Source organism: Flavobacterium pokkalii, from assembly GCF_014596575.1.
In the GTDB taxonomy this organism is placed as follows: domain Bacteria; phylum Bacteroidota; class Bacteroidia; order Flavobacteriales; family Flavobacteriaceae; genus Flavobacterium; species Flavobacterium pokkalii.
The window spans coordinates 173,014-230,684 of sequence record NZ_NASZ01000004.1; the positions used below are offsets into that span (position 1 = coordinate 173,014).

At 34.9% G+C, this 57,671-nt stretch carries 52 protein-coding genes and 1 pseudogene (2 of these 53 only partly in view); 30 read left to right on the forward strand and 23 right to left on the reverse strand.

Going from position 1 to position 57,671, the window contains the following annotated elements; translation table 11 throughout:
* The 4 genes from B6A10_RS04955 to uvrB all read left to right on the forward strand — a co-directional run.
* Window position 1, forward strand: partial view of an SDR family NAD(P)-dependent oxidoreductase gene (locus B6A10_RS04955; RefSeq protein ID WP_188219942.1) — a 1-nt sliver only. 761 nt of this gene lie to the left of the window's left edge; a 1-nt sliver of its 762-nt coding sequence is all that appears in the window; the start codon falls outside the window, past its left edge; its stop codon straddles the left edge of the window (only 1 of its three bases is visible, at window position 1).
* 145 nt (window positions 2-146) lie between these two features.
* The gene (rlmF, locus tag B6A10_RS04960) at window positions 147-1,106 is read left to right on the forward strand and encodes a 23S rRNA (adenine(1618)-N(6))-methyltransferase RlmF (protein WP_188219943.1); all 960 of its coding nucleotides are present in this window, start codon (window positions 147-149) and stop codon (window positions 1,104-1,106) included.
* 170 nt (window positions 1,107-1,276) lie between these two features.
* A complete protein-coding gene (locus B6A10_RS04965) occupies window positions 1,277-2,566 on the forward strand; it encodes a nucleoside hydrolase-like domain-containing protein (RefSeq protein ID WP_188219944.1) in 1,290 nt (429 codons plus the stop codon).
* 95 nt (window positions 2,567-2,661) lie between these two features.
* On the forward strand, window positions 2,662-4,653 hold the full coding sequence (gene uvrB / locus B6A10_RS04970) for an excinuclease ABC subunit UvrB (RefSeq protein ID WP_188219945.1): 1,992 nt from the start codon (window positions 2,662-2,664) through the stop codon (window positions 4,651-4,653).
* On the opposite strand, the gene B6A10_RS04975 is transcribed toward uvrB, so the two are convergent.
* Complete coding sequence (locus tag B6A10_RS04975) at window positions 4,650-5,054, reverse strand: excinuclease ABC subunit B (protein WP_188219946.1); 405 nt, start codon at window positions 5,052-5,054, stop codon at window positions 4,650-4,652. The genes uvrB and B6A10_RS04975 overlap by 4 nt on opposite strands.
* 322 nt (window positions 5,055-5,376) lie before the next feature.
* Between B6A10_RS04975 and B6A10_RS04980 the strand changes: the two genes are divergently transcribed.
* The 3 genes from B6A10_RS04980 to B6A10_RS04990 are packed head-to-tail and all read left to right on the forward strand — an operon-like array spanning window position 5,377 to window position 7,882.
* Window positions 5,377-6,387 carry a dipeptide epimerase gene (locus B6A10_RS04980; RefSeq protein ID WP_188219947.1) on the forward strand — a complete coding sequence of 337 codons (1,011 nt, stop codon included), beginning with the start codon at window positions 5,377-5,379 and terminating at the stop codon, window positions 6,385-6,387.
* A gap of 6 nt (window positions 6,388-6,393) precedes the next feature.
* A complete protein-coding gene (locus B6A10_RS04985) occupies window positions 6,394-7,434 on the forward strand; it encodes an aminotransferase class I/II-fold pyridoxal phosphate-dependent enzyme (RefSeq protein ID WP_188219948.1) in 1,041 nt (346 codons plus the stop codon).
* Window positions 7,435-7,471: 37 nt separating this feature from the next.
* Complete coding sequence (locus B6A10_RS04990) at window positions 7,472-7,882, forward strand: DUF1456 family protein (RefSeq protein ID WP_188219949.1); 411 nt, start codon at window positions 7,472-7,474, stop codon at window positions 7,880-7,882.
* 60 nt (window positions 7,883-7,942) lie between these two features.
* Here the strand turns inward: B6A10_RS04990 and B6A10_RS04995 are convergent, their stop codons facing one another.
* The 3 genes from B6A10_RS04995 to sucC all read right to left on the reverse strand — a co-directional run bounded on the left by B6A10_RS04995 (window position 7,943) and on the right by sucC (window position 10,454).
* The gene (locus tag B6A10_RS04995; protein ID WP_055093492.1) at window positions 7,943-8,281 is read right to left on the reverse strand and encodes a hypothetical protein; all 339 of its coding nucleotides are present in this window, start codon (window positions 8,279-8,281) and stop codon (window positions 7,943-7,945) included.
* A gap of 329 nt (window positions 8,282-8,610) precedes the next feature.
* Window positions 8,611-8,949, reverse strand: a complete 339-nt coding sequence (locus B6A10_RS05000; RefSeq protein WP_188219950.1) for a hypothetical protein — start codon at window positions 8,947-8,949, stop codon at window positions 8,611-8,613.
* A 311-nt stretch (window positions 8,950-9,260) separates the two neighbouring features.
* Window positions 9,261-10,454 (reverse strand): ADP-forming succinate--CoA ligase subunit beta, encoded by a 1,194-nt coding sequence (gene sucC / locus B6A10_RS05005; protein ID WP_026713096.1) that lies wholly within the window; start codon window positions 10,452-10,454, stop codon window positions 9,261-9,263.
* A 422-nt stretch (window positions 10,455-10,876) separates the two neighbouring features.
* On the opposite strand from sucC, the gene gltB reads away from it, so the two are divergent.
* The 3 genes from gltB (at window position 10,877) to lysA (ending at window position 18,286) form a co-directional block, all read left to right on the forward strand.
* Window positions 10,877-15,391 carry a glutamate synthase large subunit gene (gltB, locus tag B6A10_RS05010; protein WP_188219951.1) on the forward strand — a complete coding sequence of 1,505 codons (4,515 nt, stop codon included), beginning with the start codon at window positions 10,877-10,879 and terminating at the stop codon, window positions 15,389-15,391.
* 4 nt (window positions 15,392-15,395) lie between these two features.
* Window positions 15,396-16,850 (forward strand): glutamate synthase subunit beta, encoded by a 1,455-nt coding sequence (locus B6A10_RS05015; RefSeq protein WP_055093500.1) that lies wholly within the window; start codon window positions 15,396-15,398, stop codon window positions 16,848-16,850.
* 215 nt (window positions 16,851-17,065) lie between these two features.
* Complete coding sequence (lysA, locus tag B6A10_RS05020; RefSeq protein ID WP_188219952.1) at window positions 17,066-18,286, forward strand: diaminopimelate decarboxylase; 1,221 nt, start codon at window positions 17,066-17,068, stop codon at window positions 18,284-18,286.
* Between the two features lie 59 nt (window positions 18,287-18,345).
* On the opposite strand, the gene pafA is transcribed toward lysA, so the two are convergent.
* On the reverse strand, window positions 18,346-19,959 hold the full coding sequence (gene pafA, locus B6A10_RS05025) for an alkaline phosphatase PafA (RefSeq protein WP_188219953.1): 1,614 nt from the start codon (window positions 19,957-19,959) through the stop codon (window positions 18,346-18,348).
* Window positions 19,960-20,149: 190 nt separating this feature from the next.
* On the opposite strand from pafA, the gene B6A10_RS05030 reads away from it, so the two are divergent.
* From B6A10_RS05030 to B6A10_RS05045, 4 genes and pseudogenes are all read left to right on the forward strand, one after another.
* Window positions 20,150-21,547, forward strand: a complete 1,398-nt coding sequence (locus B6A10_RS05030; protein WP_188219954.1) for an alpha/beta hydrolase family protein — start codon at window positions 20,150-20,152, stop codon at window positions 21,545-21,547.
* 331 nt (window positions 21,548-21,878) lie between these two features.
* Complete coding sequence (locus B6A10_RS05035; protein WP_188219955.1) at window positions 21,879-24,152, forward strand: TonB-dependent siderophore receptor; 2,274 nt, start codon at window positions 21,879-21,881, stop codon at window positions 24,150-24,152.
* A gap of 118 nt (window positions 24,153-24,270) precedes the next feature.
* Window positions 24,271-25,157: pseudogene (locus tag B6A10_RS05040) on the forward strand (dienelactone hydrolase family protein).
* Between the two features lie 232 nt (window positions 25,158-25,389).
* Window positions 25,390-26,622 (forward strand): RsmB/NOP family class I SAM-dependent RNA methyltransferase, encoded by a 1,233-nt coding sequence (locus tag B6A10_RS05045; RefSeq protein ID WP_055093512.1) that lies wholly within the window; start codon window positions 25,390-25,392, stop codon window positions 26,620-26,622.
* A 115-nt stretch (window positions 26,623-26,737) separates the two neighbouring features.
* Here the strand turns inward: B6A10_RS05045 and rho are convergent, their stop codons facing one another.
* Complete coding sequence (gene rho / locus B6A10_RS05050; protein WP_188219956.1) at window positions 26,738-28,534, reverse strand: transcription termination factor Rho; 1,797 nt, start codon at window positions 28,532-28,534, stop codon at window positions 26,738-26,740.
* Window positions 28,535-28,717: 183 nt separating this feature from the next.
* Between rho and B6A10_RS05055 the strand changes: the two genes are divergently transcribed.
* The 3 genes from B6A10_RS05055 (at window position 28,718) to B6A10_RS05065 (ending at window position 31,618) form a co-directional block, all read left to right on the forward strand.
* The gene (locus tag B6A10_RS05055) at window positions 28,718-29,131 is read left to right on the forward strand and encodes a DUF4293 domain-containing protein (protein WP_188219957.1); all 414 of its coding nucleotides are present in this window, start codon (window positions 28,718-28,720) and stop codon (window positions 29,129-29,131) included.
* 99 nt (window positions 29,132-29,230) lie between these two features.
* The gene (locus B6A10_RS05060) at window positions 29,231-29,893 is read left to right on the forward strand and encodes a response regulator (RefSeq protein ID WP_055093518.1); all 663 of its coding nucleotides are present in this window, start codon (window positions 29,231-29,233) and stop codon (window positions 29,891-29,893) included.
* A 27-nt stretch (window positions 29,894-29,920) separates the two neighbouring features.
* A complete protein-coding gene (locus B6A10_RS05065; protein ID WP_188219958.1) occupies window positions 29,921-31,618 on the forward strand; it encodes a tetratricopeptide repeat-containing sensor histidine kinase in 1,698 nt (565 codons plus the stop codon).
* Here the strand turns inward: B6A10_RS05065 and B6A10_RS05070 are convergent, their stop codons facing one another.
* Entirely contained in the window at window positions 31,619-32,116 is a 498-nt protein-coding gene (locus B6A10_RS05070; protein WP_188219959.1) for a metallophosphoesterase family protein, read from the reverse strand. It abuts the gene before it with no gap.
* A gap of 211 nt (window positions 32,117-32,327) precedes the next feature.
* Between B6A10_RS05070 and truA the strand changes: the two genes are divergently transcribed.
* The 4 genes from truA (at window position 32,328) to B6A10_RS05090 (ending at window position 36,689) form a co-directional block, all read left to right on the forward strand.
* Window positions 32,328-33,068, forward strand: coding sequence for a tRNA pseudouridine(38-40) synthase TruA (truA, locus tag B6A10_RS05075; protein ID WP_188219960.1), 741 nt, complete (start codon window positions 32,328-32,330; stop codon window positions 33,066-33,068).
* An 86-nt stretch (window positions 33,069-33,154) separates the two neighbouring features.
* Window positions 33,155-34,909 carry an ABC transporter ATP-binding protein gene (locus B6A10_RS05080; protein ID WP_188219961.1) on the forward strand — a complete coding sequence of 585 codons (1,755 nt, stop codon included), beginning with the start codon at window positions 33,155-33,157 and terminating at the stop codon, window positions 34,907-34,909.
* A 3-nt stretch (window positions 34,910-34,912) separates the two neighbouring features.
* Complete coding sequence (locus tag B6A10_RS05085) at window positions 34,913-35,698, forward strand: ABC transporter ATP-binding protein (RefSeq protein WP_188219962.1); 786 nt, start codon at window positions 34,913-34,915, stop codon at window positions 35,696-35,698.
* 136 nt (window positions 35,699-35,834) lie between these two features.
* The gene (locus B6A10_RS05090; protein WP_055093531.1) at window positions 35,835-36,689 is read left to right on the forward strand and encodes a DUF5602 domain-containing protein; all 855 of its coding nucleotides are present in this window, start codon (window positions 35,835-35,837) and stop codon (window positions 36,687-36,689) included.
* A gap of 59 nt (window positions 36,690-36,748) precedes the next feature.
* Here the strand turns inward: B6A10_RS05090 and B6A10_RS05095 are convergent, their stop codons facing one another.
* The 5 genes from B6A10_RS05095 to B6A10_RS05115 all read right to left on the reverse strand — a co-directional run bounded on the left by B6A10_RS05095 (window position 36,749) and on the right by B6A10_RS05115 (window position 40,327).
* Complete coding sequence (locus tag B6A10_RS05095) at window positions 36,749-37,213, reverse strand: tRNA (cytidine(34)-2'-O)-methyltransferase (protein ID WP_188219963.1); 465 nt, start codon at window positions 37,211-37,213, stop codon at window positions 36,749-36,751.
* A 21-nt stretch (window positions 37,214-37,234) separates the two neighbouring features.
* A complete protein-coding gene (locus tag B6A10_RS05100; RefSeq protein ID WP_055093535.1) occupies window positions 37,235-37,807 on the reverse strand; it encodes a pseudouridine synthase in 573 nt (190 codons plus the stop codon).
* A gap of 96 nt (window positions 37,808-37,903) precedes the next feature.
* Window positions 37,904-39,265, reverse strand: coding sequence for an outer membrane beta-barrel protein (locus B6A10_RS05105; RefSeq protein WP_188219964.1), 1,362 nt, complete (start codon window positions 39,263-39,265; stop codon window positions 37,904-37,906).
* A gap of 39 nt (window positions 39,266-39,304) precedes the next feature.
* Window positions 39,305-39,859 carry an RNA polymerase sigma factor gene (locus B6A10_RS05110; protein ID WP_188219965.1) on the reverse strand — a complete coding sequence of 185 codons (555 nt, stop codon included), beginning with the start codon at window positions 39,857-39,859 and terminating at the stop codon, window positions 39,305-39,307.
* Between the two features lie 57 nt (window positions 39,860-39,916).
* On the reverse strand, window positions 39,917-40,327 hold the full coding sequence (locus tag B6A10_RS05115) for a hypothetical protein (RefSeq protein WP_188219966.1): 411 nt from the start codon (window positions 40,325-40,327) through the stop codon (window positions 39,917-39,919).
* Between the two features lie 149 nt (window positions 40,328-40,476).
* Between B6A10_RS05115 and rmuC the strand changes: the two genes are divergently transcribed.
* Window positions 40,477-41,844 (forward strand): DNA recombination protein RmuC, encoded by a 1,368-nt coding sequence (rmuC, locus tag B6A10_RS05120; protein ID WP_188219967.1) that lies wholly within the window; start codon window positions 40,477-40,479, stop codon window positions 41,842-41,844.
* Window positions 41,845-42,025: 181 nt separating this feature from the next.
* Window positions 42,026-42,568: a YceI family protein gene (locus tag B6A10_RS05125; RefSeq protein WP_188219968.1), complete on the forward strand. Its 543-nt coding sequence runs from the start codon at window positions 42,026-42,028 to the stop codon at window positions 42,566-42,568.
* A 5-nt stretch (window positions 42,569-42,573) separates the two neighbouring features.
* Here the strand turns inward: B6A10_RS05125 and B6A10_RS05130 are convergent, their stop codons facing one another.
* The gene (locus tag B6A10_RS05130; RefSeq protein WP_055093548.1) at window positions 42,574-43,458 is read right to left on the reverse strand and encodes a DUF5777 family beta-barrel protein; all 885 of its coding nucleotides are present in this window, start codon (window positions 43,456-43,458) and stop codon (window positions 42,574-42,576) included.
* A 7-nt stretch (window positions 43,459-43,465) separates the two neighbouring features.
* Window positions 43,466-43,855, reverse strand: coding sequence for an OB-fold protein (locus tag B6A10_RS05135; protein WP_188219969.1), 390 nt, complete (start codon window positions 43,853-43,855; stop codon window positions 43,466-43,468).
* A 91-nt stretch (window positions 43,856-43,946) separates the two neighbouring features.
* Between B6A10_RS05135 and B6A10_RS05140 the strand changes: the two genes are divergently transcribed.
* Window positions 43,947-44,339, forward strand: a complete 393-nt coding sequence (locus B6A10_RS05140; RefSeq protein ID WP_188219970.1) for a cytochrome c — start codon at window positions 43,947-43,949, stop codon at window positions 44,337-44,339.
* Between the two features lie 5 nt (window positions 44,340-44,344).
* A complete protein-coding gene (locus B6A10_RS05145) occupies window positions 44,345-44,890 on the forward strand; it encodes a YceI family protein (protein WP_188219971.1) in 546 nt (181 codons plus the stop codon).
* A 15-nt stretch (window positions 44,891-44,905) separates the two neighbouring features.
* Here B6A10_RS05145 and B6A10_RS05150 read toward each other — a convergent pair whose 3' ends face one another.
* A complete protein-coding gene (locus B6A10_RS05150) occupies window positions 44,906-45,820 on the reverse strand; it encodes a TIGR01777 family oxidoreductase (protein WP_188219972.1) in 915 nt (304 codons plus the stop codon).
* Window positions 45,821-45,950: 130 nt separating this feature from the next.
* On the opposite strand from B6A10_RS05150, the gene B6A10_RS05155 reads away from it, so the two are divergent.
* Together B6A10_RS05155 and B6A10_RS05160 are read left to right on the forward strand one after the other, a co-directional pair.
* Window positions 45,951-46,634 carry an SDR family NAD(P)-dependent oxidoreductase gene (locus tag B6A10_RS05155; RefSeq protein WP_188219973.1) on the forward strand — a complete coding sequence of 228 codons (684 nt, stop codon included), beginning with the start codon at window positions 45,951-45,953 and terminating at the stop codon, window positions 46,632-46,634.
* Window positions 46,635-46,638: 4 nt separating this feature from the next.
* Entirely contained in the window at window positions 46,639-48,057 is a 1,419-nt protein-coding gene (locus B6A10_RS05160; RefSeq protein WP_188219974.1) for an SDR family oxidoreductase, read from the forward strand.
* A gap of 47 nt (window positions 48,058-48,104) precedes the next feature.
* On the opposite strand, the gene B6A10_RS05165 is transcribed toward B6A10_RS05160, so the two are convergent.
* From B6A10_RS05165 to B6A10_RS05195, 7 genes are all read right to left on the reverse strand, one after another.
* The gene (locus B6A10_RS05165) at window positions 48,105-49,397 is read right to left on the reverse strand and encodes a cryptochrome/photolyase family protein (RefSeq protein ID WP_188219975.1); all 1,293 of its coding nucleotides are present in this window, start codon (window positions 49,395-49,397) and stop codon (window positions 48,105-48,107) included.
* 5 nt (window positions 49,398-49,402) lie between these two features.
* A complete protein-coding gene (locus B6A10_RS05170) occupies window positions 49,403-49,861 on the reverse strand; it encodes an SRPBCC family protein (RefSeq protein WP_026713067.1) in 459 nt (152 codons plus the stop codon).
* A 147-nt stretch (window positions 49,862-50,008) separates the two neighbouring features.
* Window positions 50,009-50,449 (reverse strand): sterol desaturase family protein, encoded by a 441-nt coding sequence (locus tag B6A10_RS05175; protein WP_026713066.1) that lies wholly within the window; start codon window positions 50,447-50,449, stop codon window positions 50,009-50,011.
* Between the two features lie 23 nt (window positions 50,450-50,472).
* On the reverse strand, window positions 50,473-51,315 hold the full coding sequence (locus B6A10_RS05180) for a phytoene/squalene synthase family protein (RefSeq protein ID WP_055090392.1): 843 nt from the start codon (window positions 51,313-51,315) through the stop codon (window positions 50,473-50,475).
* Entirely contained in the window at window positions 51,312-52,787 is a 1,476-nt protein-coding gene (locus B6A10_RS05185; protein ID WP_188219976.1) for a phytoene desaturase family protein, read from the reverse strand. The genes B6A10_RS05180 and B6A10_RS05185 overlap by 4 nt, the downstream gene beginning before the upstream one ends.
* A gap of 37 nt (window positions 52,788-52,824) precedes the next feature.
* Entirely contained in the window at window positions 52,825-53,721 is an 897-nt protein-coding gene (locus tag B6A10_RS05190) for a MerR family transcriptional regulator (protein ID WP_188219977.1), read from the reverse strand.
* Between the two features lie 68 nt (window positions 53,722-53,789).
* Window positions 53,790-54,752: an ion channel gene (locus tag B6A10_RS05195; protein ID WP_188219978.1), complete on the reverse strand. Its 963-nt coding sequence runs from the start codon at window positions 54,750-54,752 to the stop codon at window positions 53,790-53,792.
* Window positions 54,753-54,909: 157 nt separating this feature from the next.
* On the opposite strand from B6A10_RS05195, the gene B6A10_RS05200 reads away from it, so the two are divergent.
* The 3 genes from B6A10_RS05200 (at window position 54,910) to B6A10_RS05210 (ending at window position 57,042) form a co-directional block, all read left to right on the forward strand.
* Entirely contained in the window at window positions 54,910-55,617 is a 708-nt protein-coding gene (locus B6A10_RS05200) for a DUF4197 domain-containing protein (RefSeq protein WP_188219979.1), read from the forward strand.
* A gap of 33 nt (window positions 55,618-55,650) precedes the next feature.
* Window positions 55,651-56,505, forward strand: coding sequence for a formyltetrahydrofolate deformylase (gene purU / locus B6A10_RS05205; RefSeq protein ID WP_188219980.1), 855 nt, complete (start codon window positions 55,651-55,653; stop codon window positions 56,503-56,505).
* Window positions 56,506-56,901: 396 nt separating this feature from the next.
* Window positions 56,902-57,042 carry a hypothetical protein gene (locus tag B6A10_RS05210; protein WP_188219981.1) on the forward strand — a complete coding sequence of 47 codons (141 nt, stop codon included), beginning with the start codon at window positions 56,902-56,904 and terminating at the stop codon, window positions 57,040-57,042.
* On the opposite strand, the gene B6A10_RS05215 is transcribed toward B6A10_RS05210, so the two are convergent.
* Window positions 57,037-57,671: the 3' portion of an ABC transporter substrate-binding protein gene (locus B6A10_RS05215; protein WP_188219982.1), read on the reverse strand. 166 nt of this gene lie beyond the right edge of the window; only the last 635 of its 801 coding nucleotides appear in the window; the start codon falls outside the window, past its right edge; the stop codon is at window positions 57,037-57,039. The genes B6A10_RS05210 and B6A10_RS05215 overlap by 6 nt on opposite strands.

Consider the following 57,671-nt stretch of genomic DNA (forward strand, 5'->3'; position numbering starts at 1 on the left):
ACTCAATTTAAAAAAATAAAGAAAAAGCACGTTCGTAATGTGCTTTTTCTTTATAAATCAATCTAAAAACTCACTTTTAGTTACAATTAGATAACTTTTACCAAATTTGAAATTCGTACCTTTGCAGCAAATTTAAACTCCTAGGAATGACAGTAGTTACGGAAAAATCAAACTTACATTCACGAAATCTTCATCGTTCCCGCTATGATTTTAAATTGCTAATCGAAAAATGTCCTGAGTTAAAATCTTTTGTTTTCATTAACGAATTTGGCAACCAAACGATTGATTTTAGTAATCCGCAGGCTGTAAAAATTTTAAATAAGGCATTATTAACTACATATTACGATATTCAAAACTGGGATATTCCTAAAAATTACCTTTGTCCACCCATTCCCGGAAGAGCCGATTATATCCATTACATCGCCGATTTATTAGCCGAAAGTAATAACGGTAATATTCCAATGGGAATAGAAATTGAAGGTCTGGACATTGGAACCGGAGCCAACTGTATTTATCCCATCATCGGAAATTCGGTTTACGACTGGAGTTTTGTGTGTACTGACATTGATGAAATATCACTTGAAAATTGCACCAAAATTATTGAAGCCAATCCAAAATTGATGGATGCTATCAGTTTACAACAGCAAATAGAGTCCCGATACATTTTCAAAAATATCATCACACCCGAAGACCATTTTGCTTTCACCATTTGCAATCCTCCTTTTCATAAATCAGCAGAAGAAGCCGCTAAGGGAAGTCTGCGAAAAGTGAGTAATTTAAAAGGTCAAAAACAAACAAAAGCAGTTTTAAACTTTGGCGGTCAAAACAATGAACTCTGGTGCGAAGGCGGCGAACTGGCTTTTATTACCCAAATGATTTTCGAAAGTGCCCGTTATCCGTTACAATGTTTATGGTTTACCACTTTAGTTTCTAAACAATCCCATCTAAAAAGTTTATTCAAAACCCTAAACAAAGTCAACGCCGCTCAAATTCGTACTATTGACATGGCGCAGGGACAAAAAACCAGCCGTATTCTAGCCTGGTCTTTCCTTACCGAAAACCAACAACAGAATTGGGAATTTGAAACAAAACAGATTGTTTTTTAACTCTTAAATTTTTCTTTTTCTTTCTTTTATTTTCTTTTTATTTGTTTTTATTTGTTTTTACAACTAAAAAAATTATCTTTAACAGCCTTACTTTTAGCTGAACTATCTTTTTCAGAATTATAAAAAATCGCTGTATAAGACTAAAAAATTAGATTAAAACAAAAAGAAACATGAGAAATCCAATTTTAATTACCCTATTTTGTTTAACACAAAGCCTGATTTCAGCACAAAATCCAACACCTGTAAAACCCCGGGTTTTAATTAGTACTGATATTGGTGGCACCGATCCAGATGACAATCAGTCTATGGCACATTTACTCATGTATAGTGATTTGTTTCAGCTGGAAGGGCTTGTTTCCTCTCCTTCCTACGGATCTGGTAACAAAGAAGAAATTCTCAGAATGATTGATCTTTACGAAAAAGATTTACCCAAACTAAGAAAACACAATAAGAAACTGGCTAAGCCAAAATTTTTGCGTTCAATTTGCAAACAAGGACGCAAAGGCAATGCTCCGTTTCAAGGATATATTGCTCCTACCGAAGGTTCGGAATGGATAATAAAATGCGCAAAGAAAAAAAGCAGTCAACCTCTTTGGGTTTTGGGTTGGGGCGGATTGGAAGATATTGCGCAAGCCTTGCATGACGCACCAGAAATTCAGGATAAAATAAAAATATATTGGATAGGCGGCCCAAATAAAAAATGGAGCGCCAACAGTTATGCTTATATCGCTGAAAATTTCCCAAATTTGTTTTTCATTGAAGTCAATTCAAGCTATTACGGTTTTTTCTCCAACAATACTGAAATTGATCAGGTAAACAATTCAAATTATTATGACACTGTTATCAAAGGAGCGGGAAATTTGGGTTTAGATTTCAAAAAATATTACAACGGTGAAATTAAAATGGGTGATTCCCCTTCTCTTTTTTATTTGATGGATGGCAATCCAGACAATCCGGAAAGAGACAGCTGGGGCGGAAGTTTTGAAAAAATAAATCACAGTCCCCGATTAATTTACAATCAAACCACTAGTGTTAAAGACAGCGTTGCTTTTTGTTCCATTATCGAAATGCATTTAAAAGGTCCAAAATCAAATTTTACTTCGGATGATGTTTGCTTCCAAATGGAAATACCATACGGAAATACCACGCAAAAATGGCCGGGCTATTATTTAGATAATGGAGAGTATGCCATCAGATATATTCCCAAAAAAGCCGAAAATTTGAATTACATTTTCACCTCTGAAATTCCTGAAATTAACGGTTTAAAAGGAAGTATTGTCGTGACCAATTTATGGCCGGGAACAAAACACTCCACCGATTATCCTTTGGGTAATAATTGGTACAGCGACAAATCAAATCCGGAATTATACGATGGAAAAATCCAGGGTGGTAAAACCATCTCTAAATGGAGAAAAGACATTCTGGAAGATTGGGCAAAACGTTGGAATTGGTTGAAATAATCTCAAAAACAAATACTATTTGCATTTCCAAATTTTGAGCTACTTCAAAAAAAGCTTTTGTACCTTTGCAAGTCTAAACTTTGCAACAAAAACAAATGAAATTCCAAGTCGTATCGGATTACAAGCCTATGGGCGACCAGCCTCAGGCTATTGAAAAACTAGCACAAGGTATTATTGATGGTGATCAATTCCAAACACTGTTAGGGGTTACAGGATCCGGGAAAACATTTACAGTAGCCAATGTAATCCAGGAAGTACAACGACCAACCCTTGTTTTAGCACACAATAAAACCTTAGCAGCGCAATTGTATTCGGAATTCAAACAGTTTTTCCCCAATAATGCGGTGGAATATTTCGTTTCTTACTACGATTATTACCAGCCGGAAGCTTTTATTCCGGTTACTGGTGTTTATATAGAAAAAGACTTATCTATCAACGATGAGCTGGAAAAAATGCGTTTGAGCACCACCTCTTCCCTGCTTTCAGGACGAAGAGATATCATCGTAGTGGCTTCGGTTTCCTGTTTGTACGGTATTGGAAATCCGGTGGAATTTCAAAAGAATGTTATTGCCATTGAAAGAGATCAGGAGATTTCCAGAACGAAGCTGTTACATTCTTTAGTGCAAAGTTTGTATTCGAGAACCGAAGCTGATTTCAATCCGGGTAATTTCAGAATCAAAGGCGACACCGTAGAAGTTTTCCCTAGTTATGCCGATGATGCGTATCGCATTCACTTTTTTGGGGACGAAATTGAAGAAATCGAAAGTTTTGATATTCAAACTTCCAAAGTAATTGAGCGATTTGACAAACTCACTATTTACCCTGCCAATATGTTTGTGACTTCTCCGGATATTTTACAAAATGCGATTTGGCAAATCCAGCAGGATTTAGTCAAACAAGTGGATTATTTCAAAGAAATTGGCAAACATTTAGAAGCCAAAAGACTGGAAGAACGCACCAATTTCGACTTGGAAATGATCCGGGAATTAGGCTATTGTTCCGGAATTGAAAACTATTCTCGTTATTTGGATGGTCGCGAAGCAGGAACACGACCTTTCTGTTTATTAGATTATTTCCCAAAAGATTATTTGATGGTAGTTGACGAAAGTCACGTAACCCTATCTCAAGTCCATGCCATGTATGGCGGAGATAGAAGCCGAAAAGAAAATTTGGTAGAATACGGCTTTAGACTACCCGCCGCTATGGACAACCGACCGCTGAAATTTGAGGAATTTGAAGCCATGCAAAATCAGGTGATTTACGTTTCAGCTACTCCGGCAGATTATGAATTAAAAAAATGCGAAGGAATTTATGTGGAACAAATTATCCGACCAACCGGATTAATTGACCCTGTTATCGAAATTCGTCCGAGTTTGAATCAAATTGATGATTTGATTGAAGAAATTCAACAACGTTGCGAATTGGACGAACGCGTTTTGGTTACAACCCTTACTAAAAGAATGGCGGAAGAACTTGCCAAATATTTAGCAAAAGTAAGTATTCGTTGCCGTTACATTCATTCGGATGTAGACACTTTGGAACGTATTGAAATCATGCAGGATCTTCGAAAAGGTCTTTTTGATGTCTTGATTGGGGTAAACTTACTACGTGAAGGTTTGGATTTGCCTGAAGTTTCGCTGGTTGCCATTCTGGATGCTGACAAAGAAGGTTTTTTACGTTCGCATCGTTCGCTTACACAAACCATTGGTCGTGCCGCCCGAAATTTGAACGGAAAAGCTATAATGTATGCCGATAAAATTACCGATAGCATGCAAAAAACGATTGACGAGACCAATTATCGCAGAACCAAACAGATTAATTTTAACACCGCCAACAATATTGTTCCTCAGGCATTAAACAAAAAGATTGACAATGTATTTACCAAAAATCCTTTGGTTGAATACGAATTAGGACATACTTTCAATAAGGCCGCGGAAGAAACAAATGAATACTTATCTAAAAATGAAATAGAGAAACGCATTCGCGAAAAGCGAAAATCTATGGAAAAAGCCGCAAAAGAACTCGACTTTATGCAAGCCGCAAAATTACGTGACGAAATAAAAAAATTACAGGAACAATTGGCTTAATAGTCTAAATCATTTTGAAAAATACTCCATAGCATTTCATCAGAAATAGTTGAATTAGGAGCATTTTTAATTTTTTTCAACAGCACCTTAGTCGCATCAAGATCTAATCCCATACTGATAGCGATATGACCTATCAGCTCCGGATCCTGCTTGTACAACACACCATCGTTCTGAAAAAAGAGAATTAACCTGTAAAATTGCTTGATACGCCCTAATTTGATGTTCTCCGGCATCGGAGGTAATTCCTGACTTAATAAATCGATAAAACCTCCTTTCTCGAAATGTAATTCGTTAGCAATTAAGAATAAAAAATCATACCCTTTTTTATTCAATTGTCCGTCAACGGTTGCATAAGCAATCATTTCTAAAAGCAATTTCTTTTTTTCTTCACAAGTGTCCATATCGTAAATAATTTTAGCTAAAATATCATTTTTTATGCTAAAAACCCAAAGAAATATCCACAATCAAACAATTTAATTAAAAAATCACATTTTTTTTCCAACATAAAAAAGGCAAAAAAGACAAAAAAATCACAAGATTTTAATTTTTTACACCCAAAATACGTAGTTGCAAAATTCACTTTTTACAGAAAACACTTTTATCACTATTGTTTTTTATTATTTATGCAAAATGAGATTAAAAAATTCCGAAAATCAAAATTCTTCATCTTCACTAAATAATATTCATTTTTATAGCTTAATTTTATCATAAAACCAGACAATTATGGAATTGATTATTAGAGAATACGAGCTACAATTAAAGCACACTTTTACAATCTCTAGAGAATCAATCGATATTCAGCCTTCTTTAATTGTACAATTAAAAAGTGGCGGATTCTCCGGATATGGTGAGGCAACTTCAAATCCTTATTACCACATTAGTGTCCCCATGATGAAACAGGATTTAGAAGCCGTACGAACGCTTATTGAGTCTTCTGTTGATGAAACTCCCGAAGATTTTTGGGCAAAAATGCATCCGCATTTAAAACATGACATGTTTGCACTTTGTGCACTGGATATGGCTTTCACGGATTTATATGCCCGAAAAAAAGGTAAAAAACTACATGAACTCTGGGATTATAACATCGAAAGAAATCCTTTGACCAATTACACCATTGGAATCGATACCATCGACAAAATGGTGGCTAAAATGAAAGAACTTCCCTGGCCTATTTACAAAATAAAATTGGGCACCAAAGAAGATATTGCCATCGTAAAAGCTTTGAGAGAACATACCGATGCCATTTTTAGAATTGATGCCAATTGCGGATGGGAAATTGAAGAAACACTAAACAATGCCGTGGAATTAAAAAAACTGGGCGTAGAATTTTTAGAACAGCCCTTAAAAGCAGACGATTGGAAAGGACACGAAATTATTTTTAAACATTCGGTTTTACCAGTTATAGCTGACGAAAGTTGTATTGTAGAAAACGATGTAGCCAAATGCTTCAATCATTTTCACGGAATAAATATTAAACTGGTAAAATGTGGCGGACTCACCCCTGCCCGAAGAATGATTCAACAAGCAAAAAAACTGGGATTAAAAACGATGGTGGGTTGTATGACCGAATCATCAGTTGGAATCTCGGCCATTGCTCATTTAATTCCGCAATTAGACTATGTGGATATGGATGGCGCCTTATTACTTTCGGAAGATATTGCCAGTGGAGTCCAAATTGAGAATGGAAAAATTGGCTATTCTGAAATAAACGGCACCGGTGTTGTTTTAAAATAATTATTAATGAAAGTTGACAAATTTCCCGATCGATTGATCAAAGTCGATAACGAAAAAAATTTATACTTTGGCGGGACAGCTTATCTGGGCTTACCGCCAAATAAAAAATTCAAAAAAATACTTTATAAAAACATTGAGCGTTGGGGCACCGCTTACGGAAGTTCCCGAAATGCCAATATCAAACTCACCGCTTACGAAAAAGGTGAAACTTTTTTAGCGCAATTTATCCAGGCTGAAGCTGCGCTTACTGTTTCTTCCGGAATGTTAGCCGGGCAAATTGTTTTAGACAGTTTAATATCGGATACAGATGTTTTTTATCATTTTTCAAACAACCATGTCGCTATCAGCAATTCAAACAGTCTTCCGCTTTTTACCAATGGAATTCTAAATCCAAAATTACTGGATAATAAAACAGAAAAAATTTGCATTCTTACCGATGCTGTTCCTTCTAACACCGTAAAACCAGTCTCACTTTCTTTTTTAGATCAAATTGAAAATTGCAAAGAAATTACTTTGGTGCTTGACGAATCGCATTCGTTAGGAATTTTAGGCGAAAATGGCAGCGGAGTTTATGCCTCGATAAAGCACCCCAAAATCAAACGTAAAGTTTTAGTTTCGTCACTAGGAAAAGCGATGGGATTATCTGGCGGTGTAATAGCCAGCGATTCTGATTTTATCAGTACAATAAAATCCAATGCTATTTTTGTTTCCAGCGCCGGAATGAACCCGGCATTTGTAAGCACACTGGCTGATTCGGAAAAGCTATACCAAAAACAAATTAAAAAACTAAAAAGAAATCTGGCTTACTTAAAAACTAATCTTTTGGCAAACCCAAACATTCTTTTTGATGAAAATTATCCGGTAATCTATCCTGAAATAGCAAACATCAATACTATTTTGGCTTCCAAAAAAATAATTATTACCAATTTCAAATACACATCCGAAACCGATTATTTGAACCGGATTATTATTACAGCCAATCACGAAAAGAAAGATTTGGATAAAATCATTCAAATTCTAAATGAATATCAATCCGAAATAGATTAGCTAACACTTTATAGCGTACCTTTGTAAAAAATTTAAAATGACAAACAACGATATTTTCAAAAAATTACGCGTTGCCTTAATGCTTCGTGACGACCAAATTGTAGAAATTTTAGAATTGGTCGATTTCAGAATTTCTAAATCCGAATTAGGCGCATTTTTTCGTGATTCCAAACATCCCAATTATTTGGAATGCGGCGATCAGGTATTGCGTAATTTCCTTAACGGTTTAGTTATTCATTTGCGAGGAACAAAAGAAAATCCTAAAAACCCAAAAGACGTTTTAACCAAACATAAAGCCGAAATCCCTGCAAAGAAAACGACGGTTTCTAATGAACCAAAAGCTGCAAAAACAACTTTCAAGAAAAAAGCCAACTTTAAAAAAGCTGCACCTAAAACTCCAGTGGTTGAAAAAGTAAAATTCAATAACGGGAAAAACAAAAAATCTTAATTGGAAATCGAACTTTGATTTTATAAAAAATCCCGCCTGATATCAGACGGGATTTATTTATTATTTGGTAAACTTAACCAAAAAGACAAGTCCGTTACCTGCTTCCAAATCATTTGCTGTTAATTTTTTATAATTCAACGTGTTTTTGATATAATAATTCAACTCCTCATTAGTTGTATTAGTGCTCATCACAACCATTTCATGATGCTCATTAATAGCAATCCTTACTTTTACTAAAACATCTCCTTCTAATCCGCTAAAAGCTGGATAAGCATTGAGCATTTTAGTTATTTCCTTATAAGTCTTGTTGTAATCCTCAGGATTATTAGAAGGCTTCTCTGCAGCAAACGCTGTTGTTAAAAATAAAGTTGCAACAGCTGATAAAAATAACTTTCTCATAATTTCTTTCTTTTAAATTAAAATTAATTCGTTCGAGATTTCATTACAAATTTATCAAAAAAACTATCCAAAAAAGAACTTATACTGTTGATAATGTAAGTTTTACGATTGACAAAAAATTAAACTACAAATTTTAAAATTCTAATAAAAAAAAATATTTTAAATTTCACTATTCATATAAAAAATAGAAAACGAAATAAAAAAAATCATCAAAACACCCCTAAAACAAAGTTTTTTTGATGATATTTCAACAAAAAAACTTAAAACAAAAAAACCAGTTTCATTTATTAAAAATAAAACCGGTTTTACAAATTACAATACAGCTCCTGTTATTTGGCAAATTTTACCAGAAAAACCAGTTTGTTACCGATTTCTAATTCATTTGCAGCTAACTTTTGATAATTCAAACTGTTTTTAATATAGTAACTCAATTCACTATTGGCTGCATCGGTACTCATCACCACAATCTCATGATTTTCATTTATAGCGATTTTTACTTTCACAACAACTTCTTCGCGTAAACTTTCAAAATTCGAATAGGTATTCAAAAGTTCGGCTAACTCTTTAAAAGTCTTTTCATAATCTTTATCCCTGTTTGGAGAACCCACAGCCGCAAAAGCTGTATTCATAAATAATGTAACAATAACCGATAAAAATAATTTTTTCATGATTTCTTTGTTTTTAATTACAGTTCAAAATTAGCACTGAAATCCATTCAAAAATCACAAAAACAATTGCTTAACCCAAAGATAAAATGAACCTTAAAAACACTTTTTACAAGTCTTAAAATTGATTTTCCTAAAAAACAACAGCCTTACAAATAAACTTTGATAAAAATAAATTTATAACAGAAAACAACTTCTTTTACTGAAAATTCCGAATCAATCAGGCTGTTAATCTTAAATTAATACAAACATTAAAAACAAAAAAAATCCTGTCCCAAAAAGGAACAGGATTTCAATATATTAGATTTTCTTAATTAAGAAAGAGCCGCTTGAACCTGATCAGCAGCTTCCTGGAACTGAACTGCAGATAAAATTGGCATTCCTGAATTATCGATTAATTCTTTTGCAATCTCAGCATTTGTTCCTTGCAAACGAACAATGATTGGCACATTGATAGCGTCTCCCATGTTTTTGTAAGCATCAACAACACCCTGAGCTACACGGTCACAACGAACGATTCCTCCAAAGATGTTAATCAAAATAGCTTTTACATTAGGATCTTTCAAGATAATACGGAAAGCTGTTTCCACACGTTTTGCATCAGCAGTTCCTCCTACGTCAAGGAAGTTAGCCGGCTCAAAACCTGCATATTTAATTAAATCCATAGTTGCCATTGCAAGACCGGCACCGTTTACCATACATCCTACAGTTCCGTCAAGATCAACATAGTTCAACCCTACTTCTTTAGCTTCTACTTCAATTGGATTTTCTTCACGAACATCACGCATATCAGCATACGCTTTTTGTCTGTATAATGCGTTATCGTCAATATTTACTTTAGCATCTACCGCTAAAATTTTATTATCAGATGTTTTCAAAACCGGGTTGATTTCAAACATAGAAGCGTCTGAACCAATATAAGCTTTGTATAAAGCATCGATGAATTTTACCATTTCTTTGAATGCATTTCCAGTAACACCTAAGTTAAAAGCAATTCTTCTTGCCTGGAAACCTTGTAATCCTACAGCAGGATCAATTTCTTCTGTAAAGATTAAATGTGGAGTATGCTCAGCAACTTCCTCAATATCCATTCCACCTTCAGTAGAATACATAATCATATTACGTCCTGTTGCTCTGTTTAATAATACAGAAACATAAAACTCAGAAGTTTCAGATTCTCCAGGATAGTAAACATCCTCAGCAATTAACACTTTGTGAACCGTTTTCCCCTCAGCAGAAGTTTGAGGAGTTACTAATTGCATTCCGATAATTTCGCTTGCAACACCTTCCACTTTGTCAATTCCTTTAGCAAGTTTCACCCCGCCTCCTTTACCACGACCACCTGCGTGAATTTGGGCTTTAACAACATACCAACTCGTTCCCGTTTCGGCAGTTAATTGTTTAGCAGCCGCAACTGCTTCTACTGGACTGTTAGCAACGATCCCGCGTTGAACGCGAACTCCGTAGCTAGCTAAAATCTCTTTTCCTTGATATTCGTGTATGTTCATAATATAGAATTTGTCTGAATCTGATTTTATTTCAGAAAATAAGTCCGACAAAAGTATTAAAAACGAACTTAAAACTGAAATCTTTTTAGTGATTTAAAATATCTTATAAATAAAGTTAAAAAAAGACGTTTTCACAGCTTTTTTTCTATCAAAAAAAAGATTTTGCCGCAAAAAAAAGAGTGAACTGACGTTTTTTCGTGGAATTCATCAATTATAGATTTGAAAAAATAAGAAATAATTGTCAAAATATCAGGCTAAAACCCTCTTAATATTAATAATTTGTTAATACACAGCCCAAATAATGCAATTATTATTATTAATTATACATTTTTCTATTATTCCTGTAAAAGTAACTCATTATAAGCCTAACCGATACATTATATATAATGAAATATCTATTTTTGTAAAAAAAATTATCAAGCATGAAACTTAAAGAACAAGGCCTTTATTTGCCAGAATTCGAGCATGAAAACTGTGGAGCTGGTTTTATCTGCAACCTTAAAGGTGAGAAAACAAATCAAATTATTCACGACGCATTAGAAATTCTAGTAAAACTAGAGCACCGTGGTGGTGTTAGTGCTGATGGAAAAACGGGAGATGGTGCTGGACTTTTGATTGACATACCTCACGAATATTTCAATAGAGTTTGTGATTTCAATTTACCTGCCCCACGTGAATATGCTGTTGGGATGGTATTTTTACCAAAAATTAACAATCAATACGTTTTTTGTAAAGACATATTTGAAAAAGAAATTAAAGCACAAGGACTTTCTGTTTTAGGATGGAGAGAAGTTCCTGTTGATTCTTCTCAATTAGGAGAAATCGCTTTAGCTTCTGAACCTACTATCGAACAAATTTTTGTTGGTAAAAACGAAGCTATTGACGAAGCAACATTTAAAGCAAAATTATATGCTGCCCGTAAAATCACAGAACACACTATTGCGAATTCTAAAATCTCGCAAAGTTCTTATTTTTATGTACCTAGTTTATCTACTACTACCTTAATATATAAAGGTATCATTATGCCTGAAGATATCGGGCCATACTATACTGACTTACAACAAACTGATTTAGTAACTCGTTTGGCGTTAGTTCACCAACGTTTCTCTACGAATACAATGCCTACTTGGGAGTTATCTCAACCATTCCGATACATGTGTCAAAATGGAGAGATTAACACTTTAAGAGGTAACGTAAGCAGAATGCGTGTTCGTGAAGAAATCATGAAGAGTGATGTTTTCGGTCCGCAAATAGAGAAGTTATTCCCTATTATCTTACCTGGAAAATCAGATTCAGCTTCTATGGATATGGTTGTTGAATTATTAACACATACTGGTCGTTCCTTACCGGAAGTAATGATGATGATGATTCCTGAAGCATGGGAAAAACACAAAACCATGTCAGAAGAGCGTAAAGCATTCTACGAATACAACGCTTGCATTATGGAACCTTGGGACGGACCTGCTTCTGTACCTTTCTCTGACGGAGATTACATTGGAGCTTTATTAGACCGTAACGGTTTAAGACCATCTCGTTATACTGTAACTAAGAGCGGAAAATTAATTATGGCTTCTGAAATTGGAGTTGTAAACGTTGATCCGGAAGATGTAGAAAGCCACGGAAGATTGGAGCCAGGAAAAATGTTCTTGGTTGACATGAATGAAGGTCGTATTGTAAATGACGAAGAAATCAAAAACAAAATTGTTTCTGAAAGACCTTACCAAGAATGGTTAAAACAATACCGTTTGAACTTAAAAGACGTTCCTACTACAACTAAAGCTTGTCCAATCGAAACTATCGATTTAAAAACAAGAGAGCGTTTATTCAACTATACATTAGAGGATATTCAGGATATGATTACTCCAATGGCTCAGGCTGGAAAAGAAGCCTTAGGTTCTATGGGTACTGACACTCCACTTGCTGTTTTATCAGACAGACCTCAATTAATCCCTAACTATTTCAAACAATTATTCGCGCAGGTTACTAACCCTCCTTTGGATGGTATTCGTGAGGAAATTGTAACTGACATCAGTTTAGCATTAGGACAGGACAGAAACATTTTTGACATTTCTAGTAAACAATGTAGAAAATTAAGAATCCAAAATCCGGTAATTTCTAACGATGACTTAGAAAAAATCAGAAATATTGATATCGACAATTTCAAAGCAGAAACTATTGAAATCTTATACAAAAAAGATAAAGGTTTAAATGGTTTAGAAAATGCTTTAGAAGATATCATTACTCAAATCAGCAAAGCAGTTGACAGAGGAACTAACATCATCATCTTATCAGACAGAGGTGTTAACAAAGAGTTTGCTCCAATCCCGGCTTTATTAGCGTGTTCTTATGTTCACCATCAGATGAACCGTTTGCGTAAGCGTTCTTACTTCGATATCATTATCGAATCAGCAGAACCACGTGAACCGCACCACTTCGCAACATTATTTGGTTACGGAGCGAGCGCTATCAACCCATACATGGTAAACGAAATCATTCGAGTACAAGTACAGGAAGGATTTATCACAGGAATTAGCGAGCAAAAAGCAGTTGACAACTTCAACAAAGCAATTGGTTCTGGTATTTTAAAAATCATGAACAAAATTGGTATCTCGACGTTACATTCGTACAGAGGTTCTCAAATTTTCGAAATTGTTGGTTTCAACTCTAAATTTGTTGAAAAATACTTCCCTTACACTGCTTCAAGAATTGAAGGTATCGGATTGTATGAAATCGAAAAAGAAATCAACGAAAGATATTTATACGCTTATCCGGATGTATTAATCCCTAACCGTTTAGGTTTAAATATTGGTGGAGAATACAGATGGAGACGTAACGGGGAAAGACACATGTTCAACCCAACTACTATTGCTAAATTACAACAAGCAGTACGTTTAAGTGATCAGGCTAGTTATGATGTTTACGCTAAATCTGTAAACGATCAGGCTAAAAGTTTAATGACCATCCGTGGTTTATTTGAATTTGACAACTTAGATCCAATTCCATTAGACGAAGTAGAACCATGGACAGCTATCGTAAAACGTTTCAAAACCGGAGCGATGTCTTACGGATCTATTTCCAGAGAAGCACACGAGAATTTAGCTATCGCTATGAACCGTATAGGTGGAAAATCCAATTCAGGTGAAGGTGGAGAAGACAGAACCCGTTTCCAACCGGATATCAACGGAGACAGTCGTAACTCAGCTATCAAACAAGTAGCTTCCGGACGTTTTGGAGTAACTTCTCACTACTTATCTAGTGCAAAAGAGATTCAAATTAAAATGGCACAAGGTGCTAAACCAGGAGAAGGGGGACAATTACCAGGTGAAAAAGTATTGCCTTGGATTGCATCGGCTCGTAACTCAACTCCTTTCGTAGGATTGATTTCGCCACCACCTCACCATGATATTTACTCTATTGAGGATTTAGCACAATTAATCTTCGACTTGAAAAATGCTAACAGAGAAGCACGTATCAATGTTAAATTGGTTTCTGAAGTTGGTGTTGGAACTATCGCTGCGGGTGTTGCTAAAGCAAAAGCTGATGTAGTATTAATCGCAGGTTATGATGGTGGAACAGGAGCTTCTCCATTAACATCATTGAAACACGCTGGTCTTCCTTGGGAACTTGGATTAGCTGAAGCACAACAAACTTTAGTATTAAACAACTTAAGAAGCCGTATTGTTGTAGAATGTGACGGTCAGTTAAAAACAGGTCGTGACGTAGCTATCGCAGCTTTATTAGGTGCTGAAGAATTTGGTTTTGCTACTGCTCCTCTTGTTGCTTCAGGATGTATCATGATGCGTAAATGTCACTTGAATACTTGCCCTGTAGGTATTGCTACTCAGGACAAAGAATTGCGTAAAAACTTTAAAGGAACTCCTGAGCACGTAATTAACTTCTTCTACTATGTAGCTGAAGAATTGAGAGGAATTATGGCTCAACTTGGTTTTAGAACTTTGGAAGAAATGATTGGTCAAACACATAAAATCAATTCTAACAAAGCTATTACTCACTATAAAGCCAGAGGTTTAGATTTATCATCAATCTTACACCGTCCGGCGGCATACAGAGACATGGTGGTTCGCAACACAGAGAAACAGGATCACGGATTAGACAATGTAATGGACTTCCAAATCTTGAAAGATTCTCACCGTGCATTATACAGAAAAGAAAAAATGACTTTAGAATATCCTATTAAAAACACTGACCGTTCAGTAGGAGCTATTGTTAGTAACGAAATTTCTAAAATTTACGGACACTTAGGTTTACCGGAAGACACTTTAAATATTAATTTCACTGGTTCTGCCGGTCAAAGTTTAGGAGCATTTAGTGCACACGGATTAACTTTTACAGTTGAAGGAAACACTAATGACTATTTAGGAAAAGGATTATCCGGAGCTAAATTAATCATCAAAAAACCAGCAAAAGCTACTTTTGTTGCTTCAGAAAACATTATCGTTGGTAACGTTTGTTTATTCGGTGCTATCGAAGGAGAAGCTTTCATCAATGGTATTGCAGGAGAGCGTTTCGCAGTTCGTAACTCAGGAGCTACAGCAGTTGTTGAAGGTGTAGGAGACCACGGTTGTGAGTACATGACTGGAGGAAAAGTAGTAGTCCTTGGAAAAACAGGAAGAAACTTTGCCGCAGGTATGAGTGGTGGTATCGCTTATATCTACGATCCTGAAAACAAATTCAAAAACGGTTTATGTAACACTGAAACAATCGAATTTGAAACAGTAGAAGGACAAGAAGCTGACGAATTAAAACACTTAATCGAAAGACACGTACAATATACAAACAGTACAAAAGGAAGCGAATTATTAAGTGATTGGAACACAAGCTTAGAAAATTTTGTAAAAGTAATGCCTACAGAGTACAAAAAAGCATTAGAGCGTTTGAAATCTGGGGTACAAATGGTAGAAGAATTAACAGCATAATACAATGGGAAAAGTAACAGGTTTTAAAGAATTCGAAAGAAAAGATGAATCATACACAGCAGTAGAAGAGCGTGTAGGACATTATAAAGAATTTACAGTTCCTTTGAGTGAAGCTGAAATTACAACACAAGGATCTCGTTGTATGGACTGTGGTATTCCATTTTGCCACAGTGGATGTCCGTTAGGGAATTTAATCCCTGATTTCAACCACATGGTACACCAGGGTGAATGGCAAAAAGCCTCTTGGATTTTACATTCAACAAACAACTTCCCTGAATTTACAGGGCGTTTATGTCCAGCACCATGTGAAAAAGCATGTGTATTAGGAATTATCAATGATCCAATTTCTATCGAAAACATAGAAAAAAATATTGTGGAACGTGCTTTCCAGGAAGGTTGGATTAAACCACAACCTCCAAAAAACAGAACTGGAAAAACAATTGCTGTTGTAGGTTCAGGACCTGCAGGATTAGCTGCTGCACAACAATTAAACAGAGCAGGTCACACTGTAACTGTTTTTGAAAGAGACAATGCTATTGGTGGATTATTACGTTACGGTATTCCTAATTTCAAATTAGAAAAAGAAATTATCGACCGTCGTATCGCTATCCTTGAAGCAGAAGGAATTACTTTCAAAGTAAACACTAACGTTGGTGTAAACTACTCTATCGAAGATTTGAAAGCATTTGATGCAATCGTTCTTTGTGGTGGTGCCACTGAAAGAAGAGGTTTACCAACTCCGGGAGCAGATGCTGACGGTGTAGTTCAGGCAATGGATTTCTTAACACAACAAACTAAAGTGGTTTGGGGTGAAAAAATCGAGAACCAGGTTTTAGCTACTGGTAAAGACGTAATCGTAATTGGAGGTGGAGATACAGGTTCTGACTGTGTGGGTACTTCAAACCGTCACGGTGCAAAATCAGTAACTAACTTTGAGATTATGCCAAAACCACCAGTTGGAAGAAGCGAATCTACTCCATGGCCATTCTGGCCTTTACAGTTAAAAACTTCTTCTTCTCACAAAGAAGGATGTGACAGAAACTGGTTAATTAACACCAAAGAGTTCATCAAAGATGCTAATGGTAAATTGACAGCTCTTAAAACTGTAAATGTTGAATGGAAAATGGTTCCTGGACAACGTCCGGAATTAATAGAGATTGAAGGTTCTGAAAAAATCTGGCCTTGTGATTTAGCTTTATTAGCTTTAGGTTTCACTGGTCCGGAGAAAAACTTAGCAGAGCAGTTAGGCCTTGAAACAGATTTCAGAAGCAATTACAAAGCCAACAATTACCAAACGAATGTACCAAACATATTTACTGCTGGAGATATGAGAAGAGGACAATCATTAATCGTTTGGGCAATCTCTGAAGGTCGTGAAGCTGCCAGAGAAGTTGATTTGTTCTTAATGGGAACTACTAACCTTCCAACTAAAGAAGGTGGAGATTTACCTCCGTTGTAGTCTTAAATAAACTTTACAAAAAGGCTATCCGAAAGCAATTTCAGATAGCCTTTTTTATTTTTAAACATTTCTTTTAAATCATTAACAATGTGATAAAAACAAACACAAAACTCACATTAGGTTTATTATATAACTTATTGTTAGAATTTGTTAGAAATATTTTTATCTATTGCAGTATCAATAAAGAATAATAAATTTGCGTAAAACTTACTAAAATGCAATCTAAAGACTTACTTCAATTAGCAGAACAATTTGGCACACCATTATATGTGTATGATGCCGAGAAAATACAATCACAATATAACAGACTGACTAAAGCTTTTTCTAAGGTAGAAAAACTGCGTATTAACTACGCCATGAAAGCTTTGTCGAACATTTCTATATTACAACTTTTAAAAGACATGGGTTCCGGATTAGACACCGTTTCTATTCAGGAAGTACAATTAGGTCTTCATGCAGGTTACGCTCCTGACAGAATCTTCTACACTCCAAACGGAGTTTCTTTGGAAGAAATTGAAGAAGTTCATGCTTTAGGAGTTCAAATTAATATTGATAACCTTTCTATTTTGGAACAATTTGGAGCAAAGCACCCACACGTTCCTGTTTGTATTCGTATCAATCCTCACGTTATGGCTGGTGGAAACGAAAACATTTCTGTAGGTCATATCGATAGTAAATTTGGTATTTCGGTACACCAATTACCGCATTTAGTTCGTATTGTTGAAAATACTAACATGAACATTGTAGGGATTCACATGCACACCGGTTCTGATATTTTAGATATCGAAGTATTCCTTTATGCTGCTGAAATCTTATTTGACGCTGCTAAAAACTTCAAAAATCTGGAATTCTTAGATTTTGGAAGCGGATTTAAAGTTCCTTACAAAAAAGACGATATCGAGACTGATATTGAAGAATTAGGTAAAAAATTATCAAAACGTTTCAACGCATTCTGCGATGAATACGGAAAAGAATTAACTTTAATTTTCGAACCGGGTAAATTCTTAGTAAGCGAAGCTGGTTTCTTCTTAGCCAAAGTAAACGTAGTAAAACAAACTACTTCTACCGTATTTGCCGGAATTGATTCAGGGTTCAACCACTTAATCCGTCCAATGTTTTACGGTTCTCAACACCACATTGAAAACATCTCCAATCCAAAAGGTAAAGAACGTTTTTACTCCATTGTGGGTTACATTTGTGAAACAGATACTTTTGCCAGCAATCGCAGAATTCAGGAAATTGCCGAAGGAGATGTCCTTTGTTTCAGGAATGCTGGAGCTTACTGCTACTCTATGTCTTCAAACTACAATTCAAGATACAAACCGGCAGAAGTTTTATGGATTAACGGAGAAGGGCACTTAATCAGAGCGCACGAAACTTTCGAAGATTTATTAAGAAATCAAATTGCTTTACCAACTTCGGTAGCAAAACAATAACAACAAAAAAGGGACTCAAAGTAGTCCCTTTTTTGTTTAAAACATAAATCGATACAATTTTAGTTTCCTAAAACTTCAGTTAACACAGCTGCTTCTGTACCATTAGGAAAATCGACTCTGATTTTTTGTGCAACAGTTGGCGCAATTTGAGTTATTACTTTTTTATCAAATGATTCGCCTTTCTTGATTTTCCAACCATAAAACAACAAAGGCACATGAGTATCGTAATTAAATGGCGTTCCATGTGAAGTTCCTTTTCCTTCATGTTCAATATAACCCGGTTTGTCCAAAATCACTAAATCACCATTTTGTTTAGGATCATAACCTTTAGCAATAAAATTTAAATAAAAATCAGAAGTATTTGCTGCCAAAATTTCTTCTTCGCTGTACACTCTTTTTAGCTGAGGTAAAGTCATCAAATACTCTTTAAAAACCTGCTTGACTTCATTTAACTGCAAACCTTTTTCTTTAATTATTTTTTTATCAAAAAACACATTGTAATTAGAATAATTCAAAACTACATCTGTTCCAAAACTTTTCTTAGAAAATTCATGCAACATGTTCGACAACTTTTTATAATCGACCGCTTCAACGGCATATTTATTATCTTTTAAAAAATTTACATTCTCAGCAGCCGCATGATCAGCAGTTAAAAATATCAAATAATTGCCTTTCCCTACTTTTTTGTCCAAATAATTTAGAAAATCAGCAATGGTTTCATCCAATCGCAAATAAGTATCCTGAACTTCCCTGGAACGAGGTCCGGTTAAATGTCCGATATAATCTGTTGACGAAAAACTAAGCGCCAAAAAATCGGTATCATTATCTGCTCCCAGATTTTCATTAGCAATAGTTTCTTTGGCAAAATCAGCCAAAATAGAATTCCCAAAAGGAGTTGACTTGATTACTTTAGCTCCTTTTGCAGCATACATTGATTTTAAATCATAAGGAAAAACCGGTTTTTTACTGCCATACAAAAGTCCTTCATAAGTATTATCATCGGCTATACTTTTATCATAAACAGATTCCGGTTTAAACAAATTCCAATCTTGACTTAAATAATTTTCGTAATATTTCTTTTCATTGAAATTATTGACCCATTTTGGTAAATCCTTTCCATAAAAAGTACTCGAAATAAAATTACCGGAATCGCTCATCCAAAAAGCCCAATTAGCAAAATGCCCTGCCGGAAGTATCGCTCCGCGGTCTTTAATACTTATTCCAATTACTTTCCCTTTAAAATTAGTTCCTAAACGCAACTCATCGGTAACCGTAGTCGTTTGTAAATTTAACGGCGACATTTGGCCTTCGTCTAAATCGGCTTTACCTAAAAGTGTTACCGAAGCATCATCCGTACAATATCTTGATTTTCCCACCGACTTATCAAACCAGGTATTCCCAACAATTCCGTGTACTGCAGGCGTCGTTCCGGTATAAATGGAAGCATGACCGGGACCGGTATAAGTTGGCATATAATTATAATGTGTATTATGAAAAACGTATCCTTCGTCCATTAATCTGCGAAAACCATTTGCAGAAAAATCATCCGAAAAACGGTAGAGGTATTCCATTTTCATTTGGTCCACAACAATACCAACAATCAACTTGGGTCTTTGCTGCGAAAAAGCATTAAAAATTGCTGCTAAAGCAATAGGTAAAAATATTTTTCTCATGATAATTTTTGATATAAAAGCAAAAATACAAATTCTTAAATAGTGTTACTATTAGGAAATTGTTAGGGAATTAATAAGACATGGCAAAGAATCTATTTTTCATTTGTCTGCTAATCTAACTTAAAAACTTATTTTTGTATTTAATAATATCCCATACCACTTTCAAAACTGTAGTTAGAAACCAGTAAACATGAAATACCGTTCCACACTTTTTACCAAGCAATTTTTTCAAAAAATAATTTTCTCATTATCTCTTTTTTTATTGATTTTTTCAAAAAGTATTGCAGCTACAGGAAAATGGAAAAGCCAAACAACCGGAAACACCATAACATACAAAACCACAGAATCCAAAAATCCGCTTACAGATTACTCCGGAAATTATGTGACGGTTGTTTATTTAGAAAATCTTTCTATAAAAAAAATTGGAAGATACAGCAATAAGAAAAATGTGAATTGGTTACTTTCACAAGGCTACCGTGTGATTGAACTTAACTACAAAAAAGATACGAACGCCAAAGCCTTAAAAATAAATGAAGACATCATTGCCATAAATGATTCTATCGCTGCGGGGAATTTTTGCGGTTTAAAAAACTGTTCGCTTTCCAAATCTTATGTATTATTTGAAGGATACCGAATAGCCAGAAATGTTTCATACTTCATTGATAATCCCAAAATTTACAACACTCCGGAGCAATATACCATTGGCGATTCATTGCACATGGATATTGTTTATCCCGCTAATCCTAAAGTAAAAGTTCCAACTATCTTATCATTTTCCTATAGTAATAGCTATGCTTTTTTTGATGATAAAAAAGGGATGCTAACAGATGCTTTTAAGGATCAAAGACTTTATCTGCCCTATTCTTTTGCCGGTTTTAATGATTCTGTTTTGGAAGGAGCACCAGCTCACGGGATGGCCTGGGCAATTGCCGATCACCCAAAATATTGCCAATGGGGAAAAGGAAAACCTGAAAATGGTCCAAATGATGCTTATAAATCGTTCGAGACTAACCCTGATGCAGCTCAAAAAGTAAAATCAGCAATTAGAACTTTGCGTTTTTTTGCCAATAAAATGAAACTTACAAATCGAGTAGGAATTTTTGGTTTTTCCCGAGGTTCCACTGCGGGCTCTATGGCTATTGGTGATAAAAAAATTGACGAAATTGAAAATGCCGGTTTTCATATCGGAGTTTCAGCTGACGTTCAGGCAGCCGCTTTGGGCCCTGGTGTTTTTGACTATACCTTAATATATAATACGATGGACGATGGTGATAAAAATTTAGAACAGAGATGTCCCTGGGTTTGGGGAAATTTGGAAGAGAACAGAAGCTTGTGGGAAACGATGGGTTCTTCTTTTTTAGTTGAAAAATCGGCTGCCCCTACTCTTTTCTTTTATAATACAGATGATGATCATTATTATGCCGATCAAATCAAACATTTCAAAAATAAATTGGACTCTTTAGCTGTTCCAACCTCTACATTAATCAATTACGGCAAGGGACATGCTATTCCGCAAACTGCTTCCTCCCTAAAAACACTTTATGATTTCTTTAAAAATCACCTAAAAACGCCTCAAATCAATAGATAAATCTAAAAAATCATTTGCTAGGGTCAATCATTAGTTATAATAATTCTAATTTTTGTTAAAATTTCAAGATCTCTGTTTTTTCCAATCTCATTTAAGAACCAATCTTGTAAAAAAAAACACAAAACACTAAAAATCAACAACTTAAAATACAAAATAATTTTTACATACAAAGTTTAATTCTGTTTTAAAAAAACTTACAAAAGAAATTTTAAACAACTTACGAATGTTTTGTTAATTTTTATTTTTATTTATTCCAAATAACATTTTGTAAAACCAAATTCAGGTCATACATTTGCATTGTTATTTTAAATAAATCCAAATAAAAAACTAAATGAAAAAAGTTTTACTACCCTCAATAGCATTATTATTTTCTATCGCTACACAGGCTCAGGAAATTGCTTCTGCATTAAATCATAATATTTCTGATGAGATTGTTTCTAATCCTTTCGATACCATAAAAAACAAAAAAGGTCAAATCCTTAAAGAAATTGTTGTTACCGGAAACAAACCTCATAAACCGGTTTCCGTTTCAAGATCTGGTATCAAACCAATGGATTTACCACAAAGTGTTCAGGTTATTGATAACGAAATCATTACGCAACAACAAGCTATCCGCTTGAGTGAAGTAATTAAAAATGCGAACGGAGTTTATGTAGGATCGGCTCGTGGTGGTGCTCAGGAATCATTTTGGTCAAGAGGTTACGATATGGGAGCCAACAATATGTTCAAAAACGGATTCAGATACAACTCCGGATCAATACCGGAAGTTTCTTCTTTAGAAAGAGTTGAATTCTTAAAAGGAGGTTCAGCCTTATTATACGGAAACGTTGCTCCGGGAGGAATTTTAAATTTGGTTACCAAAACTCCTAAATTTGAAAGAGGAGGAGAAATCTCTATGCAAGCCGGAAGCTACTCTTATTACAAACCTTCGGTAGATTTTTATGGCCCACTAAACAAATCAATCGCTTACCGCTTTACAGGTTCTTATGAAAACTCCGAAAGCTTTAGAGATGTTGTTAAAAATGAACGCGTTTATTTCAATCCTTCATTCTTATTTAAAGTTACCGACAAAACACAAATCACTGTTCAAGGTGATTATTTAAGCGCCGACTGGACACCGGATTTTGGTACAGGAATCATTGGAAAAGAAATTCTAAAAATGCCTCGTAATGCTTATTTTGGTGCTCTTTGGTCAAATGGTAACACTAAATCGGCAAGTGCATCGGTTTTAGTAAACCATGATTTCAATAAGAATTGGAAATTAAACTTTAACACTTCATTCCAAAACTATAAACGAACTCAAAAATCTACTGCTCAATTATCAGGTCTTGACGGCTATGAAACAAGAGGGGACTGGAACAGAGCGTTGACACAAAATGACAACCGTGAACAAATCTTTGGAAACCAACTTAGTTTACAAGGAATTTTTAATACCGGAAAAATTAAACACCAAATTTTCACCGGTGTAGATTTTGAAAATTCGCTAACTACTTCCTACACTTATGCTTTTAATGAAAAATCAGTAATGGTTAACGGAAAATATGTTGCTAATTTATACGACACAATAAATTTATTTGAATTTGACCCATCTAATCAAAGAACTGATATTCCAAATGCGACTGCTACAAAATACTTAAACACTGAATACAACCGTTTTGGAGTATATGCACAGGATTTGATTTCTTTTACAGATTACATCAAAGTTTTAGCAGGAATCCGATGGTCTTGGCAGGAATCTCAAGCTATTACCTATAATTTACCAACAACTGCTACAAGTGTATCAGAAGATCCTAAACGTTTAGACAATGCATTTTCTCCTAAAATTGGATTAGTTGTTCAACCATCAAAAGATGTTTCTTTATTTGCCAGCTATTCTAATTCATTTACTCCAAATACAGGAAACACTTACGATGACAAACCTCTTGATGCTTCAATTATCGATCAATATGAAGCAGGTGTTAAAACAGACTTCTTGAGAGGCTTTTTAAGCACAAACGTTACTTTATATATAATTAAAAATAATAATTTAGTTCAAACTGCTCCTTTTGAAGCGGATGGAGTTACTCCAAATACCAATTCAAATCTGAAAATCATGAGTGGTGAAACTAAAAGTAAAGGGGTTGAAATCGATGTGACTGCGAGACCTTTTGAAGGATTTAAAATCAATGCAGGTTATAGCTACAATGATATGAGATTTGGAGATGTTCCGGTTGCAGTAGGAAACTCAATCAAAGGAGATCGTGTGGCGAGAACACCTACCACAACAGCTAATTTAAGTTTCTTTTATACTGTACCAAGCGGTGTATTAAAAGGGATTTCTGTTGGAGCCATAGGAAACTACATTGGAAACCGAATTGCAGGATGGAATAATCGTTATATTGTTGACCCAAGTGATGCAACAAAACTAATCATTCAAGACCGTGAAGTTCCTGTAGATGGTTATGCTACAGTTGATGCCTCTGTAGGGTACGAATGGAAGAAATTCTCCATCTTATGCAAATTATCTAATATAACTAACGAGTTAAATTATACGGTTCACGAAAATTACAGTGCGAACCCTATTGCTCCTCGTCAGGTTTTGGCAAGTATCAAATACAAATTCTAGTCTTGATAATTTTATTTTTTTTTGTAAGCTCCTGTTTATTCAGGAGCTTTTTTTATTTAAAATCAATTGGATAAATAAGTATCTTTAAGTTCTTTTAAGAAACTAATCCTTTTTAAAAATGAAAAAAATAACCAAAGAAGACATCAGTCAGGAAATTTTTGATCTCTATGACGATTATGCACATAATAAAATCGAGCGAAGACAATTTATTGAAAAGCTATCGGTATTTGCCGTTGGAAGTTTGACTCTCCACTCTCTTTTGAGCTTTATTACTCCTGATTATGTCAATTCCGTCACTATTCAACCAAATGATCCCCACATTGATTCTGATTATATTTTTTACGAATCACCCAAAGGCGGTGGAAAATAAAAGGCTTGCTTTCTAAACCAAAAAATGCTTCAAAAAAACTGCCCGGAGTAATTGTCGTTCACGAAAACCGCGGACTCAATCCTTACATCGAAGATGTAGGTCGTCGATTGGCTGTGAACGGATTTATCAGTCTGGCTCCGGATGCTTTAACTCCGCTTGGTGGTTATCCCGGAAATGATGACGAAGGCCGGGAAATGCAGAAGAAAAGAGAGCGTTATGAAATGTTGGAAGATTTTATCGCTGCATATGATCATTTAAAAAATCATCCGGACTGTGATGGAAATGTTGGCGTCGTAGGCTTTTGCTTTGGAGGCTGGATTGCCAATTTGATGGCGGTAAAAATACCAAGCTTAAAAGCTGCCGTTCCTTTTTACGGTGGACAACCTACAGCCGAAGAAGCTGAACAGATTAAAACACCTTTATTATTGCAATATGCAGGTTTAGACACCAGAGTCAATGAAGGCTGGCCGGCTTTTGAAGCAATTTTGAATAAAAATAAAGTCGAAAACACCGCACATATTTACCCGAATGTTAATCACGGTTTTCACAACAATACTACTCCTCGCTATGATGAAAAAGCAGCAACTTTAGCCTGGGAAAGAACTATAGCTTTTTTTAAAGAGAAGTTAAAATAAGAACTCCATTTAAAAATATTATTTATCGCAAATTCGCAAATTAATTTCAGGAATATCAGATTTTAAAATTTGTGAATTTGCGGTATTTTTTTCTAAAGAACCTTTCTAAAACTTCACAGATAGAAACTACTTTTTAAAAATATTTTACGAAAGAAAAATCATTTTTACAGAATTAAAATTTTAATTTACTTTCAAATCATTTAATCTTACCTTTGCAGCTCAAATAATTAAGATGAGATTACACAGAAACCTAGTATATACTACTATTGATTCGCTAAATGCAATTTTTAACGAAGGAGAATATGCCGATAAAGTAGTAGCCAGAGCACTAAAAAAAGACAAGCGTTGGGGAAGTTCCGATAGAAAATTTGTTGCAGAAACCATCTACGAAATCGTTCGTTGGAAAAGATTATATGCAGAAATTGCCGATGTAAAAGAACCTTATGATCGCGATAATTTATGGCGAATGTTCGCTGCCTGGGCGGTTTTAAGAGGCTACCCTATTCCGGATTGGCGCCAACTGGAAGGAACTCCGGAGCGAAAAATCAAAGGACGTTTTGATGAATTATCAAAAAACAGAGCTATCAAAGAATCTATTCCGGACTGGATGGATGAATTGGGAGTAAAAGAATTAGGTGAAAAAGTTTGGGCAAAAGAAATTACAGCCCAAAATCAACAGGCAAAAGTAATCCTTAGAACCAACACCCTAAAAACAACCAAAGAGAAATTAAGAGCCATCTTAATGGATTTGGATATCGAAACTGAATTTTTACCCGATCAGGCCGATGCTTTGGTATTGAAAGAACGCGCCAATGTTTTCCTAACTGATGCTTTCAAACAGGGATTATTTGAAGTACAGGATGCCAGTTCACAATTAGTCGCTCCGTTTTTGGATGTAAAACCCGGAATGCGCGTGGTGGATACCTGTGCGGGTGCGGGTGGAAAAACGTTGCATATTGCTTCTTTAATGGAAAACAAAGGACAATTGATTGCGATGGATTTGTACGAAAGCAAACTAAAACAATTAAAATTAAGAGCCAAAAGAAACAGCGCTTTCAACATTGAATACCGTATTATTGACAGCACAAAAGTGATCAAAAAACTACACGAAAAAGCCGATCGCGTGTTGATTGATGCACCTTGTAGCGGATTGGGTGTTTTAAAAAGAAATCCCGATGCCAAATGGAAATTACAACCGGAATTCATCGATAATATTCGAAAAGTTCAGGCGGAAGTTTTAGAGAATTATTCAAAAATTGTAAAACCAGGCGGAAAATTGGTTTACGCCACTTGTTCGGTTCTTCCTTCAGAAAATCAGGAACAGGTAGAACGCTTTTTGAAAACAGAAATCGGTAAACAATTCACTTTTGTTGAAGACCGAAAAATCTTAGCTTCAGAATCCGGTTTTGACGGATTTTATATGGCTTTGTTAGAACGTAAAGAAAGTGTAAAAAAACAAGAATAAAGAGAATAGAATTTAGAAAATAGACAATGGCACATAAAAAAATCCTCGATATACTTGAGGATTTCTTTTATTCAATTTTTATCTTTTCTCTTTATTCTTTCTTCTATTCTCTTTTTTAATCGTTCATCGAAATCAAAAACTCTTCGTTATTTCTGGTTTTTCTAAAACGATCGTTGATAAATTCCATAGCCTCAATTGGATTCATATCCGAAAGGTATTTACGCATAATCCACATTCTTTGCAGCGTATTTTCATCCAATAATAAATCATCACGACGCGTACTTGAAGAAGTCAAATCAATCGCAGGGAAAATACGTTTGTTGGCAATTTTTCTGTCTAATTGTAACTCCATATTACCCGTTCCTTTAAATTCTTCGAAAATAACCTCATCCATTTTAGAACCAGTTTCGGTCAAAGCCGTAGCAATAATACTTAAAGAACCTCCTTTTTCAACATTACGGGCCGCTCCAAAGAAACGTTTTGGTTTTTGCAACGCATTGGCATCCACCCCACCGCTCAATACCTTACCAGAAGCCGGTTGAACGGTATTATAAGCTCGGGCTAAACGCGTAATTGAGTCTAACAAAATCACCACATCGTGACCACATTCTACTAAACGTTTTGATTTTTCTAAAACGATATTCGCAATTTTAACGTGTTCCTGTGGTTCTCTGTCAAAAGTAGAAGCAATTACTTCACCTCTTACCGAACGTTGCATATCGGTTACCTCTTCAGGACGTTCGTCAATCAACAAAACAATAAGATATACTTCGGGATGATTCGCTGCAATAGCATTGGCTATTTCCTTCAACAGCATAGTTTTACCCGTTTTTGGCTGGGCTACAATCATACCACGTTGTCCTTTTCCTATTGGAGAAAACAAATCGATAATTCGGGTAGAAATGGTACTTTCTCTTTCGGCTAATTTGAATTTTTCTGAAGGAAAAACAGGAGTTAAATGTTCGAATGAAATTCGGTCTCTCACTACCTGCGGGTCGTGTCCGTTAATTTTTAAAACACGTACTAAAGGAAAGAATTTCTCTCCTTCTTTTGGAGGTCTTACCACTCCTTTTACGGTATCTCCGGTTTTTAATCCAAACAATCTGATTTGGGATGTTGACAAATAAATATCGTCAGGAGAAGCTAAATAGTTATAATCGGAAGAACGTAAAAAACCATAACCGTCAGGCATCATTTCTAATACCCCCTCACTTTCAATGATTCCGTCAAATTCAAAATCGGCATCTCTAAAATTAGTGTTCTTCTTATTTTTGTGATTTTGATTCTGGTTCTGATTAGGATTATTTTGGTTTTGATTTTGGTTTTGCTTATTCTGATTTACTTCATCAGTTCGCTTGCGCTCGTGTGGATTTATTTTCTTTTGCGGAGCCGGAGTTGCAACTTCCGATGCAACATCCATTTGAGCAGTTTCAACAGCTACCGGATTATCATTAGTAGCCTCTTTATTTTCTTTGTTTTTCTTTAAAGCGACTTTCTTTTCATAATTCGCTTTATTAAACTTAACTGCTTTTGGTTTTTCGGCAGCAGCTGTTTCTTCTGACTTTTTATCAGATTCTCCCGCAACAACATCGTTTACAACAGTATCAGCCTGAAACGCTGTTTTCTCATCAGTTTGTTCCGCTTCTGCTGTTTCCTCATGAGCAACAACTTCATTCTTAGGAGCTGACTGCTTTTTAGCCGGGGTAATACGAACTCTTTTAGGTTTATTATCTGCCTCTGCCACGGGAGCTTCATCGACAACTGCTGTGGCTGCCAAAGAGCTTTGAAATTCCAAAATACTTGTAATTAAAGCTTCTTTTTTAACACCGTTATATTTTATTGTTTTAGCTGCTTTAGCTATTTGTTGAAGCTCAGAAAGCTTCATTTCTTTTAATGCAGAAATATCAAACATGAATATTCTATGAATTTAATTAAAGATGGGGAATCTTGAAAAGATTTAGGTGTATTTTTTATTTTGAATTCACCGCAGTATGAAGTGCTTACGGTATTGTAATGCAATAATACGAATAAAAAATTAGGATACAATAGTATTTTAAAAAAAGAAAATATATTTTTGTAAAGCAATATTGAGAATATGATACAGCGAATTCAAACCGTATATTTACTTTTAGCTTTTGTTATTACAGGAGTTTTGCCTTTTATTTTTCCTTTATGGACTTTGAGCCACGGTAAAGCCTTTTTGTTTATGCAAAATCAGTTGTATGTTATATTGTTTGGACTAAGTACCACATTATCCGTATTAAGCATTTTATCCTATAAAAAAAGACAAAATCAATTTGTCATTGGCAGATTGAATATCATATTAAATTTGATTTTATTAGGATTGTTTTTATATCGTTCACTAAATTTATCTGGAGAAACTCCTGTAGTTTCTGAGAAAGGTATTGGGATGTTTCTGCCTATTTTTGCAATCGTGGCATTAGTTTTAGCTAATAAAGCGATTAAAAAGGATGAAGATCTTGTAAAATCTGTGGACAGATTGAGGTAACCCTATAATTTTAATTTATTAGTGCGAAGGAAACCCGAATTTAATATTCGGGTTTTTTTGTATTATATTTTATACATTTGAAAACATTAGTTTGCAATCATGGAAAAAACAATACGAATTCATTTAGCCGACGACCACAAAGTACTAATTGATGGCATGCGAACCTTATTAAATTCAATTCCTAATTTCAACGTAGTAGGTTATTCACTAAAAGGAACAACCCTTTTTGAAGAAGTAACCAATAATGCTACTGACATTTTAGTTTTGGACATTAGTATGCCCGAAAAAGACGGCATCGAAGTACTTAAGGAATTTTCTAAGAAAGGATTTCCCTGCAAAGTAATTGTACTTTCGACTTATGACGATCTGAAAATAATTCAGGAAGTAATGAAATTAGGCGCAAGCGGCTATTTGTCTAAACAATGCGCCGGAGAAAGTATTGTAGAAGCTATTCAGGTTGTAAGTACCGGCGAGGAATATTTCTCTAATCAGGTTCGGGAAACTATTTTTGATTCGGCTACTAAAAAGAATCCAAAACTTAACCAAACCACCATTAGTCCGGAATACCAGTTAACCGGAAGAGAAATCGAAATTATCACACTCATTGCCTTAGAATACAGCGGAAAAGAAATCTCCGAAAAACTTTTTATCAGTTCCAATACGGTTGAAACACATCGTAAAAATATTTTGAAGAAATTAAATGCCAAAAACACCATTAGCTTGGTCAAATTTGCCTTAAAAAACAACTTAATTAAATCTTAACCTGAAGCAGTACTACTTCTTTTATTCATGTCTTTCAAATATTTATACCGCTTTTTATTGCTATTCCTGCTAAGCAGTACTCATGTGTTGTTTTCGCAAACCAACAGCGAAATACACAAAAAAACTACGGCTTTGACTCAAAAAGCGACTCAATTAATGAAAACAGAAAAATATGAAGAGTCGCTGATACTTTCCCGCGAGGCACTGACTAATGCTATCACTTTAAAAGACAATAATCTTATTGCGCTTAATTACAACACTATTGCGGCTAATTTTGATCAGTTGGGCGAGTTTGAAAAAGCTTTGTTTTATTACAAAAAAGCTATTGTTCATGCAAATAAAACAAACAACTCTCATCTTAAAAACTGGATTTACAACAATTTGGGAAATATTTATTGCTTTAACAAAAAAGAATACAACAAAGGAATTTACTATTATAAAAAATCACTCGATATCAGCACTAAAATTGCCGATTCATCCGAAATCCTTTTCACCAAACTCAATATTGCCTGGGCTTATTTTGATATTCAAAGTTTCGATTCCGGACTTCCTTACTTGAATTATGTAAATAAATACCATCCAAAAAACGGAGACACATCAACTATTGTAGCCCTAAACATGCTTAATGGCATGTATCATTCCCATAAAAATAATTCCGAAAGAGCTACTTTTTATTTTGAAAAAGCCATAAAACTGGGAGAAAAAGAAAACGAAAAATCCGATTTATCTTTTACACATCAGGAATATGCTAAGTTTTTATACAAAATAAAAAACTATAAAAAAGCCTATGAACATTTAAACGCTTATAATAAAATTACCGACGAATTGAATAACGAAGAAAAACTTCGAAAACTAAATATTGCCGGAATTAATCTTGAAATAGACGAATACAGAAGAGAAATAGACAACATTAAAACAGAATACAAAACCAGTCACCAACTTTTGCTGGAAAAACAATCTAAAAACCGATTGTACAGCATCATTATTATCTCGACCTTATTGCTTGTTATCGTTTTTTCATATTTCTATTTTCAAAACAGCCAATTAAAACAAAAAAACAGAATCAAAGACATTGAAAGTAAAATTCAGGAAAATATTATTACCGCTTCGATAAATGGTCAGGAAATGGAACGCAAAAGAATTGCTTCGTTCCTGCATGACAACATCAGTGCTTTACTTTCTTCGGCTGCTTTACACCTCACTGTTTTTTCAACAAAAAATAAAACAAATAGTGAAGAAATCACTAAAACTAAGTCCATCCTGATTCAAACACATTATAAAATTCGGGATTTATCACACCAGCTTTTACCTTCTTTATTGGCCCGTTTTGGACTATTTTATGCCTTAAATGATTTATGCGAAATAAACTCCAACTCGGCTATCCAATTTGATTATTCCTCCAATGTGACCTCCGAAACCCGCTACGATGAAGATTTTGAAATGAAAATCTATTTCATTGTCAGTGAATTATTAAACAATATCAACAAACACAGTAAGGCTAAAAGAGCCAAATTAACTCTAAAACAACAAAATAACCAACTGCATATTCAGGTAAAAGACAACGGAATTGGCTTTGAAATCAATCCCCACAAAACTATCGACGGTTTTGGTCTCAACCAAATCAAAGCCCGAATCAACACTATGAAAGGAAAATTTAAAATTGATTCCGTTCCAAAAGAAGGAACTACCGTTAAGATTAGTGTTCCAATTGAATTCAAAATCTAATCAGGCTCTTTTCCCCAATTCGATAATTTCCAAATCCTTGATTTTATCGCCATCAATTGCAAACCGCAACATGGTACGCATTTGATGAAATCCGCTTTTTCCACAGGCTCCCGGATTCATGTGCAACAAATTGTGTTGTTTATCAAACATTACTTTTAAAATGTGCGAATGTCCGCAGATAAATAATTGCGGTGGATTAGCAAGCATTTCAGCTCTCACATTCGGATTGTATTTCCCCGGATAACCACCAATATGTGTCATCCAAACCGAAACACCTTCGCACATAAACCGATTATGCAACGGAAATTCCAAACGCGCCTGTGCATCATCAATATTTCCATAAACAGCCCGCAAAGGTTTTGCGACTTTAATGGTATCTGTTACTTTCAAATCGCCAATATCACCGGCATGCCAAACCTCATCGGCTTGATTTACATATTTTAAAATAGCATCGTCAATATGGCTGTGTGTATCCGAAAGTAAAAGGATTTTTTTCATTATTAGTTATAGAATCTATGATTTCAAAACGCTAAGATACTACGCTTTTTTTTAGGTTAAATTCTGAAATCTTAATGGTTTTTCCATAAAAATCAATTTTAACCTCAAATAGATTATCAAACAGCTCTTAACAAAAACTTAGTATCTAGCCACTAAGCAGCTTAGTTACTTTTTTGTACCTTTGAAATTCTGAAACTTTGAGATTAAAAACTTGAGATATTTTATAAAATTAGCCTATAACGGCACTCCTTATAACGGTTGGCAAATACAGCCAAACGCTCCTTCGGTACAGGAAACTTTAAACAAAGCTTTTTCTGTTTTATTACATTCCGAAATAAGCCTCATGGGAGCCGGACGAACCGATACAGGCGTTCATGCCCGGGAAATGTATGCCCATTTTGATTTTGACGCTCCTTTTGACACCCAAAAGTTAGTTTACAAACTCAATTCATTCCTACCAAAAGACATTGTTATTTATGCTATTTTTAGTGTTACTGATGAAGCGCATTGTCGTTTTGATGCTACCAAAAGAACCTATGAATACCATATCAACACTTTTAAAGATGCTTTTTTACAGGAACAAAGCTGGTATTTGAATCAAAAATTAGATGTAGATTTGATGAATGAAGCAGCAAAATTGCTGTTACAATACACCAATTTCCAGTCTTTTTCAAAAGTTAATACCGATGTAAATACGTTTGATTGTACTATTTTTGAAGCGCATTGGACACAAAAAGATAATAAATTAATTTTCACGATTTCGGCAAACCGTTTTTTGAGAAACATGGTGCGTTCTATTGTCGGAACTTTGGTAAACATTGGTTTGCATAAAATAAATTTGGACGATTTTAAATCTATTATCGAAAGTAAAAACAGAGAAAAAGCAGGATTTTCAGTTCCTGCCCACGGATTGTATTTAACAAAAATTAAATATCCTTATATAGAGGATTAGTCCTTAGTAACTAGTCCTTAGTTTTTTTATTTTTATTCTAAAAACTAAGGACTAAGGACTATAAACTAAGAACTAAAACAAAACAAATGAAAGCAAAAGTATTTGACACCCGATTATTCAAGCGAATATTGCAATATACCAAACCCTATCAATGGCGTTTTAATGGTGTGGTTATATTTGCTGTTTCCTTATCTGTTTTTGCTGCTTTACGTCCGTATTTATTAAAACAAACTGTTGACAGCTATATTCAAACCGAAGATGCTCCGGGACTTTTGCTCTACATTAGTTTAATGGGAATCGTACTTTTATTAGAAGTTTTTTCCCAATTTTATTTTGTGTATTGGGCCAACTGGCTGGGACAGGATATTGTAAAAGACATTCGAATCAAATTGTTCAAACACATTTTGAGTTTCCGAATGAAATATTTTGATTTGGTACCGGTTGGACAATTAGTTACCCGCTCAGTTTCTGATATTGAGTCGATTGCAAGAATTTTTAGCCAGGGTTTATTCATGATTATAAGTGACCTGATGAAAATGCTTGTGGTACTTATTTTTATGTTTTACATGAACTGGAAACTCACCTGGATTGTCATTATTGCAATGCCTATTCTGGTATTTGTAACCCGAATTTTCCAAGGTAAAATGCAAATTGCTTTTGAAGAAGTACGCACCCAAATTGCCAATATGAACACCTTTGTTCAGGAAAGAGTAACGGGAATGAAGATTGTACAACTCTTTAACCGCGAAGAAATTGAATCCAAAAAATTCAAAGAAATCAACGAAAAACATCAAAATGCCTGGATAAAAACCATTTTGTACAACTCCATCTTTTTCCCGATTGCTGATATTATTTCGTCATTAACTCTTGGATTTGTAGTGTTGTACGGCGGTATCAAAATCTTAAATGGCGATCATTTTACCACTTTTGGAGATTTGTTCTCTTATACCATGTTCATCAGTATGTTGTTCAACCCGTTACGTCAGATTGCGGATAAATTCAACGAGATGCAACTGGGAATGATTGCTGCCAATCGTGTTTTTGAAATCATTGATAAACAAGACCAAATCCAGGATACCGGAACTATTGAAGCTCCTGTTTTTAAAGGTGCTATTACTTTTAAAGACGTTCGTTTTAGTTATATTGACAAAGAAGAAGTCATCAAAGGAATTGATTTAAGTGTAAATCCCGGAGAAACTATTGCCATCGTGGGGTCAACTGGTGCCGGAAAATCAACCATTATCAACCTATTGAATCGTTTTTATGAAATCAAAAGCGGAAGTATCAGTATTGACAATGTTAATATTGACCATTATACACTGAGTTCGCTTCGAAAACAAATTGCCATTGTACTTCAGGATGTGTTTCTTTTTGCCGATACCATTTACAACAACATCACTTTAAACAATCCCGATATTACGAAAGAGCAGGTTTATGCTGCAGCAAAAGAAATTGGCGTACATAATTTTATCATGAGTCTGCCCGACAATTATGATTTTGATGTCAAAGAACGCGGAGTCATGCTATCGTCTGGACAACGTCAGCTGATTGCTTTTTTAAGAGCTTATGTGAGCAATCCGAGTATTTTAATTCTGGACGAAGCTACTTCTTCTATTGACACTTATTCCGAAGAATTAATTCAGCGCGCCACCGAAACCATTACCAAAGGAAGAACTTCTATCGTTATTGCACACCGACTGGCAACCATAGTCAATGCTAATAAAATTGTTGTAATGGACAAAGGATTAATCGTTGAGGAAGGAACGCATCATGAATTAATAAACAAAGAATCCGGTTACTATAAAAACCTCTATGATTCTCAATTTTCATTAGCCGAATAATTTATGAATACTTCCAATATCATATTACAGGCCAAACAAATAAGCATTGGATATGCTCATAAAAAAGAGCAAAACATTGTAGCTTCGGGTATTGATTTGACTTTAGAAAAAGGCAAATTAGTCGCTTTAATTGGTGCAAATGGGATTGGAAAATCAACTTTATTACGAACTATCACCGGCATTCAAAAAACCATTTCGGGCACTGTTTTTTTGAACGAAAAAGACATTCACCACATGAATACTTTGGCCTTAGCCAAAAATTTAAGTTTGGTTTTAACCGAGAAATTGCCTCCAAGCAATTTAAGCGTTTTTGAATTGGTCGCTTTAGGAAGACAGCCTTACACCAATTGGATTGGCACTTTAACCGAAGAAGATATTACCAAAGTCAACGAAGCCTTAGTGCTTACGCAAATCGAACACTTGGCTTCCAAAAAACATTTTGAAATTAGTGACGGCCAGCTGCAAAAAGTCTTAGTTGCCCGGGCACTTGCTCAGGACACACCACTCATTATCTTAGACGAGCCAACCACTCATTTGGATTTATTGCACAAAGTGGCCTTATTCAAACTCCTGAAAAAACTCACGAAGGAAACCCAAAAATGCATCCTTTTTTCAACGCATGACATCGATTTGGCGATCCAATTAAGTGATGAAATGATTATTATGACACCCGAAACTGTCGTTCAGGATCAACCCTGCAATTTAATTTCCAAAGGAAGTTTTAACAGCTTATTCAAAGACGAACACATTGTTTTTGATGCTACAAAAGGGAAGTTTGTAATTAGTTAATTTTTTCAAATTTAAAAAAATTAAACCACTAAAAACCAGCGATTTATTTTAAAAAAATCGTACTTTTATTCTCTTTCTTTTTGCTCCAAAGCTAAACTTATCTACATCATTAAATAATCATTTAAATTCTTTAATCATGGAAAATTTGTTTACTCTGTCCAAAAAAACGATTGCTTTTGGAGCTTTGCTTGCACTTTTTGCCTGTAGTTCAGACGAAATGACGAACAGTGATTTAGAAGCTAATTCGACCTTATTACTTTCCGGAAAAGTTAATTCCGAAAAACTACTTGTTTTTAAAGGTCCGGAAGTCCGGCTGGGTTATGGAAAAGTCCGTTCCTGGATAAGCGTTACTCAAAGTGGTAATCCCAACGAAATTGGCCTGGAAATGACCGCCGAAGCTTTTAAAAATCTTACTGATGAAGATGACAAAAAAATCCCTGCAGACCACTCGACAATCATTGTTCCTTTACATCTGAAAGCCAAACAACTTACGCCATTCAACCACATAGGACTCAACTGGAATCCGCACGGACATATTCCGGAAGGCGTTTTTGACGTTCCTCATTTTGACATTCACTTTTACATGATTTCGGTAGCTGAGCAAATGGCTATTCCGGCCTGGTCTGAAGAAACTGATGCCGCATTCAATAATTATCCACCGCAAGGATACATGCCTGCCGATTATTTTACTCCGCCCGGTGATGCCACTGCCGAGCCGCAAATGGGTAAACACTGGTTACCGGTTAATTTACCCGACTTTTTACCTTTCACCAAAATTATGATTTACGGTTCTTATGATGGTAATGTTGTATTTATAGAACCAATGATTACATTGGAACATTTGCTCTCTAAAATGGACAGTTACAACGATTATTCCCAACCGGAATTTTTCCAAAAACCCGGAAATTATCCAACAAAATATAATATTTATCACAATCCCGATAACGGCAACACTTACATCACTTTAAGTGGTTTTGTCGCACGGGAATAACAGGTAAAAAAAAAGAGGAAGCAACACTTCCTCTTTTCTTTTTTATAGCTTTGAAAAATTTAAATGCTGTTTAGAGCCAACTGTCGCTTAGCTTCGCCAACCACAAAAGCCACTGAATTAGCAATATTAAAACTTCTGATTTTATTAGACATTGGAATCGTCAGTTGATTTTCTTGTGGAAATAAAGCCAAAAAATCTTTACTCAAACCCACACTTTCTTTACCAAAAACCAACCAGTCACCGTCCTGAAATTTATTTTCCAAATACGATTTTTCGGCATGTGAACTCATCAAAAAAACTCTGGATTGATCCGGAATCTGCTCCAGCCATTCGGATACATTTTGATATTCAGTCACATCCAGATACACCCAATAATCCAAACCCGAACGTTTTAAATTTTTGTCATTTATCACAAAACCAAAAGGATGAATCAAATGCAAACGACTTTCGGTTCCTACACACAAACGACCAATATTTCCGGTATTATTTGGAATTTCAGGCTCTACTAAAACGATATTAAGCATTATTTTGATTTGTTTATTGGGTTATTTGATATTGAAATTTTCTACTTCAATTACTTCTCCGGCTTTTAAATGATTCAGATATACATTGCCAACTCTCACACGCACCAAACGCAACGTAGGAAATCCAACAGCCGAAGTCATTTTTCGCACCTGACGGAACTTTCCTTCGCTAATAGTAATGGAAGCCCAGGATGTAGGCCCGTGACGTTCGTCTCTGATTTTTTTTCCTCGGGGACCAAAATCGGGAATTTCATCTAACAATCTGGCTTCGCAGGGTTTGGTGAGGTATTTTTTTCCGTTGAAACCAATTTTAACGCCTTTTTTTAGCTCATCAATTGCTTCCTGAGTTATTTGTCCATCCACCTGAACATAATATTCTTTTTCCACTTTTTTGGAACGAACATATTCACTCATTTTTCCGTCGGTTGTCAGCAATAGCAATCCTTCCGAATCTTCGTCTAAGCGACCAATGGCCATCGTTCCTTCCGGAAAAGGGTACAATTCTCCCAATAGTTTTTTCTTTCGCTTCAATTCATAAATAAACTGACTCAGATAACCATAAGGTTTGTGAAGAATAAAATGCTGATGCGACATGCTCTGAAGTAAAATTTGCGCAAAAATAAACAAAATGAAAGCAGCGCTAAAACATTTCGAAGCGAATTCGACTCAAAATAAATTCAGACAAAAAACCTAAAAAGAAATATTCAAACCGAAATTAAAATTCAATTGTAATTGATTGAAATTTTGATTTTGAACAGGCTGCGAATAATAATTCACTCCCGGTTCTACAAAAACCTTGGTCTTTTTGTACAATTCATATTGCAACGTACTGCTTAAAACCGTTCCAAAAACCATTTCATTCACATCCGAATTTTTACCGATGGCATTATTATTCAATAAAACTTCATTAGAAATTACCGTACCTACAAATCCTCCGGTATTCAAATTAATGCGGGCTTTTCCTTTATTTAAAATAGCATAAGAAACCTCCAAAGGCAGTTCTAAATACTGCATTCTTTGGGATAAATTGGCTGTTTCATAAAAGGTAGCGCTTAAGGTATTTTGTGGCTGATTGGGCTGCTGAGGAATAAATAAATAATTCGGATTATTCACAATGTTGTGCTTCTCCTTAGGTTGTGGCGAAAACGGAATTTTAGAAACATTCACTAAACTTTTCGCCGAATTCACATAAGAAACATTTGCTAACTGTTGCCCAAGTTCGCTTACCTTTACTCCGGCTCTCACCGCCCAACGACGATTGAATTTATAATTGGTTTTCACCCCATAATTGTATCCGGTTTGAGATTCAATAGTATTTCCTAAAGACTTTTGATTTCTTACATTTTGCGAACTATTAATTCCGGCAAATAACTGCAACGACCATTTCTCCTCGGCCGAAGTTGTTTTTTCTTTCTTTTGCTGCTCTTGAGCGATAGTCTCCAAAGCGTTTTCTTCCGTCTTAGCGGCAATTGGATTTTCTTTTATTTTAGAATCGGGAACAGTAGTTTCAGCGATATTTTTAGTTGCAATTGGTGTTTTATCTGTTAAATTCCCCTCTGATTTTGATGATATTAATGATTTACTTTTATCCTCTTTAATAGTAGCTGCCGCTTTTGAAATCCCTGATACTGCTTTTTGATTAGATTGTAAAATTGGATTTTGATTTGCACTTACAACGCTGTTTTTTTGAACTGTCTGCTGCTCTTCTTTATTTTTATTGCTTACTACTCCTTTTAAAATTTCCGGTTTTGATTCCTTATTCACTAAGCTGTCTTCATTCTCTTCCGATTGAGTTCCTTTGGATTGATTCACTACTCCATTTTCATGCTGCACCGGAATATTTTGCAGTGAATGTCCTTTGTCTGAATAAAAAGTAGCCAAAAGTCCTAAACCAATTAGGAAACTAGCAGCAACCGGCCACCAAAAAGCAAAGCCCTTTTTCTTTTCGGAAGAAGCTAATTTTTCCTCAATCCCTTTCCACAAATCATCAGGAGGGTTTTTGGAAAAATCTTCCAAAGAAGAAAATAGTTTCTCTATATCATCTTTTTTCATAAGTTCTTTATAAACGTGGCCTGAAGCCAATCCTTTTCATTAATCTATTTGTTTCAAAGCTCTGATGGCACTAATTTGCTTTTGCAAATTACTTTTAGCACGGTTCAAATTTGACTTGGAAGTGCCTTCCGAAATATTCAGTACACTGGCAATTTCTTTGTGTTTCATTTTCTCAAAATAATACAGGTTAAAAACCAATCGGTATTGATCGGGTAATTGTTGAATGCATGCTAATAATTGTTCCTGCGGAATTAAAAAACGTTCAGTTTCTTCGTCTTCATCAATCATTTCTTCCGAATACATTTCATCTGTCAGCAAAACATTCTTTTTTCTCTTATTCAAAGTCTCAATGAGTTTGTTGATAAAAATACGTTTCAGCCAGCCTTCAAAACTTCCCTCAAAACGGTATTGCTCCATTTTTTGAAAAGCAATCACAAAAGCTTCCTGAAAAACATCTTTAGCATCCTCTTCATTTTTCATATATTTCAGGCACAGACCATACAATACAGGAGCAAACAACTGATAAATTTTCTGTTGTCCTCCTCTATCATTTTCGATACATTTTCGAATATAATGGTCTATTGGTTCTTTCAAAAAATAAGGCTTAAAAACAATTTAATGTTAACAAATTTAAAACATTCTTATTTTAAATTATCGGACATAGGTTAAAATATAACCATCGGCAAAATTGTCCTGAATACTCATTTCGCTCTTATCAATATATCGAATTACATAATTCATCTCGTTAAAATTCAGTAAATAATGTTCCTGATTATCAAAAATACTTTTGCCGGTTTTAATAGTATAGGGATAATTTCCGGTCTCCATATCATTCGTAAAAACGGTTACTTTTTTATTCGCTCCAAAAACCAATTTTATAACTACACCGGTACTTTCGGGTGTAATTAATTCGTTTCCGCTAATGCCGCCGCTGGATTGCTGCCAATACCAGATCCCAATTACAGCCAGACGGCTTTGTGCTGTGTCCAACTCATTTTTTGAGGAACAGCATCCTAAAAAAAGTACCATCACAAACCCAAAAGACAACTTAATTTTTCCCATACCACTAGCTGACTGATACTTATTAGAGTAAAAAAATAAAAAAGGTTGCGTGAAAAAAGCATAAAAAAAAGCTTTTGTGAACCAAATAAAAAAACCGCTAAGTCGGCATTAATCTTTATTTTTGCTTTCAACATTTATAAAACGCACTTATGTTCAATATGCTTCCTTTTTTAATCTCGTTTATCATTGCGCTTGCCATTGGTATTTTTATTGGAAAACTTATTTTTTCCGCTCGTTTTCAATCGGAAAAAATCGCTTTAGAAGAAAAATTAATCGCGCTAACCACTCAATTAGAACAATACAAAGAACAATTTTCGAATGAAAAAATCAAATTCGAAAAACAATTAGAAATCAGCAATCAGGAAAAAGAAGTCATTCGAACTGAAAAAGACAGTCTGGCAATTCAGCTTTCTAAAAAAGAAGTGGATTTTGAAAATCTTTGGGAACGCAACAAAGAGCAAAAAGACGAAGTAGAAAAATTACAGGAAAAATTCACTAAAGAATTCGAAAATTTAGCCAATAAAATTCTGGACGAGAAGTCGAATAAATTTACCGAACAAAATAAAGAAAACCTGAAAAACATTCTGACGCCGCTTCAGGATAAAATTCAATTATTTGAAAAGAAAGTCGAAGACACACACAAAGAAAGTATCGATTATCATGCGGCTTTGCGCCAACAAATTTTAGGCTTACGCGAAATGAACATTCAAATGAGCAAGGAAACCCTGAATTTGACAAAAGCATTGAAAGGCGACAGTAAGATGCAGGGAAACTGGGGCGAATTAGTTTTGGAACGTGTTTTAGAAAAATCAGGATTAGAAAAAGGACGCGAATACGAAGTACAGCAAAGTTTTACCACCGATGAAGGAAATCGCGTGATGCCCGACGTGGTGATTAATTTGCCCGACGGCAAAAAAATGATTGTCGATTCGAAAGTTTCGCTGACCGCTTATGAAAAATACATCAATGAAGACGACGACGAAAATAAAAATTCGTTTTTAAAAGAACATGTCAATTCAATCAAACGTCATGTAGAACAATTAGGCAATAAAAACTATCAGGATTTGTACCAAATTGAAAGTCCTGATTTTGTATTACTTTTCATCCCGATTGAACCTGCTTTTGCGATTGCGTTAAATGAAGATGTAAGTCTGTACAACAAAGCTTTCGAAAAAAATATTGTCATCGTGACTCCGGCTACTTTACTGGCTACTTTACGCACTATCGACAGCATGTGGACGAATCAGAAACAACAGGAAAATGCCTTTGAAATTGCCCGTCAGGCGGGAGCTTTATACGATAAATTTGAAGGTTTCGTTGGCGATTTAATCAAAATAGGTAAAAAAATAGACGAAACCAAAGTGGAATACAGTGGTGCGATGAACAAACTGGTTGAAGGCAGCGGAAACCTCATCAATCGGGTTGAAAAACTCAAAAAAATGGGTGCCAAAGCCAAAAAAGCACTACCCGAAAGTATCCTGGCCCGGGCCAAAAAAGACCACGACCTCAGCGAATAATCTCAAACCGTTTTCATTAATCTTTACTAAATGAAAACGGTTTTTATTTTATATCTAAATCTCCTTTTGTATTTCGGATAAAAAGCAATAAAAAAACGATATTCTACCCAATCTTAGTCGCAGTTTTATTAGGATTTTTTCACTTTTTTTTCTAACTTTAAGTAGAAAAATTAATGCTGCCATGAAAAAAATTCTACTCCTTTTTTCCTTTTTTTTCATTGTTCCAATAGTTGCTCAGGATAAAAAAATGACAACTAATGGCATCATTACTTTTGAAGCATCGGTTCCTTTCTATGAAGCTGTTGAAGCCAAAAACAATAAGGTTTTTGCTTTTTTGAACAGTAAAAACGGTACTATTAATTTTGTTGCGGGTATTAAAAATTTTCATTTTGAAAGAAGCTTAATGGAAGACCATTTTAATGCTAATTATATGGAAAGTAAAAAATACCCAAAAGCAACTTTTAAAGGTCAAATAGAAAAATTTTCTATCGCCAAAATTAATGCCATTCCTACCGAACACATCATCAAAGGACGCATGAATATGCATGGCGTTACAAAAAATATCCGCGTAATGGTAAAAATCTCCAAAACTCCCGAAAACAACATTGTCATTCAATCGGATTTTAGTTTGAACACCGATGATTTCAAAATAGAAATCCCTTTTATAGTTCGCAGTAAAATTTCTAAAACGGTAAATGTAAATGTGAATTGCACTTTACAATAAAGAACTTAAAAAACTCTTATCAGGTTAAACCCAAAAGAAATCTCTCCTTTCCCCCAGTCTCCCGTAGTATGTCCTAAGAAACCGGCTTCGTGCATCGCTCTTGCATTAGTAAAAAGAATTTGAAAAATATGACCGCCGGTATCAATGTCCATACCAACAGACAACGGGTTTTTGAAAACCGACTGAGATGCCCGGTTTAAATGAACACCATAATCCAGATTTAGAGAGAATCTTTTGGACAATTTATACCTTCCTCCCATTCCTAAAGCAAATTGCGCTTTATCCTGCGGATTAGGTGTAATTACATTATTGTTTTCATCTAAAACTTCTACAAGAAAATTTTCGTAGAAAAAAGTGGGCGCCATTTCCAGTGAAAAATTATCCGTGAACTTTCTTGAAATCAATAACTGACTCACATAACTCAAACGATCCTGAAATTCAAGTGAAGGATAATTATCTTTATCCAATTCTGTATTGGCGGCAATACTATTGAAAAAAGCCACTGCCAACGGAAAACCATCACTTTTTTGATTTGCCAATAACCATTTCACGCCCAAATCATAAGTCTTCTGAAATCCGCTTCGGGCAGCCTGAACCGTTACTTTATCACTTACACCATAAGCAAATTTAATTTGGGTAAAAGCCCCGTCTAAACCAAAAAAATCTTCAAATCCCTTATCCAGATAATCAAAACGATGGGAAATTATCAAATAAAAATCTCCTTTCCCGATAACTTTAGTTGTTTCAAAATTTACAATTTTTAAAGCCTTAAAAGCCGAAAGTTCCGTAGTATTTTCCATTGACGGAGTATCAATTTCTTTTAACAAATCATTTTGAGCCAAAAGAAATAAAGGGAAAAAGAAAACCAGAAATGCACATTTTATCTTCATCTTTAAACTAGTTTAAAATTATACATTGATCCATTTTAAGCTGTTCCAAAAGAGAATCATATCCAATAAGACGACCTTTAATTTTCACATTGGATTTGATTGTTACTTCAGACGGTAAGGTGTCAGTAAATACAGCAAATAACTTTTGATTTAAAACAACCGAATGAGTTTCGGGATTTAGCAAACTAACTTCGCCGCTAACGACTATCGTTTTATTTAAATATTTTGCATCAGCATCGGTTTCATTGTTTTGATAAGCATCAAAAAGAGTTTTCACATCCACCGCATAACTTTCCTTTTCAGTTGCAATATCCCGATGTTCCTTATAAACATACAAATAAGTTGCAACCAAAAACAGCAATAAAACCAATATTCCTATGCTTACTTTTTTTTTCATAATCGTAAAAACAAAACAAACAATCTACTGATTTTTAAATATTTAAAAAGAAATATTTAGTAAATTTACTTAAAATATAAATACAAAAGTCATGAGAACAATTTTAAAATTTTTCTCAATAGCAATGGTGTTGTTATTGAGTAGTTGTTCATCAGGCGGTGATTCAGATCCCGGTTCAGACCCAAATCCAAATCCGGATCCAGATCCGAATCCTACCCCTACAACTGTAACGTATACTAATACAATTAGTCTTGTTATCTCAAGCAATTGTATTTCCTGTCATGGCAGCACTCCAACTAACAATGCACCAATATCTTTAAATACTTATGCAAAAGTTAAAACGGCAGTAGAAAGCAACGGACTAATCGACAGAATTTCGCTCCCACAAGGAAACACTAATATGATGCCTAAGGACGGTACCCGATTACCTCAGGCTACCATAGACAAATTTATTACCTGGAAAAACAATGGTTACGTAGAATAATACAAATGAGACTTTTATTCCTTATCGCCGCATTTCTTTTTTTGGGAAAAACAACTGTTTTTCCGCAGGACAAAAAAATAACTAAAACAGGCCGTATTACTTTTGAAGCTTCTGTTCCGTCATTTGAAGAAGTAAAAGCAAGTAATACTACCGTTAGCTGTATTATGGACACTAAAACCGGAGAAATAGCCAGCCTGGCTCTCATGAGAGGCTTTCATTTTAAAGTTGCTCTGATGGAAGAACATTTTAATGAAAATTTTATCGAAAGCAGTAAGTATCCAAAAGCCATTTTTAAAGGAAAAATTAAAGATTTTGATGTTAACAAAACAAATGCAAAAGGACAAAAATATGATGTTAGCGGAACCCTGACTTTACATGGAGTAACCAAAGAAATTACAGTCCCGGTTATTATCCAAAAAACAGGAAATAATCTGGAATTAAACGCTGATTTTATCCTGTCTCCGGAAGATTTCAACATTAGCATCCCTAAAATTATCAAACCAAAAATTGCTGAAACCGTAACAGTAAATGTGAATTATATTTTACAATAATCTGATAAAAACCGCTTATTTCCCTAGACAATCACGCAAGGCGATTTCCAGATTTTCAAATTGAAATTTAAACCCGGATGCTTTTATTTTTACATTGGAAATTCTTCTTCCTGTAAGAACCAGTTTCGCCATTTCACCCAAAGCTAATTTTATCAAAAAAGCAGGAACATTGGGTAACCAAATTTTATAATTATAAATCCCGGCTAAAACTTTCGAAAATATTTTATTGTTAGTATCATCAGTAATAGCGGCATTATAAGCCCCGTTCATCTCTGAATTTATGATTGCTTCTAAATAAATCCGACACAAATCATCAATGTGAATCCAAGGCATAAATTGTTTTCCGGATCCTAAAACAGCACCTAATTTCAATTTAAAAACATTACTTAATTGTTTTAACAAACCTTCGTTTTCTCCCAAGACTAATCCGGTTCGAATCCTCACTGTGCGAATGCCCAAATCTTCAAACTGTTGCACGGCTGCTTCCCATTTTTGACAGCTCAAGCCTAAAAAATCGTCGGCAGGCGGCATTTCTTCAGTACAAATTTCCTTTCCGTTTACAGCTCCGTAAATCCCCACCGCCGAAGCTGAAATAAAAGCAGTTACTTTGTGATTCTTTTTTTGCAAAGCTGTATAAAGCAATTGCGCTGACGCCACTCTGCTGGATAAAATAGATTCTTTTCTTTTGTTTGTCCAACGCTTTTGAGCAATACTTTCTCCTGCCAAATGAATGACAAAATCGGCTTTTTCAATAGCTTCGGAAGCAATAGTTTGCTTTTCTAAATCCCATAAATAAAAAGAAACATCATCGGTATCAGGTTGTTTTTTTCGACTTAAAATAGATACTGAAAAACCATGAGCAACCAACATTGCCGTTAAATGTTTGCCTACAAAGCCAGTTCCTCCCGTTATTAAAACATTCTTTTTCATCAGAATCATTTTAGTTCTTATTCAAAGATACAAAGATATTTTGTTTAACATTAACAAAAAATAATTAAACAATTTGTTATCTTTATATAATAAAAACTAAATCAAATTTATTCCATTTAAAAATCTGAAAATGAGAACTATTGTAATTATAGGAGGCAGTAAAGGAATTGGAAATGCTATTGTAAAACAACAATTAGAAACTAATTGTGTTCATAATATCAGTAGAACAACGCCCGATATTTCACATGCAAATCTTAAACATTATACTGCCGATATACTGCACAATTCATTACCAAAAATCGAAACTATTGATACCTTAATTTATTGTCCGGGTTCTATAAATTTAAAACCAATAGGGAATTTAAGTCTGGATGATTTTAGAAATGATTTTGAAATAAATGTTATTGGAGCTGTAAAATCGATTCAGCATTTTTTACCGGACTTAAAAAAAGGAAAAAATCCTTCAATACTATTATTTAGTACTGTAGCAAGCAAATTAGGAATGCCGTTTCATGCCAGTATTGCAACTGCAAAAGCAGGAATTGAAGGCTTAGCAAAAAGTCTAGCTGCCGAATTAGCCACCTCTGTAAGAATTAATGCTATTGCCCCAACTATTACTGAAACATCACTTTCAGCAAGCATTTTGCGAAATGAAAAGATGAAAGACAACATGATGGAACGACATCCTATGAAAGCCTATTTAAAACCAACAGAAGTAGCTGAAATGGCTGATTTTTTAATTTCAGATAAAGCCAAATCTATTTCGGGTCAAGTATTTGAAATGGATTACGGCATCGTTAGCTTTAAAATATAAAAAAATGAAAATTCTCTTAACAGGTGCTACAGGTTATATTGGCAAACGACTTTTACCTATTTTGGTTCAACAAGGTCACGATGTAGTATGCTGTGTGAGAGACAGAAACAGGTTTTACTGTCCGGATGAATTACAGCACAAAGTAGAAATAATTGAAATTGATTTTCTAAAAAAAGAAACATTAACGCAAATTCCAAACAACATCGATGCAGTCTATTACCTCATCCATTCCATGTCCAGCTCATCTGATAATTATGATGAATTAGAAAGTATTTCGGCTAAAAATTTTGTAGAACGAATCAATCAAACCAATACTCAACAGGTAATTTACCTCACCGGAATTGTAAATGACAACACACTTTCTAAACATTTATCTTCCCGAAAAAACGTAGAGACTATTTTAGGCACGGGAACTTTTGCTTTAACAGCCTTAAGAGCTGGAATTATTGTAGGCTCCGGCAGCGCTTCATTCGAAATTATTCGGGATTTAGTCAACAAACTCACTGTGATGATTACACCCAAATGGCTCAATACCAAATGCCAGCCTATTGCCATAACGGATGTCTTAGAATTTTTATCCAAATCACTATTAAATCCGCTTACCTACAATCAGAGTTTTGATATTGGCGGACCTGATATTCTCACTTACAAAGAAATGTTGCTAGGTTTTGCCAAAGCAAAAAACCTCCGTCGCTGGATTTTTACCGTTCCGGTTATGACCCCTAAATTATCTTCTTACTGGCTGTATTTTGTTACTTCAACATCTTACAAATTAGCCACTGCCTTAGTCAGCAGTATGAAAGTAGAAGTAGTTTGTAAAGATTCCAAAATCAATAAACTATTAAACATTCAACCCATAACTTACGAAATGGCCTTATCAAAAGCCCTGCTAAAAGTAAAAGAAGATCAGGTAGCATCGAGCTGGAAAGATTCCTTAGTTAGCGGAAGGTTTAAAAAAAACATCTCCGAATTTTTAAAAGTCCCTAAAAAAGACTGTTTCATTGACAGACGAAAAATGGAAATTATAAACCGTGATTATACAATCAATCAAATTTGGTCTATTGGCGGAGAAACCGGTTGGTATTATGGCGATTGGCTGTGGAACATCCGAGGCTTTATCGATAAATTATTTGGAGGTGTGGGGTTACGAAGAGGACGAACCAACAGAAATTCCATTCACTCTGGTGATGTATTGGATTTTTGGCGGGTTTTGTATGCAAACAAAGAAGAAGGAAAACTAATTTTATTTGCCGAAATGAAACTTCCGGGTGAAGCCTGGCTCGAATTTAAAATCATTGGAAATACCTTGTATCAATCGGCAACATTCAAACCCAGAGGATTTTTAGGAAAATTGTATTGGTACTCTGTTTTGCCTTTTCACGGATTTATTTTTCAAGGTATGCTAAATAAATTGATAAAATAATCTCCATCTGATACAATAACCAATTCATTGAAAACAATTTAAACCATTTATTTAAAAATCCCGGCTTTATAAGTTGCAATGGCTCTGTCTCTTGCCATAGCGTGATTGACCATGGGTTGTCCATAACCCAAATCGAATTCCGGAATCCATTTTCGAATGTAAATGCCTTTTTCGTCAAACTTTTTAAGTTGAATGTCCGGATTAAAAACACGAAAATAAGGCGCAGCATCACAACCAGTTCCGGCCGCCCATTGCCAATTACCAACATTAGCAGACAATTCATAATCCAATAATTTTTCAGCAAAATAAGCTTCGCCCCATTGCCATTGAATCAACAAATGTTTGCATAAAAAACTCGCTACCACCATCCGCACCCGATTGTGCATATAACCGGTTTGATTCAGCTGACGCATTCCGGCATCCACCATTGGATAACCCGTTTTTCCTTCGCACCAGCGTTTAAAATCTTCTTCATTATTGCGCCATTGAATGCCATCATAAGCCGATCTGAAATTTTGAGTAACCACTTTTGGAAAATGATACAAAATTTGCATAAAAAACTCTCTCCAAATCAATTCACTCAAAAAAACAGCATTGGTTTTATCAGCAAAAACAACCATTTTACGAACACTCACTGTTCCAAATCGCAAATGAGGCGACAAATAAGAAGTGGCATCTTCCGCTGGAAAATCGCGTGTTTCCTGATAATTCGCTAATCCTTCCAACGTATAAGGTTTTACTTTGATGCTACTTTCTACGAAACCAATCTGTTCCAAAGAAGGAAAGCTAAAATTACTTTTATAAAAATTTGAAAACAATCCGGACGTATCATATTCCCTGATTGGATTTTTTCGAAATTGCTCCAGCCATTTGTTTTTATAAGGCGTAAAAACCGTATAAGGCAAGCCGTCAGCCTTGGTGATTTCCCTTTCTTCAAAAACGACCTGATCTTTAAAAGCGAATGAAATACTGTTGTTTTTTTCCAATAATTCATAAATTAGCCCATCGCGTTGGATTGCATAAGGTTCGTAATCTTTGTTAAAAAAAACTTCTTTAACATCAAATTCCTCCAGAAGTGACTGCCAAACTTCCTGCGTTTTTCCTTTTTTTATCAAAAGTGAACTTCCGGTCAAATGTAAGGCTTCATTGATTTTTGATAAAGTTTCATGAATAAACCCTACTCTTGCATCGTCTTTAGGTAAACTATTCAGAATAGCTTCGTCAAAAATAAACAAAGGAATCACGGGAAATTCTGACTGCAAAGCATAGAACAAACCCACATTGTCTTCGAGTCTTAAATCGCGTCGGAACCAAAAAAAAGAAACAGCAGCCTTAGTCATTTTTGTCAGGAATTAAAGATTTCTTTGATTTTCTCTGCCCGATACTCAAAAATTTCTTTGAGTTTGTTTTTGACTACCAAAGCATTCAACATGCGCCCGATAAAACCTAAAGGCAATGCATAATGCACCAAATCGGTCATGAGAACTCCATTTTCCACAGGTTCAAAAAAATGTTTATGATGCCATAAGGTGTAAGGACCAAATCGCTGTACATCTATAAAATAACGATTTTCTTCTACGATGGTAATTTCGGTAACCCAAGTGAGTTTTATCCCTAAAAGCGGCGAAACTTTGTATTGAATAATTTGTCCGGGATACATATTTTTTCCATCAAAATCTGTGATTTCGAAACCCATTGTCAATGGTGTCATTTTTTGCAAATTGCGCGGACTGGAAAAAAAAGTCCAGCATTCTTCAACAGATGCATTGACTTTTTGAACGCTTTGTTTAGAATATACTTTCATTTGATTTTTTCGTTAGTTGGATTTGCGTGAAGGATGGAAGCGGCATCCTTTTATGCAGTCCCGCCCCTTCGGGACTGCATAAAAGATATAGCGTACAGCCTGACCCCGCTGTAACGATAGTAAAAGCGGAGACACGCCCAAATTATTTTAGATTTTATAATATTTAAAAGGAACAAAAAGCATCCCAAAACATTCTCCGTCCTGCTTTCCTAAATGCTTGTGATGAACTTTGTGCGCTTTTCGTAAACCAATTAAATATTTGTTTTTAGTGTTTTTAAACCACTTGAAACGCTGATGAATTAAGACATCGTGAATCATGAAATAGCAAAAACCGTAAAGAGTAATCCCAAGACCTATAAAAAACAATTCGTTCATTCCGCCTTCGACTCCAAAATAGAAAAGGATGATGCTGGGAATGGCAAAAATGACAAAGAAAATATCGTTGCGTTCAAAAACATGATTGTATTTGGGCTGGTGATGATCGGCATGAAAATACCACATAAAACCGTGCATGACGTATTTGTGCGTTAACCAGGTAACGCATTCCATCAAAAGAAAAACGACTATTGTAATTAAAAATGAAATCATTTTTGCTATTTATAATTCTTAAATTATTCAACCAATCGCAACTTGTAGGTCACAAATGACTGCGCTAAAAGTGTCGCTTTTGTGTAATTAGAAACCCGAATTCGGCTATTCCCAATTTCTTTACAAGGCGTATTTTCGAGTTTTCGAAGCAATTTTTTATAATACACATAGGCGGTGTAAACGCCAAATTTAGCTTCGATAGGCAATTTTACAATTCCTTGGTAAGCCACTTTAAAATCTTCCTTTATTTCCTCGACAATGGCTTTTTTAGCCTTTTCATCAAAAGAATTCAAATCGACTCCGGGAAAATAATTGCGATTCAGGATTAAATTATCGTCTTTTAAATCCCTGAGGAAATTTACTTTTTGAAAAGCCGACCCCAATCGCATGGCTTCATCCCTTAATTGCTCGTATTTTTGATTATTACCACGAACAAAAACTTTTAAACACATTAATCCTACTACATCTGCCGAGCCGTAAATATATTCTTCATATTCGGCTTTCGAATCATAATCCTGCTTGATTAAATCCATTTTCATGCTTTTCAAAAAAGCCTGAATCAAATCGTCAGAAATATTATATTCCTTAACCGTTTGCTGGAAGGAATTCAAAATTGGATTCAAACTTATGCCGGAATGATAGGCTTTGTAATATTCCTTTTCGAATTCGTTAATTAGATTTTCTTTGTCAAATCCGTGAAAAGAATCTACAATTTCATCGGCAAACCGCACAAAACCGTAAATACTGTAAATCGCATCTCTAATACTTGGCGAAAGCATATACACCGCCAAAGAAAATGAAGTACTATAGCTTTTGGTAACCAGCCTACTGCATTTAATAGAAACCTCGTCAAATAATTGCTTCATAATTTTTCTTTTTGAAATTGTTTATCAATTAAATCAGAAACCAACTTTCCGGAAATTAAAGCCGGAGGAACTCCCGGTCCCGGAACGGTTAATTGTCCTGTAAAATATAAATTACGAACTTTTTGGCTTTTTAGTTTTGGCCTCAAAAAAGCCGTTTGCAATAAAGTATTCGCCATTCCGTAAGCGTTTCCTTTATAAGCATTGTATTGCTCCACAAAATCATTCTTGCAAAAAGACTCTTTGAATACAATATGTTCTTTTACACTTTGCTTCGTAATTGTTTCAAATCGCTGCATGATTTTATCAAAATATTCCGCTCTTAACGCAGCCGTATCTTCAATTCCCGGTGCCAAAGGGATTAAGAAAAATCCCGATTCCATGCCGTCAGGCGCAGCAGTTTTATCTGTAACCGATGGGAAATTAGCATAAAACAAAGGATCAGCAGGCCATTTGGGTTCATCATAGATCTCTTTGGCATGCTGATTAAAATCGGTATCAAAAAACAACATGTGGTGTGAAATATTCTCTAATTTTTTATTGAATCCCACATAAAACAATAAAGACGAAGGTGCAAAAACCCTGCTTTCCCAATATTTTTCCGAATACTGACGATATTTCCTGTCTAATAATGTTTCCGTATGCTGATAATCGGCGCCACTTAAAACCAAATCCGACTCGATTCTTTCTCCATTAACAACGATAGCTTTGGCTGTTTTATTTTCGACAATGATTTTCTCAATATTCGAATTCACAAAAAACTGAACTCCTAATTCTGTCGCTAAATTTTCCATGGCCCGAACCACATCAAACATTCCGGTTTTAGGATGCCAGGTTCCAAGTCCGAAATCGGCAAAATTCATAAAACTATAGAATGAAGGAGTATCTGATGGCTTTGCTCCCAAAAATAAAACCGGAAATTCTAAAATTTGGATTAACTTTTCGTTCTTAAATTTCTTCCGTACATCTTGACTGATATTTCCAAAAAACTGACCTATCTTTTTTACTGTTTCCAAACTTACCAACTCCAGCGGAGAAACGCCCGGTCGATAAACCAAATCTTTTATAGCAATATCATAATTACTTTGGGCTTCAACCATAAATTCCTGAAGCTGCTTACCACTTCCTGTTTCGATACTGTCAAATTCATCCACAATTTCGTCTAAATTATCAGCGATGGCAATGAACTCCTGCACTCCAAAATAAACCCTGTATGCAGGATTCAACTTTATAAGTTCATAATAATCGGTTGTTTTCTTTCCAAAATCAGCAAAAAAACGTTCAAAAACATCCGGCATCCAGTACCAGCTGGGTCCCATATCAAAGGTAAACCCCTGTTTTCTCATCTGCCTTGCTCTGCCGCCAATACTATTATTTTTCTCAAAAACAACTACTTCATGACCTTTCTTCGCCAAATAACAGGCCGCTGACAAAGCAGAAAAACCAGAACCTATAATTGTAATTTTCTTTTTCATTTGTTCAACAAATATACAAAAAACATTAAACAAAAAATCAAATCCGCACTAATAATTCCTCAACAGCAGAAAACACGCTGATTTTTTCGGAAAATAACTCCTGACGAATCAAAGCGGCTAACCTTCCGGTAAACCATAATTCGGTAGAATCATCTAATAATTCATTAGCCATTTCCTGAACATAAGAGTTTATTTCGTCCCGATCCGGTTTGACCGTAAAACAGGAAACATAAACAATATTATCAAAATGCTTTTTTAAATCTTTCAAATAACACACAGGCATGCTTTCACCTAAATAAATACTTTGGTAGCCTGATGAAAGAATTTCATAATGCAAATACATCAATCCCAACTCATGAATTTCATTCAAAGGAAGCGACAACACAAAGACTTTATTAGTTTTAGTCGGATTTAAAACCTGCAATTTTTCAGAGTTTAAAATGATTTTCTGCCGGATTAAATAACTTATAAAATGTTCATGTGCAGGCGAAATAGTATCAGTTTGCCACAACAAACCTATTTCATCCAGAAGCGGCAAAAACACCTGCTGAAAAATTTCCTGAAACGTTTTTTCCGAAGCCAGCCAATCATAAGTATTAAAAAACAATTGTTGATCAAAATTAATCATTGCCATTTTAAAAGCATTCAGGGCATGATTTTTTGCGTTTTTAGCCGAAACAATCTGGCGTACTAATTCCGGAATTTCAGTTTCCGGATAAGAAGCTATTTTCGAAATTTTATATCCGTATTCATGCAAAAAACTAATATTCAACAACTTTTGCAAACTACTCAAATCATACAACCGAATATTAGTATCCGTTCGCATTGGTTCTAAAATTTGATACCTTTTCTCCCAAATACGAATGGTATGCGCTTTAATCCCTGAAAGATTTTCAAGATCTTTTATACTAAAAACCGTTTTAATATTGTTCATTTATTTTAAAATAATATTAAACAAATATACTACTTTATTCCTAAATCGAACAACATTAACCGCGTCAGCTAAAATGGATAACTCTCAAACTGATTCAACTTATCCAAGTCCAAAATAGTTTTGGTATTATCAGCACTTCTTTTATACATGGGAACAAATCTGGCCCCAAAAACCACTTCATCAAAAGTATAAGACGTTCGTGTGGCAACTGTATTGGAAAACATATCATCAAAAGTTTTTACAAAAACCAGAATTTCCCCATCAATATTCCCAAAATCTTCTTTGGTAAACTGATACAAAGGACTATTTTCATCAATAGGATGCACCAAAGTCCAACTCAGTGTCAAAGCATTTATACGCTCCAATTCTAATTTTAACGAATAAAATTTATTTACCCGGACTCCGTCTTCCACAACACTCATCCCTAAAGTCATCTTAGCTTCGGCATCCGTAAAATTAGTATTCTTAAAAGGTGTCATCCGTACCATCAGCCCTTTCCCACTACCGTATGGCGCAATCAAGGCATTATGAGAAAATTTCAAAAAAGCAGTGGGTTTACTAAATCGTCCGAAAAACAAACCGGTAGCAATAGCAAAACTAAGCAATCCAATCAAAGCCTCAGTTGCCGCCAGTAAACTCGTTAAAAAACCCACAGGACTAATATGCCCATAACCCACCGTTGTAAAAGTTTGCGCACTAAAAAAATAAGCCTGACCAAATTTAATCCAATCACTATCCGTTAAAGGAATTCCGTCCAAATGTTCTATACCAATTGCAAAGTAAACGGATGCAAAACACAAATTAATTATTAGATAAAACGAAAAAATAACCGCCATAAACTTCCAGGCCGGCATATCAATCATGGTGTGGTACCAACTAATGCGATGTAAAAAATGAAGTCCGCGTTTTTCAACATTGGCGGTACCATTTTTATTTACAAAACGTCCTCCATAACTGTTTGCATTGGTTCCAAATCCGGTATTTTTATCCAACACCGCCTTCAAATTAATTTTATTTATCAAAAATGCCATTTCTCAATTTCAATTTGTTTCAACAGTAAATTTAACTAAAGTCAGCAAAAAAAATCGAAATCCGGACACATTGAAACGTTATTTGCAGGAAAGCAGCTTAAATAATAGAATTAAATAGTATTTTTGGCCGTAAACAGAAAATCTTAATACACCTAAAATGAAAAAAATACTTTTTTTAATACTACTAAGCGGATTTTACGGCTGTGCCGAAATGCAACAAGTCATGAATCAATTGCCTCAGGTGGGAACCACAGGAACTATTGACATTGCCGGCGGATTGAAAGAAGCCCTTAATAACGGAATCACCAAACAGGTAAGCAAATTGACCACTACCGACGGTTTTTACAAAAACGAAGCTGTAAAAATTTTACTTCCGGAAGAACTCCGAAAAGTGGATACCGGATTAAGACGTATCGGATTAAGTTCGCTAGCCGATGAAGGCTTAAAGGTAATGAATCGTGCCGCCGAAGACGCTGTAAAAGAAGCCACCCCTATCTTTGTAAGCGCAGTTAAAAACATGTCTTTTACCGACGCTAAAGGGATTTTATTAGGCAATGACAGCTCGGCGACAACTTATTTAGAGAACTCAACTTCGACTGCTTTGTATGGAAAATTCAATCCGGTTATTAAAAATTCATTTTCTAAAGTAGGTGCTGATAAAGTTTGGTCGAATATCATTACGAAGTACAACAGCATTCCGTTGGTAACCAAAGTAAATCCTGATTTAACGGACTATGTTGCCAAACAAGCCATGAACGGCGTTTTTAAAATGATTGCTGTAGAAGAAAAAAACATTCGAACTAATATCAGCGCAAGAACATCACCATTATTGCAAAAAGTTTTTGCCATGCAGGACAACAAATAAAACATTTCTCTTGACTTATTGAAGTAATATAAAATGCAAAAAATCACCATACTCATCCACTGTGAGGATCAAAAAGCCATTATTTCCTCGGTAACGAATTACATCGCAGGAATTGAAGGAAACATTATTTATTTAGACCAACATGTTGACGCCAATGAAAATGTTTTTTTCATGCGTCTGGAATGCGAATTCAACATTGAAAATTTTGATTTAGAATCTATAAAAAAAGATTTCCAAAACAATTTAGCCAATAAATTCAATATGTCCTGGGAAATTTACACTCAGGAATACAAACCCCGAATGGCGCTTTTTATTTCCAAATACGACCACTGTCTGTATGATATTTTAGGAAGATACAGTGCCGGAGAATTGCCTTTGGAAATTCCGCTAATTATAAGCAATCACGAAGATTTAAGAGGTGTTGCCGAACGTTTTGAAATTCCGTTTCACCATGTTCCTTTTACCAAACACATTAAAGAAGAAGGCGAAAAACAACAAATTGCTTTATTAGAGGAATACAAAATTAACTTTATCGTTTTGGCGCGTTACATGCAAATCATCACACCAAAATTGATTGAATTGTATAAAAATAAAATTATCAATATTCACCATTCCTTCTTACCGGCTTTTCCGGGAGCCAAACCTTACCATTCGGCTTTTGCCAGAGGTGTTAAAATTATTGGCGCTACCAGCCACTATGTTACCGAAGAATTAGACGAAGGACCAATTATTGAACAAGACATCACCCGTGTTTCGCACAGTCATTCTATAGAGGATTTTATTGTAAAAGGACGTGATTTAGAACGTAGTGTATTAGCCAAAGCAATTAAATTACACGCCGAACGTAAAACGATGGTGTACAACAACAAAACAGTTATCTTTTCTTAAAGGAAATCTTTTTTGTTAAACAGACGTTTAAAACTTAACTTATAACCAACAAAGTAATAACAAAACCTTAACAGCTATTTCAGTCATTAAGTAGCATCTTTGCAATGTAATGAACTGGTTATTTATTATATTTGGTTTTGGTTAGTTAAACAAGTGCTAGTATCCCAATACTAGCACTTCTTTATTTTATGATCTCCCTGTTTCTTCTTTGATTCATTTTATTTTTTCACCTCAAAAAAACGCTTTATCAGCAAAACCAATCCAAAAATCACACAAGAACTCTTTTTAATATTATTCTTAGCTTTTACACCTATAAACTGCCGAAATGCTAAACTTAACATAAAAAACTAGGTTTTTTATGTTGTTTTAATGTAAATTTGCCAAAAATTTACTGTTATGAAAGGTCTTTTGAAAGAGAAAAATGAAATTGAAAAACTACAGGAAGAGTTTAAAATCTTAACCGGAATTAAACAAAAAGAAACCAATAATTCTTCCAACAAAGAAGAAGAATTAGTTTTAGAAGATTGCCAATCATAATTTTTGCTGCAATTCTTTAAAATAATCCAAAGCCAATAACAAACGGCTTCCGTGCCAGGAAAACATCTCTCCATCTACCAGAACAATTTTTGTGGAAGGACAAAACGAAGCTATTTCGGAAATATCTTTTTCTTTAAACGGATAAGGTTCGGAAGAAAGAAAAATACAATCCAACGATTCCTTTTCATTCCAATTTTGAAGATGTACTTCTGGGTATCGGGATTGATTTCCGAAAGCATTCTCAAAATGATTCAATTGCAGCATTTGATGAATAAAATTATCGCCGCCCGCAACCATATAAGGGTTTTTCCAAATAAAATAAGCAACTTTTTTTATCGGTTTCTTTTCAATAAAAGCATTAAAATCACTTAAAGCATTTTGAATTTCCGCATTCAGCTTCTCGGCTTTTGCAAAACAGGAAAAAAGTTGTCCAAAATCAGCAATCATCTTAAAATTATCCTCAATCGTTTCAATATCGGTCACCCAAACCGGATACAAACGACGTAGATTTTCGACAATTTCTAAGGTATTTTCTTCTTTGTTGCAAATGATAATATCAGGCTGTAAATCACTAATTTTAGTATAATCTACTTTTTTAGTACCACCTACAATGGTCTTTCTTTTTCTCA

Bases quoted from the DNA above. Each gene is read 5' to 3' on its own strand.
- rlmF (WP_188219943.1), top strand. From the start codon at position 147: ATGACAGTAGTTACGGAAAAATCAAACTTACATTCACGAAATCTTCAT.
- B6A10_RS04965 (WP_188219944.1), top strand. From the start codon at position 1,277: ATGAGAAATCCAATTTTAATTACCCTATTTTGTTTAACACAAAGCCTG.
- uvrB (WP_188219945.1), top strand. From the start codon at position 2,662: ATGAAATTCCAAGTCGTATCGGATTACAAGCCTATGGGCGACCAGCCT.
- B6A10_RS04975 (WP_188219946.1), bottom strand. From the start codon at position 5,054: ATGGACACTTGTGAAGAAAAAAAGAAATTGCTTTTAGAAATGATTGCT.
- B6A10_RS04980 (WP_188219947.1), top strand. From the start codon at position 5,377: ATGGAATTGATTATTAGAGAATACGAGCTACAATTAAAGCACACTTTT.
- B6A10_RS04985 (WP_188219948.1), top strand. From the start codon at position 6,394: ATGAAAGTTGACAAATTTCCCGATCGATTGATCAAAGTCGATAACGAA.
- B6A10_RS04990 (WP_188219949.1), top strand. From the start codon at position 7,472: ATGACAAACAACGATATTTTCAAAAAATTACGCGTTGCCTTAATGCTT.
- B6A10_RS04995 (WP_055093492.1), bottom strand. From the start codon at position 8,281: ATGAGAAAGTTATTTTTATCAGCTGTTGCAACTTTATTTTTAACAACA.
- B6A10_RS05000 (WP_188219950.1), bottom strand. From the start codon at position 8,949: ATGAAAAAATTATTTTTATCGGTTATTGTTACATTATTTATGAATACA.
- sucC (WP_026713096.1), bottom strand. From the start codon at position 10,454: ATGAACATACACGAATATCAAGGAAAAGAGATTTTAGCTAGCTACGGA.
- gltB (WP_188219951.1), top strand. From the start codon at position 10,877: ATGAAACTTAAAGAACAAGGCCTTTATTTGCCAGAATTCGAGCATGAA.
- B6A10_RS05015 (WP_055093500.1), top strand. From the start codon at position 15,396: ATGGGAAAAGTAACAGGTTTTAAAGAATTCGAAAGAAAAGATGAATCA.
- lysA (WP_188219952.1), top strand. From the start codon at position 17,066: ATGCAATCTAAAGACTTACTTCAATTAGCAGAACAATTTGGCACACCA.
- pafA (WP_188219953.1), bottom strand. From the start codon at position 19,959: ATGAGAAAAATATTTTTACCTATTGCTTTAGCAGCAATTTTTAATGCT.
- B6A10_RS05030 (WP_188219954.1), top strand. From the start codon at position 20,150: ATGAAATACCGTTCCACACTTTTTACCAAGCAATTTTTTCAAAAAATA.
- B6A10_RS05035 (WP_188219955.1), top strand. From the start codon at position 21,879: ATGAAAAAAGTTTTACTACCCTCAATAGCATTATTATTTTCTATCGCT.
- B6A10_RS05045 (WP_055093512.1), top strand. From the start codon at position 25,390: ATGAGATTACACAGAAACCTAGTATATACTACTATTGATTCGCTAAAT.
- rho (WP_188219956.1), bottom strand. From the start codon at position 28,534: ATGTTTGATATTTCTGCATTAAAAGAAATGAAGCTTTCTGAGCTTCAA.
- B6A10_RS05055 (WP_188219957.1), top strand. From the start codon at position 28,718: ATGATACAGCGAATTCAAACCGTATATTTACTTTTAGCTTTTGTTATT.
- B6A10_RS05060 (WP_055093518.1), top strand. From the start codon at position 29,231: ATGGAAAAAACAATACGAATTCATTTAGCCGACGACCACAAAGTACTA.
- B6A10_RS05065 (WP_188219958.1), top strand. From the start codon at position 29,921: ATGTCTTTCAAATATTTATACCGCTTTTTATTGCTATTCCTGCTAAGC.
- B6A10_RS05070 (WP_188219959.1), bottom strand. From the start codon at position 32,116: ATGAAAAAAATCCTTTTACTTTCGGATACACACAGCCATATTGACGAT.
- B6A10_RS05080 (WP_188219961.1), top strand. From the start codon at position 33,155: ATGAAAGCAAAAGTATTTGACACCCGATTATTCAAGCGAATATTGCAA.
- B6A10_RS05085 (WP_188219962.1), top strand. From the start codon at position 34,913: ATGAATACTTCCAATATCATATTACAGGCCAAACAAATAAGCATTGGA.
- B6A10_RS05090 (WP_055093531.1), top strand. From the start codon at position 35,835: ATGGAAAATTTGTTTACTCTGTCCAAAAAAACGATTGCTTTTGGAGCT.
- B6A10_RS05095 (WP_188219963.1), bottom strand. From the start codon at position 37,213: ATGCTTAATATCGTTTTAGTAGAGCCTGAAATTCCAAATAATACCGGA.
- B6A10_RS05100 (WP_055093535.1), bottom strand. From the start codon at position 37,807: ATGTCGCATCAGCATTTTATTCTTCACAAACCTTATGGTTATCTGAGT.
- B6A10_RS05105 (WP_188219964.1), bottom strand. From the start codon at position 39,265: ATGAAAAAAGATGATATAGAGAAACTATTTTCTTCTTTGGAAGATTTT.
- B6A10_RS05115 (WP_188219966.1), bottom strand. From the start codon at position 40,327: ATGGGAAAAATTAAGTTGTCTTTTGGGTTTGTGATGGTACTTTTTTTA.
- rmuC (WP_188219967.1), top strand. From the start codon at position 40,477: ATGTTCAATATGCTTCCTTTTTTAATCTCGTTTATCATTGCGCTTGCC.
- B6A10_RS05125 (WP_188219968.1), top strand. From the start codon at position 42,026: ATGAAAAAAATTCTACTCCTTTTTTCCTTTTTTTTCATTGTTCCAATA.
- B6A10_RS05130 (WP_055093548.1), bottom strand. From the start codon at position 43,458: ATGAAGATAAAATGTGCATTTCTGGTTTTCTTTTTCCCTTTATTTCTT.
- B6A10_RS05135 (WP_188219969.1), bottom strand. From the start codon at position 43,855: ATGAAAAAAAAAGTAAGCATAGGAATATTGGTTTTATTGCTGTTTTTG.
- B6A10_RS05140 (WP_188219970.1), top strand. From the start codon at position 43,947: ATGAGAACAATTTTAAAATTTTTCTCAATAGCAATGGTGTTGTTATTG.
- B6A10_RS05145 (WP_188219971.1), top strand. From the start codon at position 44,345: ATGAGACTTTTATTCCTTATCGCCGCATTTCTTTTTTTGGGAAAAACA.
- B6A10_RS05150 (WP_188219972.1), bottom strand. From the start codon at position 45,820: ATGAAAAAGAATGTTTTAATAACGGGAGGAACTGGCTTTGTAGGCAAA.
- B6A10_RS05155 (WP_188219973.1), top strand. From the start codon at position 45,951: ATGAGAACTATTGTAATTATAGGAGGCAGTAAAGGAATTGGAAATGCT.
- B6A10_RS05160 (WP_188219974.1), top strand. From the start codon at position 46,639: ATGAAAATTCTCTTAACAGGTGCTACAGGTTATATTGGCAAACGACTT.
- B6A10_RS05165 (WP_188219975.1), bottom strand. From the start codon at position 49,397: ATGACTAAGGCTGCTGTTTCTTTTTTTTGGTTCCGACGCGATTTAAGA.
- B6A10_RS05170 (WP_026713067.1), bottom strand. From the start codon at position 49,861: ATGAAAGTATATTCTAAACAAAGCGTTCAAAAAGTCAATGCATCTGTT.
- B6A10_RS05175 (WP_026713066.1), bottom strand. From the start codon at position 50,449: ATGATTTCATTTTTAATTACAATAGTCGTTTTTCTTTTGATGGAATGC.
- B6A10_RS05180 (WP_055090392.1), bottom strand. From the start codon at position 51,315: ATGAAGCAATTATTTGACGAGGTTTCTATTAAATGCAGTAGGCTGGTT.
- B6A10_RS05185 (WP_188219976.1), bottom strand. From the start codon at position 52,787: ATGAAAAAGAAAATTACAATTATAGGTTCTGGTTTTTCTGCTTTGTCA.
- B6A10_RS05190 (WP_188219977.1), bottom strand. From the start codon at position 53,721: ATGAACAATATTAAAACGGTTTTTAGTATAAAAGATCTTGAAAATCTT.
- B6A10_RS05195 (WP_188219978.1), bottom strand. From the start codon at position 54,752: ATGGCATTTTTGATAAATAAAATTAATTTGAAGGCGGTGTTGGATAAA.
- B6A10_RS05200 (WP_188219979.1), top strand. From the start codon at position 54,910: ATGAAAAAAATACTTTTTTTAATACTACTAAGCGGATTTTACGGCTGT.
- purU (WP_188219980.1), top strand. From the start codon at position 55,651: ATGCAAAAAATCACCATACTCATCCACTGTGAGGATCAAAAAGCCATT.
- B6A10_RS05210 (WP_188219981.1), top strand. From the start codon at position 56,902: ATGAAAGGTCTTTTGAAAGAGAAAAATGAAATTGAAAAACTACAGGAA.